The 57,671-nt window shown below is 41.0% G+C and carries 47 protein-coding genes (2 of these 47 running past the window's edge); 20 read left to right on the forward strand and 27 right to left on the reverse strand.

Going from position 1 to position 57,671, the window contains the following annotated elements:
- The 6 genes from BM156_RS01585 to BM156_RS01610 all read right to left on the reverse strand — a co-directional run.
- On the reverse strand, positions 1–2,071 hold the 5' portion of the coding sequence (locus BM156_RS01585; RefSeq protein ID WP_093918067.1) for a glycoside hydrolase family 97 protein. The gene continues 74 nt to the left of window position 1, outside the view; 2,071 of the gene's 2,145 nt are visible here — the first part of the coding sequence; it begins with the start codon at positions 2,069–2,071; its stop codon lies off the left edge, out of view.
- Between the two features lie 20 nt (positions 2,072–2,091).
- Positions 2,092–3,939, reverse strand: coding sequence for a glycoside hydrolase family 13 protein (locus BM156_RS01590; protein ID WP_093918068.1), 1,848 nt, complete (start codon positions 3,937–3,939; stop codon positions 2,092–2,094).
- Positions 3,936–6,251, reverse strand: coding sequence for a family 65 glycosyl hydrolase domain-containing protein (locus BM156_RS01595; protein WP_093918069.1), 2,316 nt, complete (start codon positions 6,249–6,251; stop codon positions 3,936–3,938). Before BM156_RS01595 ends, BM156_RS01590 begins: the two co-directional genes overlap by 4 nt.
- Positions 6,252–6,271: 20 nt before the next feature.
- Positions 6,272–6,934, reverse strand: a complete 663-nt coding sequence (gene pgmB / locus BM156_RS01600; protein WP_093918070.1) for a beta-phosphoglucomutase — start codon at positions 6,932–6,934, stop codon at positions 6,272–6,274.
- Between the two features lie 58 nt (positions 6,935–6,992).
- On the reverse strand, positions 6,993–8,513 hold the full coding sequence (locus BM156_RS01605; RefSeq protein ID WP_093918071.1) for an MFS transporter: 1,521 nt from the start codon (positions 8,511–8,513) through the stop codon (positions 6,993–6,995).
- Between the two features lie 441 nt (positions 8,514–8,954).
- Complete coding sequence (locus tag BM156_RS01610) at positions 8,955–9,968, reverse strand: LacI family DNA-binding transcriptional regulator (protein ID WP_093918072.1); 1,014 nt, start codon at positions 9,966–9,968, stop codon at positions 8,955–8,957.
- 462 nt (positions 9,969–10,430) lie between these two features.
- On the opposite strand from BM156_RS01610, the gene BM156_RS01615 reads away from it, so the two are divergent.
- The 10 genes from BM156_RS01615 to BM156_RS01660 all read left to right on the forward strand — a co-directional run bounded on the left by BM156_RS01615 (position 10,431) and on the right by BM156_RS01660 (position 25,306).
- Positions 10,431–13,400, forward strand: a complete 2,970-nt coding sequence (locus BM156_RS01615; RefSeq protein ID WP_093918073.1) for a SusC/RagA family TonB-linked outer membrane protein — start codon at positions 10,431–10,433, stop codon at positions 13,398–13,400.
- A gap of 19 nt (positions 13,401–13,419) precedes the next feature.
- Positions 13,420–14,985 carry a RagB/SusD family nutrient uptake outer membrane protein gene (locus BM156_RS01620; protein WP_093918074.1) on the forward strand — a complete coding sequence of 522 codons (1,566 nt, stop codon included), beginning with the start codon at positions 13,420–13,422 and terminating at the stop codon, positions 14,983–14,985.
- A 20-nt stretch (positions 14,986–15,005) separates the two neighbouring features.
- Complete coding sequence (locus tag BM156_RS01625; RefSeq protein ID WP_093918075.1) at positions 15,006–16,094, forward strand: SusF/SusE family carbohydrate-binding protein; 1,089 nt, start codon at positions 15,006–15,008, stop codon at positions 16,092–16,094.
- A gap of 2 nt (positions 16,095–16,096) precedes the next feature.
- Entirely contained in the window at positions 16,097–18,100 is a 2,004-nt protein-coding gene (locus BM156_RS01630) for a SusE domain-containing protein (RefSeq protein ID WP_093918076.1), read from the forward strand.
- 92 nt (positions 18,101–18,192) lie between these two features.
- Positions 18,193–20,934 (forward strand): alpha-amylase family glycosyl hydrolase, encoded by a 2,742-nt coding sequence (locus BM156_RS01635; RefSeq protein WP_093918077.1) that lies wholly within the window; start codon positions 18,193–18,195, stop codon positions 20,932–20,934.
- 95 nt (positions 20,935–21,029) lie between these two features.
- The gene (locus BM156_RS01640; protein WP_093918078.1) at positions 21,030–22,289 is read left to right on the forward strand and encodes a hypothetical protein; all 1,260 of its coding nucleotides are present in this window, start codon (positions 21,030–21,032) and stop codon (positions 22,287–22,289) included.
- A 129-nt stretch (positions 22,290–22,418) separates the two neighbouring features.
- Positions 22,419–22,898, forward strand: coding sequence for an SRPBCC family protein (locus BM156_RS01645; RefSeq protein ID WP_093918660.1), 480 nt, complete (start codon positions 22,419–22,421; stop codon positions 22,896–22,898).
- 56 nt (positions 22,899–22,954) lie between these two features.
- On the forward strand, positions 22,955–23,704 hold the full coding sequence (locus BM156_RS01650; protein WP_093918079.1) for a DUF429 domain-containing protein: 750 nt from the start codon (positions 22,955–22,957) through the stop codon (positions 23,702–23,704).
- A gap of 36 nt (positions 23,705–23,740) precedes the next feature.
- On the forward strand, positions 23,741–24,085 hold the full coding sequence (locus tag BM156_RS01655) for a TfoX/Sxy family protein (protein WP_093918080.1): 345 nt from the start codon (positions 23,741–23,743) through the stop codon (positions 24,083–24,085).
- Between the two features lie 15 nt (positions 24,086–24,100).
- Positions 24,101–25,306 (forward strand): PAS domain-containing protein, encoded by a 1,206-nt coding sequence (locus BM156_RS01660; protein WP_093918081.1) that lies wholly within the window; start codon positions 24,101–24,103, stop codon positions 25,304–25,306.
- 56 nt (positions 25,307–25,362) lie between these two features.
- On the opposite strand, the gene BM156_RS01665 is transcribed toward BM156_RS01660, so the two are convergent.
- Positions 25,363–26,724, reverse strand: coding sequence for an NAD-dependent succinate-semialdehyde dehydrogenase (locus tag BM156_RS01665; RefSeq protein ID WP_093918082.1), 1,362 nt, complete (start codon positions 26,722–26,724; stop codon positions 25,363–25,365).
- Positions 26,725–26,966: 242 nt separating this feature from the next.
- Entirely contained in the window at positions 26,967–28,382 is a 1,416-nt protein-coding gene (locus BM156_RS01670) for a Gfo/Idh/MocA family oxidoreductase (RefSeq protein ID WP_093918083.1), read from the reverse strand.
- 160 nt (positions 28,383–28,542) lie between these two features.
- Between BM156_RS01670 and BM156_RS01675 the strand changes: the two genes are divergently transcribed.
- Complete coding sequence (locus BM156_RS01675; protein WP_093918084.1) at positions 28,543–29,727, forward strand: helix-turn-helix domain-containing protein; 1,185 nt, start codon at positions 28,543–28,545, stop codon at positions 29,725–29,727.
- Between the two features lie 75 nt (positions 29,728–29,802).
- On the opposite strand, the gene BM156_RS01680 is transcribed toward BM156_RS01675, so the two are convergent.
- The 4 genes from BM156_RS01680 to BM156_RS01695 form a co-directional block, all read right to left on the reverse strand.
- Positions 29,803–30,519, reverse strand: coding sequence for a pirin family protein (locus BM156_RS01680; RefSeq protein ID WP_093918085.1), 717 nt, complete (start codon positions 30,517–30,519; stop codon positions 29,803–29,805).
- Positions 30,520–30,538: 19 nt separating this feature from the next.
- The gene (locus tag BM156_RS01685; protein ID WP_093918086.1) at positions 30,539–31,129 is read right to left on the reverse strand and encodes a YceI family protein; all 591 of its coding nucleotides are present in this window, start codon (positions 31,127–31,129) and stop codon (positions 30,539–30,541) included.
- An 82-nt stretch (positions 31,130–31,211) separates the two neighbouring features.
- Positions 31,212–32,087, reverse strand: coding sequence for a helix-turn-helix domain-containing protein (locus BM156_RS01690; RefSeq protein ID WP_093918087.1), 876 nt, complete (start codon positions 32,085–32,087; stop codon positions 31,212–31,214).
- Between the two features lie 9 nt (positions 32,088–32,096).
- Positions 32,097–32,513 (reverse strand): OsmC family protein, encoded by a 417-nt coding sequence (locus tag BM156_RS01695; protein WP_093918088.1) that lies wholly within the window; start codon positions 32,511–32,513, stop codon positions 32,097–32,099.
- A gap of 164 nt (positions 32,514–32,677) precedes the next feature.
- On the opposite strand from BM156_RS01695, the gene BM156_RS01700 reads away from it, so the two are divergent.
- Positions 32,678–33,379 (forward strand): Crp/Fnr family transcriptional regulator, encoded by a 702-nt coding sequence (locus tag BM156_RS01700; protein ID WP_093918089.1) that lies wholly within the window; start codon positions 32,678–32,680, stop codon positions 33,377–33,379.
- 247 nt (positions 33,380–33,626) lie between these two features.
- On the opposite strand, the gene BM156_RS01705 is transcribed toward BM156_RS01700, so the two are convergent.
- The 9 genes from BM156_RS01705 to BM156_RS01745 form a co-directional block, all read right to left on the reverse strand.
- On the reverse strand, positions 33,627–34,811 hold the full coding sequence (locus BM156_RS01705; RefSeq protein ID WP_093918090.1) for a murein hydrolase activator EnvC family protein: 1,185 nt from the start codon (positions 34,809–34,811) through the stop codon (positions 33,627–33,629).
- Between the two features lie 12 nt (positions 34,812–34,823).
- The gene (locus BM156_RS01710) at positions 34,824–35,699 is read right to left on the reverse strand and encodes a lipoprotein insertase outer membrane protein LolB1 (RefSeq protein ID WP_093918091.1); all 876 of its coding nucleotides are present in this window, start codon (positions 35,697–35,699) and stop codon (positions 34,824–34,826) included.
- Positions 35,696–37,468 carry a tetratricopeptide repeat protein gene (locus BM156_RS01715; RefSeq protein WP_093918092.1) on the reverse strand — a complete coding sequence of 591 codons (1,773 nt, stop codon included), beginning with the start codon at positions 37,466–37,468 and terminating at the stop codon, positions 35,696–35,698. The genes BM156_RS01710 and BM156_RS01715 overlap by 4 nt, the downstream gene beginning before the upstream one ends.
- Positions 37,469–37,476: 8 nt before the next feature.
- A complete protein-coding gene (gene dut, locus BM156_RS01720; RefSeq protein WP_093918093.1) occupies positions 37,477–37,911 on the reverse strand; it encodes a dUTP diphosphatase in 435 nt (144 codons plus the stop codon).
- Positions 37,912–37,993: 82 nt separating this feature from the next.
- The gene (gene hemW / locus BM156_RS01725) at positions 37,994–39,124 is read right to left on the reverse strand and encodes a radical SAM family heme chaperone HemW (protein ID WP_093918094.1); all 1,131 of its coding nucleotides are present in this window, start codon (positions 39,122–39,124) and stop codon (positions 37,994–37,996) included.
- Between the two features lie 50 nt (positions 39,125–39,174).
- Positions 39,175–39,621 (reverse strand): RrF2 family transcriptional regulator, encoded by a 447-nt coding sequence (locus tag BM156_RS01730; protein WP_093918095.1) that lies wholly within the window; start codon positions 39,619–39,621, stop codon positions 39,175–39,177.
- Between the two features lie 3 nt (positions 39,622–39,624).
- Positions 39,625–40,977, reverse strand: a complete 1,353-nt coding sequence (locus BM156_RS01735; RefSeq protein ID WP_244525704.1) for a lactate utilization protein B — start codon at positions 40,975–40,977, stop codon at positions 39,625–39,627.
- A 20-nt stretch (positions 40,978–40,997) separates the two neighbouring features.
- A complete protein-coding gene (gene rpiB, locus BM156_RS01740) occupies positions 40,998–41,438 on the reverse strand; it encodes a ribose 5-phosphate isomerase B (protein WP_093918661.1) in 441 nt (146 codons plus the stop codon).
- A 50-nt stretch (positions 41,439–41,488) separates the two neighbouring features.
- Complete coding sequence (locus BM156_RS01745; RefSeq protein WP_093918097.1) at positions 41,489–42,955, reverse strand: lipopolysaccharide biosynthesis protein; 1,467 nt, start codon at positions 42,953–42,955, stop codon at positions 41,489–41,491.
- 297 nt (positions 42,956–43,252) lie between these two features.
- Between BM156_RS01745 and BM156_RS01750 the strand changes: the two genes are divergently transcribed.
- A complete protein-coding gene (locus tag BM156_RS01750; RefSeq protein WP_093918098.1) occupies positions 43,253–44,326 on the forward strand; it encodes a glutaminyl-peptide cyclotransferase in 1,074 nt (357 codons plus the stop codon).
- On the opposite strand, the gene ruvB is transcribed toward BM156_RS01750, so the two are convergent.
- Both ruvB and BM156_RS01760 read right to left on the reverse strand, forming a co-directional pair.
- On the reverse strand, positions 44,313–45,341 hold the full coding sequence (gene ruvB / locus BM156_RS01755) for a Holliday junction branch migration DNA helicase RuvB (RefSeq protein ID WP_093918099.1): 1,029 nt from the start codon (positions 45,339–45,341) through the stop codon (positions 44,313–44,315). The genes BM156_RS01750 and ruvB overlap by 14 nt on opposite strands.
- Positions 45,342–45,402: 61 nt before the next feature.
- Positions 45,403–45,792: a response regulator gene (locus tag BM156_RS01760; protein ID WP_093918100.1), complete on the reverse strand. Its 390-nt coding sequence runs from the start codon at positions 45,790–45,792 to the stop codon at positions 45,403–45,405.
- 516 nt (positions 45,793–46,308) lie between these two features.
- Between BM156_RS01760 and BM156_RS01765 the strand changes: the two genes are divergently transcribed.
- Genes BM156_RS01765 through uvrC form a run of 6 tightly spaced genes read left to right on the forward strand, consistent with a single transcriptional unit; the run spans position 46,309 to position 54,716 of the window.
- The gene (locus BM156_RS01765) at positions 46,309–49,587 is read left to right on the forward strand and encodes a coiled-coil domain-containing protein (RefSeq protein ID WP_093918101.1); all 3,279 of its coding nucleotides are present in this window, start codon (positions 46,309–46,311) and stop codon (positions 49,585–49,587) included.
- Entirely contained in the window at positions 49,584–50,003 is a 420-nt protein-coding gene (locus BM156_RS01770; protein ID WP_093918102.1) for an ATP-binding protein, read from the forward strand. The genes BM156_RS01765 and BM156_RS01770 overlap by 4 nt, the downstream gene beginning before the upstream one ends.
- Entirely contained in the window at positions 49,981–50,394 is a 414-nt protein-coding gene (gene ybeY, locus BM156_RS01775) for an rRNA maturation RNase YbeY (RefSeq protein WP_093918103.1), read from the forward strand. Before BM156_RS01770 ends, ybeY begins: the two co-directional genes overlap by 23 nt.
- Positions 50,395–50,446: 52 nt before the next feature.
- Positions 50,447–52,327 (forward strand): tRNA uridine-5-carboxymethylaminomethyl(34) synthesis enzyme MnmG, encoded by a 1,881-nt coding sequence (gene mnmG, locus BM156_RS01780; RefSeq protein ID WP_093918104.1) that lies wholly within the window; start codon positions 50,447–50,449, stop codon positions 52,325–52,327.
- Positions 52,328–52,360: 33 nt separating this feature from the next.
- On the forward strand, positions 52,361–52,879 hold the full coding sequence (locus BM156_RS01785) for an adenine phosphoribosyltransferase (RefSeq protein ID WP_093918105.1): 519 nt from the start codon (positions 52,361–52,363) through the stop codon (positions 52,877–52,879).
- Between the two features lie 16 nt (positions 52,880–52,895).
- The gene (gene uvrC / locus BM156_RS01790) at positions 52,896–54,716 is read left to right on the forward strand and encodes an excinuclease ABC subunit UvrC (protein WP_093918106.1); all 1,821 of its coding nucleotides are present in this window, start codon (positions 52,896–52,898) and stop codon (positions 54,714–54,716) included.
- Positions 54,717–54,780: 64 nt separating this feature from the next.
- Here the strand turns inward: uvrC and rsgA are convergent, their stop codons facing one another.
- Positions 54,781–55,722, reverse strand: coding sequence for a ribosome small subunit-dependent GTPase A (rsgA, locus tag BM156_RS01795; RefSeq protein ID WP_093918107.1), 942 nt, complete (start codon positions 55,720–55,722; stop codon positions 54,781–54,783).
- Between the two features lie 72 nt (positions 55,723–55,794).
- Here rsgA and BM156_RS01800 point away from each other — a divergent pair, with 72 nt between their 5' ends.
- On the forward strand, positions 55,795–56,562 hold the full coding sequence (locus tag BM156_RS01800; protein WP_093918108.1) for an exodeoxyribonuclease III: 768 nt from the start codon (positions 55,795–55,797) through the stop codon (positions 56,560–56,562).
- A gap of 67 nt (positions 56,563–56,629) precedes the next feature.
- On the opposite strand, the gene BM156_RS01805 is transcribed toward BM156_RS01800, so the two are convergent.
- The 3 genes in view from BM156_RS01805 to tdh are tightly spaced (at most 58 nt apart) and all read right to left on the reverse strand, a layout consistent with a single transcriptional unit that may run on beyond the window.
- Positions 56,630–56,869: a hypothetical protein gene (locus tag BM156_RS01805; protein ID WP_093918109.1), complete on the reverse strand. Its 240-nt coding sequence runs from the start codon at positions 56,867–56,869 to the stop codon at positions 56,630–56,632.
- Complete coding sequence (locus BM156_RS01810; protein ID WP_093918110.1) at positions 56,866–57,267, reverse strand: RDD family protein; 402 nt, start codon at positions 57,265–57,267, stop codon at positions 56,866–56,868. The genes BM156_RS01805 and BM156_RS01810 overlap by 4 nt, the downstream gene beginning before the upstream one ends.
- Before the next feature lie 58 nt (positions 57,268–57,325).
- On the reverse strand, positions 57,326–57,671 hold the end of the coding sequence (gene tdh / locus BM156_RS01815; protein WP_093918111.1) for an L-threonine 3-dehydrogenase. The gene runs 683 nt beyond the window's last position; 346 of the gene's 1,029 nt are visible here — the last part of the coding sequence; the start codon falls outside the window, past its right edge; it ends in the stop codon at positions 57,326–57,328.

Raw genomic sequence — 57,671 nt, forward strand, 5'->3', positions numbered from 1 at the left:
GAGCACAAGTTTGTTTCAAAACGGATTTATTGGTAACCACAGCCTTCCGAATAGTGTAAGCCTGTGGATTATTTTTGTAGTGTGCATCCGCAGCATCCGCATAAATTGTCGCGATATATTTCTTGCCTTCATCCAGAAAATCAAATTTCAGGACTGACTGGTACCCATTTTCATCCACAGTGGTTCCTACAAACCAGTTGCTGGTTCCTTTGGCTTTCCGTGCAATGGTGATGTAATCTCCGGGCTCTGCCGCCAACGCACGTGTATCATCCCAATCGATGGCCACATCTTTGATAAACTGAAAAGCATCTTCAAAACGCTGGTAATGTTCCGGAAGGTCAGCTGCCATTTGCAAGGGGCTGTACATGGTTACATACAAAGCCAATTGACGCGCCAGCGTTGTGTTTACATGTGAATTGTTCTCCGGATTCAGTTTGGAAATATCCATTTCAAAAATACCGGGAGTGTAATCCATTGGGCCGCCAATCAATCGAGTAAATGGAAGAATTGTGGTATGAAACGGCTTGCTTCCACCAAACGCTTCGTATTCGGTTCCCCGGGCCGACTCATTGCCAATCAGGTTCGGATAAGTCCGGCATAAACCCGTTGGGCGAACAGCCTCGTGCGCATTAACCATGATTTTGTATTCGGCTGCTTTTTCGATCGCATAATGATAGTGATTCACCATCCATTGCCCGTAATGATACTCTCCTCGCGGAATCATATCTCCAACATAACCGCTTTTTACCGAATTGTAGCCATGATCAACCATAAACTGGTAGGCTTGATCCATGTGGCGCTCGTAGTTGCGCACGGAACCTGATGTTTCGTGGTGCATCATCAATTGAATTCCCTTGGATTTGGCATACGCCTGCAACATATCTACATCAAAATCAGGATAAGGTGTTACAAAATCGAACACATAGTCTTTCGACTTACCAAACCAATCTTCCCAACCGGTATTCCAACCTTCAACCAACAATTGGTCGAAACCATTTTCAGCGGCAAAATCGATGTAAGCTTTTACTTTCTCATTGTTGGCAGCGTGCTTTCCATTCGGTTTAGCTTTGGAGTAATCAAATGTTTCCAGTTTAACCGAAGGCACATCGGTATAGGCCCAGCTGCTTTTTCCGGTAATCATTTCCCACCAAACACCCATGTATTTAACAGGCTTAATCCACGAAGTATCCTCAATTTTACAAGGTTCATTCAAGTTCAGCGTCAGGGTTGACTGAAGAATATCAGCCGCTTGGTCGCTAACAATGACCGTCCGCCAAGGAGAAGTGCATGGAGCCAGTAAGTAGCCCTTTTTCCCTTGCGCATCAGGCGTTAGGAACGATTCAAAAACCATGTTTTGATCATCCAACTCCAAGTGCATGCAGGAATAATCAACCAAGGCAGCCTCATGAATATTGATGTACAAGCCATCGTCACTTTTCATCATCAACGAAGTTTGCACCCCTGTTGGTGAGAATGGAGTTTGCGACGCATTTGGAGTAATTGCCGTTTCCATCAAGCCCCTGATTTCAGAAAGCTTTGATTCGGAGTAATCGTATTCCTGGGTGTCAAAGTCTCCCGGAATCCAAAAGGCTTTATGATCGCCTGTCATCGCAAACTGGGTATGCTCCTCTTTGACAACCATATAGTTTAAGTTAGGCTGCTCCGGAAACTCGTAACGAAATCCGAGCCCATCGTTAAACAGCCTGAAACGGAGAACAATATGGCGCGAGGCTTCCTCTTGATTCAGCGTGACAGCCAATTCATTGTAGTGATTCCGAATCGACCGGTACTCGCCCCAAACAGGCTCCCAGCTTTCATCAAAGGTTGATGTTTCGGTTTGACCAAGGGTAAACCCGTCGGTTAATCCCCACTGGTCATCAAACAATTCAATTCCCAAAGAACTAGGCTGAATCACCGGTTGTCCTTTGTAAGAAAGGGTATAAAAAGGCACCTCATTTTTAAGCTCAAACGACAGAGTCAGTTGCCCATCTGGCGACTGGATTTGCTGAGCTTTGGCAATAAAACTACTTACCAATAGGATGACTGCTAACAGTCGTATTTTTCTGGTCATTTTTCTTGATTTCAATCGGTTTATTTTAATTCGATAATCATGGCTGCTTTTGCGGGAACCGTGATGGTTGAGAGATCATTGATTGGTTTCGAACGAATAATTTCTGTTCCACGTGAAAACTTTCCAATAAGCTCTTCAAAACGGGCAGTTTCCAGCTGACTATCAGTCTTATTCTTATTCAAAACAACCATCACCGTTTCATCGTCGTTGTAGCGGAAGTACACGTACAAGCCATTTTCAGGCACAAAATGCATGAGTTTGCCTGTATGAATTACTTCTTTGTTTTTCCGCCAATTTTGAATGGTTCCAATGTAATTTTGAAGGTCTTTTTGCGCATCGCTTAAGCCTTCGCCAGTAAATGCATTCACCGCATCACCGTCCCATCCTCCAGGAAAATCGCTTCGGATGATCCCATGGTCTTCCGTGCCCGGATTGGACATCAGCACCTCTGTTCCGTAAAAGATTTGAGGAATACCACGAGTCGTTAGAAAGAAAGCCAAGCCCATTTTCAGCTTGTCAACATCCTCTCCCACTTGCGTGTAAAAGCGTGACATATCATGATTGTCCGGGAAGACCACCAAGTTGTCAGCATCCGGGTAAAGAAAATCATTGGATAAGGCTTCGTACAATTCCTGCAAACCTTTGTCCCAGCTTTCTTCGTGCTGCATGGCCCGGCTTGTCGCATTTTGAACCGGGAAGTCCATCAAGCTCGGCAAGCTACAATGGTAGCCATCCGAATTTTGCTTGCCTTTTTGCCAGTAGGACACAATGGCCGGATTCATGCTCCACTCTTCGCCTACGATGTTGAAGTTCGGGTATTCTTCCAGCACTTGCTCCGTCCAGTCGGCCATCATGTGTTTGTCCGGGTAAGGCCAGGTATCCTGACGAATTCCCTCCAGACCAACATATTCAATCCACCAAATACTGTTTTGAATCAGGTAAGTAGCCATGAATGGATTTTTCTGGTTTAAGTCAGGCATTGTTGGTACAAACCAACCATTCAGCATGGCTTTGCGGTCCGCTTCGGACACATGCGGATCCTGATGCACGGTACGTCGATGCGTCGTAATTTTGTATTCCGGGTAATGATGAATCCAATCATCCATAGGCATATCATCCATCCACCAATGCTCCGAACCACAGTGGTTGAAAATCATATCCATAATCAACTTCATGCCCCGTTTCTTCAGCTCTTTCGACAGCTCCAGGTATTCTTCATTACTCCCATAGCGTGGATCGACCTTGTAAAAGTCAGTGGTTGAGTAACCATGATAGGACACCTGAGTCATGTTATTTTCCAGCACTGGGTTTAACCAGACAGCCGTAAAGCCAAGCCCTTGCAGATAATCCAGGCTATTGATAATTCCCCGGATATCACCTCCATGACGGCCATCTTTATCGGCTCGGTTTGGAAGCTCCTTCATTCCCTCAACAGCATCGTTATCCGGATTGCCATTGACAAATCGATCCGGTGTGATCAGGTAAATGACATCCGAGCTATTAAAGCCCATTCGGTTAGCCGAATTAGCCTCCCGATCCCGCAATTCGTAAGTATATGAAGTTGTTTTCTTCCGGCCGGTAGTAAAGGTTAAATCAAAGGTTCCAGGGCGGGTTTCTTCATCAATTTTAAGGTTGATAAAAAGGTAATTGGGATTCTTCACCCGACTCACACTTTCCAAGCTCACTCCGGGATAGTCAAGGCTAACATCAGCCTGGGCAATATCCTCTCCATGCACCATCAATTGCAGGTTTGGATTCTTCATGCCTACCCACCAAAACATCGGTTCTACCCGCTCAACTGAAGTGGCCAGTAATTGAGCCGATCCGGCTAGCACCAGTAAAAAGACAATCGCTATTTGTTTAATCATTTCTCTTCTCTATTTAGTATCAGTTCTTGTTTTTCCTGCAACTCATAATTTTTGCCCCAAATAATGGCCGACACCATTCCCGGGTTATGGTTAATGATTTTTAGTTCCTCTCCCATTTGAATTTCGAGGTGTGAGCCTCTGAAACTAATCTTGAAGGAGTACGATTCCCATGATTTTGGGATGAAAGGATCCAGCATCAGCTGGCCATTTTTAACACGCATACCCCCAAAAGCTTCGACAAATGACATCCATGTTCCAGCCATACTGGTGATGTGCAAACCATCTTCGGTATCGTTGTTGTAGTCATCCAAATCTAAGCGTGCCGTGCGTAAATAAAACTCATATGCTTTGTCTTCGCGGCCAATTCGTGAGGCCAAAATACTGTGAACACAAGGCGATAATGAAGACTCATGAACGGTGATCGGCTCGTAAAAATCGAAATGCCGTTTCACACTTTCCTGATCATACTCATCCTGAAACCAATACAAGCTTTGAAGGGTATCCGCCTGCTTGATGTAGCACGAACGCAAAATGCGATCCCAGGACCAGTTTTGATTAATTGGGTATTCGTCCTCAGGCAGCAAATCAACCGGAATAAGCTCCTTATCCAGGAAGCCATCTTGCTGTAAAAAGATTTCCCTTTTTGCATCATAAGGAAAGTACATCTTCTCAATGATTTCTTTCCAATGATCTGTTTCCTGCAATTCGTTGAACTTCCATTTCTGAATCAGTTCTTCGAACAGGTAAGGATGTTCGCGCTTGATGTAAGCAATAACATCCAAGGTATATTTCAGTGTCCACACCGCCATTTTGTTGGTATGGAAATTATTATTTACGTTGTTTTCGTATTCGTTGGGGCCAGTAACTCCAAGAATCACATAAGCCTGCTTTTCTTCGGACCAGTTTACCCGTTGCGCCCAAAAACGCGAAATTCCAAGCAGCACTTCAAAGCCATAAGGCGCTAAATACTGTCGATCGCCAGTATAGTTGATGTAGTTGTAAATGGCATAGGCAATCGCTCCATTTCTGTGAATTTCTTCAAAAGTGATTTCCCATTCATTGTGGCATTCTTCACCATTGATGGTCACCATGGGATACAAAGCAGCCCCATTTTTGAAGCCCAACTTCTCAGCATTTTCAATGGCTCTACCCAAGTGTTTGTAGCGGTACATGAGCAGGTTCTTTGCCACGCGCTCCGGTGCAGTTCCTAAAAAGAATGGCAAACAGTACGCTTCGGTGTCCCAATAGGTTACACCACCGTACTTTTCACCTGTAAAACCTTTTGGTCCAATATTGAGGCGCTCATCATCGCCGGTATAAGTTTGCATCAGGTGGAAAATATTGAAGCGTATTCCCTGCTGAGCGGCACGATCTCCTTTAATCTCAATATCGCTGGTTTCCCAGCGTAGTTCCCAAGCTTTGCTGTGTTCCTGATACAATTGCTCAAACCCTTTGGCTGAAGCCTCCTCTACAAGCTTTTGAGTTCGAGCTTTCATCTTTCCCTTTGGTGTTTGCAATGACGAGCAGATAGCCGCGTACTTCTCAACCACCAAGGTATCACCTTCCTGAAACTGGCTATGGAAGACTGAGCCAACGAATTTCTCCTTTTGCAATGCCTCTGGCTGATCAAGCTGCTCTTTTCCATTCAGCAGTACTCGTGTTAACTGTCGATTGCCGGAATGAAAACCCGTCTTTTTGGTTTCCATGCACAGGAAAGCATTTGCTCCCTCCACTTCTTTTTCAAGCTCCACCCAGAATTTCTCATCGTAGTTGGAATCTTCATTCATAACATCACCATCGATGAAAGAGGTGACTGTTAATGGCGCTGAAAAATTCAAACTTTTAAGTTGGTAGCGAATCACTCCAATTTCCTGATTCTTCATGCTCAGGAAGCGTTTGGCCTCCACTTCCAATTTTTTCCCGGAAGGCAAGCTTGCCACAAACGACCGGGTCAACAATGCGGAATGCATATCCAGTTCTCGCTTGAATTCGTCCACTTGGGCGGTGGCTAAATCCAACTCTTCACCATCAACCTGAATGTGAATACCGATCCAGTTGGCAGCATTCAACACCTTGGCAAAGTATTCGGGATAACCATTTTTCCACCAGCCCACCCGGGTCTTATCAGGATAATACACCCCAGCCAGGTAGTTCCCTTGCAAGCTGTCGCCGCTATACTTTTCCTCGAAGTTTGCGCGTTGGCCTGTGTGGCCATTTCCTAAGCTGAATAAGCTCTCGGAAACCCGGTTGTTTTTGGGGTCAAATCCTTCTTCAATGACCTTCCAATCGCAATGTATGATGTAATTTTTCACTGGTAATGCTTTTTAGTCCGTTAATTCTTATCGCTTAAAAAAGTGGCTAATTGCTTTAAGTTGAACCCTTCGAAGCCGGAGATAACCTGATCGGCTTCTGACAGGTTTTTCGGATCACCAACGCCAATGCAAGCCATACCCGCATTTTTAGCTGCTTCAACCCCTGCAATGGCATCTTCAAACACCACACAACTCCGGCTTTCTACCTGCAATGCTTCTGCACCTTTCAGAAAAACTTCCGGATCGGGTTTTGCTTGGGTCACCTCGTTACCATCAATAATGGCATCAAATAATTCTTCGATGTGTAGTTGCTTTAGAATTAACCGGGCATTCTTACTGGCTGATCCTAAAGCCACAACTATTCCTTTGTTTCTAATTTCTTCGATAAACTCCTTCACCCCGGGAAGTAACTCATCATCCTTCATCCGTTGAATGTAGCTGAGGTAAATCTCATTTTTTTGAGTTGCCAATTTCATTTTTTCGTCATCAGCCAAAGTCGTGTTTCCCAATTCAAGAATAATGTCTAAAGACCGCATCCGACTCACTCCCTTCAGTAACTCGTTGTGCTCCTCAGTAAAGCTTATTCCCAACCCATTGGCCAATTGTTGCCAAGCTAAATAATGGTACTTGGCTGTATCGACAATTACACCATCCAAATCAAAAAGACATGCTTTTATTTCCATCCATCAATTGTTTAATTACAGTAGCCTACAACTACTACATCCTATTTTCTTTAATCGTTTATTTATCCGGGCTATCAACATCATCGACAAACAACACGGTTACTGCTGCAATCAGCATCGAAGCCCCGCCCAGTAACAAGGCCATGATCGATTCACCGCCAAAAACATGGGTCATGAAAAACCCCAAGATACTGGCCGCTAAAATCTGTGGAATGACAATGAAAAAGTTGAAGATTCCCATATAGGTTCCCATCTTCTCAGCCGGAAGTGAACCTGTTAAAATCGCGTAAGGCATGGATAAAATACTGGCCCAGGCTACACCAACTCCCAGCATGGAAATGATGAGAATATTGGGATCGCGAACGACGTAAAAAGAAGCCAGTCCCAAGCCTCCAAGTATCAAGGCAATGGCGTGTGTTACTTTTCGATTGGTGTACCGCGCAATCACGGGTAATAAGAACGCAACAACAGCCGCAAAGCCATTGTAAACACCAAACAAAACCCCCACCCAATCAGCTCCATCGTTATACAAAGCCGAGGTGGTATCGGTAGCACCAAAGACATAACCGGTAACCGCCGGCGTAGAGTAAATCCACATGGAGAAAAGGGCAAACCAAGAAAAGAACTGAACCACTGCCAGCTGCCCCATGGTTTTAGGCATATTCATCATGTCCGTAATCACCTCCACCAGGCCATTATTGGTCTTTCGCTGTTTTGACAAGAAAGCTGTCAGCAACTGAACCATTCCAAAAACAAGCAAGCCTCCACTTAAAATGTACAGTTCCTTTTCCAGATCAAAGTGGTAGAACAGGAAGCTCATTACGATTCCAGCAACTGAAAACAACACCCCATTACGAACGAAAGCACCCAGCAATTCAATGGCTGATTTTGCTGTAACCTTAGCGTCGGGGTTGCTCAATATTTTCTCTTCTTCAAAAGCTTTCAGTTCTTCCGGACTATACTCCTTGGTTCGAATCACCGTCCAGAGAACCGCTAAGAAGAAGACTGAACCTCCAATGTAAAACGACCATTTTACGGAAGGTGGAATCAACTCATCGCCCGAAGCCACATTCGCAATGCCAAACCAATTGCTAAGCATGTAAGGCAGCAAAGAAGCCACAACAGCACCGGTGCCGATAAAAAAGCTTTGCATGGCAAATCCCTGGGTTCGTTGTTCACTTGGCAGCATATCGCCAACAAAAGCCCGAAAGGGTTCCATCGAAATATTAATGGAAGCATCCATAATCCAGAGTGTTCCAACAGCCACCCACAATAGCGGAGAGTTAGGCATAACAAACAAGGCCAGCGAAGCCAAAATTGCTCCAACCAGAAAATAAGGACGCCGACGCCCCAGTTTCCCCCAGGTTTTGTCACTATAATGCCCAATGATTGGCTGTACAATCAGGCCCGTAACAGGAGCTGCCAACCAAAGCACAGCAAGCCGGTCGACATCACTACCCAGCGTTTGAAAGATCCGGGATACGTTGGCATTTTGCAGCGCAAAGCCAAATTGGATCCCCAAAAAGCCAAAACTCATGTTCCACACTTGCCAAAAACTCAGCACTGGTTTTCGTTTCATAACAGAATGAATTAGTTCTTAAAATCAGGTTTTGTTTAAAATCAATTGAACAGTCGAATAGATGCAATCATCATTTCTGACTCCACAATGAGTCATCGACTAAGTTAATTTGATCCCAACAAAAGGTACATAAAGGTGCTAACCTAAGCGGTTAACATTCTCAGGAAGTAAAAAAGAATTGTATGTAATCGGAAATACGCTACAAATATAAAGATGTAATTTCGAAAAAGTCAAGCCTCCAAGCATGCTACACAGACATTTTTTTGCCCTGTAAACCCAATAAACAAGCGCAACCCCCTGTTGCAAACGTTTGCAAGCAAGATCCTATTTTTTTCAAAAAAATTGCTTTTTAGCACGATTCGAAGAAAAATACGGATTGCAAGAAGCCTAAACAGGTATGAATACGAGTAATCAATTGAGAAAGGAAAAACCTTATTTCCGCTATATTGAAGACCCACGAACAATCAGATTGGCATCCAAAACATGACTTTGCGCCGGTGCATCGTAGTTCGGATTCAGCAAGCGTCGGAGCAACATTTTAGTAGCCACGCTTCCCATTTCATAGCCATGTTGATCTACCGAGGTCAATGTTGGATCTGTTATTCCTGAAAAACGGCCATCGCTAAAACCAACTACGGCAATCTGCTTCGGAATTTTAATGCCCCGTTTCTGAAGTGTTTGCATCGCACCAATGGCTGTCAGGTCGTTAACGGCAAAAATGCCATCAGGCGGATTCTCCATATCTAACAGCTTATTCGTTGCTTTTATCGCCTTTTCGAAACTGTCAGCTTCAATAATGAGCTCAGGGATCACCGGTAAATTTGCATCTTTCAAGGCTTGCTCATAACCAACGCGGCGCTCAATACCGATCGACAAATTTTTAGGCCCAGCAAAGTGAGCAATACGCTTTCGTCCCCCATCAATTAAGTGTTTTGTTGCCTCATAGGAAGCCTTTTGATCATCAATAATCACATGATCAGTTTCTATTTCAGGGATGACCCGATCAAAAAAGACCATCGGTACATTGCGGTCCTGAATGGCAAATATATGATCGTATTGATGTGTTTCTTTTGAAATGGCCACCAAAACACCATCAACCCGGTGAGAAAGCAGCGCTTTTACATTGGCCACTTCCCGATCGTAACGCTCATTCGACTGGCAAATAATTACTGTAAAACCAGCATCATAGGCCACATCTTCAATACCACTAATCACCGAGGAGAAAAAGTAATGGACAATTTCAGGAATGATGACACCAATGGTATTGCTTCTACTATGCTTTAAACTCAAAGCAACAGCATTTGGCTCATAATTAAGTTTTTTAGCCAACTCATTTACAGCTTTTTTGGTCGCCTCGCTGATATCCGGATGATTTTTCAATGCCCGCGATACCGTTGATGCAGATATGCCCAAAATTCGCGCAATATCCTTTATGGTGATCTGATTACTGCTCATTACTAAAAGAACTGTTGATCCATACTAACTGTTGTTAAAAATAGGAATTTATTCAGTTAACATTGAATTATCTGTTCTAGATTTTTATGTCTTCAAAAAACTGAACAAGTCCCTGTTTTATTAAAGCTCAAACTTCAGCTTTTGCAAGAGCACTCCAACAGATTCCAGATGAGCATGGTATTTAGATTCCGCTTTCAGCACGACTTCCCAAGTTCGACAAAACAAAGGTATACCCACCAGTTACTACCTGTTGTGTAACATGTTTGATGCAAACGACACCGCAAACGTTTGCAATCGGAAGCCTGCTATAAAACAAAAAGAAGTCATCTTAAAAAGTCTATCATTGTCTCATCGGAATACAAAAAAGGAAGTAAAAAAGAATTAACCAAACATTAAAAAATTAAGAATTTAAATGAGGAAAATGCTGATCTAATTGAGTTAAAAACTAATTATTAAATCATTATGAAGATTATTCGCAAAAACTTAAAGATCTCGCTGATGATCCTGGGATTGATCATTTCACAGATATCTTTTGCTCAGGTTGTCAGTATATCCGGGAAGGTCACCGACCAGGAAACCGGAGAAGGACTTCCCGGGGTAACCGTCCTTGTGAAAGGAACAACCAATGGAACAATCACCAATTTTGACGGCGACTATACATTAAGTGTTGACCAGGGAGTAACCGTACAGTTTTCATACATTGGTTATGAAACCACTGAATTTGTCGTTTCAAGTGCTCAAACACTTGATGTTGCTCTACGCTTGGACACCGAACAACTGGAAGAAGTGGTCGTTATCGGTTACGGCCAGGTACGCAAAGAAGATGCAACCGGAGCGGTAGCCTCGGTTAGCTCATCTGATTTTAACCAAGGAGCAACCAGTTCACCACAAGACCTGATTCAAGGAAAAGTAGCGGGTGTATTTATCCAGTCAGAAGGTGGAGCACCTGGTTCTTCAGCCAAAATACGGATTCGTGGAGGTTCATCCATGTCAGCCAGTAACGATCCGTTGATTGTAATTGACGGAATGCCTATTGACAACCGTACGATTGACGGAATGAGCAACGTACTAACATCAATAAACCCGAATGACATCGCTTCATTCACCGTATTGAAAGATGCTTCTTCAACCGCTATCTACGGTTCTCGCGCTTCCAACGGGGTCATCTTGATTACCACCAAAGAAGGTAAGCAAAACCAGGATTTCCGCGTTGAGCTGCAATCAAAAATGACGGTTAGCGAAATAAAAGAATACATTGATGTATTGGATGCTGATCAGTTCAGAGCTTTGGTCAACCAACGGGCTGAGCTAAACAGTTCTGTTAATCCGGCACTGATGGGCAATGCAAACACCAATTGGCAAGATGAAATTTTTCAAACAGCCATTGGCCATGAACACAACTTAAGTGTTTCAGGAGCTCTTGATAAAATTCCATTTCGTGCATCACTCGGTTATACCGACCAATTCGGTATTCTGAGAACATCATCGATGGATCGTAAAACAGCAACCTTCAAGGTTAATCCAAGCTTGCTTGACGACCACTTGAAAATAACTGCCGGAATTAAGTACATGAACATTGGTAACCGTTTTGCTGATAAAGGAGCCATCGGAAGTGCACTTCGTTTCGATCCAACCAAACCGGTTTTCAACAACACTGGTATCTACGGTGGTTATACCACTTGGTTAATGTCTGACGGATCTCGCAACGTAAACGGAACCCGTAACCCAGTAGCTCAATTGCAACAAAAACGTGATGAATCCGATGTTAATCGCTACATCGTTGATGCACAAGCAAACTATAAACTGCATTTCTTTCCTGATATCACAGCCACTTTAAAAGTTGGTTTAGACGAATCAGACAGTGATGGTTTTGTCAACACGGACCGTTCGGCATCATGGGTAAGAACAGCTTTATCAGGCGTAGAACGCGATTACACACAAAAACGTAGGAACAAGCTTTTCAACTTCTATGTAAACTATAAAAAAGACCTTCCGGGCATTGCCAGTAAGGTAGATGCAATGGCTGGATATGAATGGCAACATTTCTGGTCCAATGCTTCAGCCTATGAAATAGACCGCTTCAGCGATGTTGTTGAAGACTCTAAAGACGAAACAGAAAACTACCTGGTATCTTTCTTCGGAAGAGCAAACTATTCTTATAAAGATAAGTACCTGTTAACAGCAACGATGAGAGCTGATGGCTCTTCTCGTTTCCACAAAGACAACCGCTGGGGTTACTACCCATCAACAGCTTTGGGATGGCGTATCATCCAAGAACCTTTCATGGAAAACCTGAATGCGGTGAGCAACTTGAAACTCCGTTTGGGATACGGACTTACCGGTCAACAGGAATTAAACACTGGCGACTATCCTTATCTGGGTGTTTACCGCTTGAGTGACTCCCGTACACAATACAAACTGGGAGACCAATATTACACACTTATTCGTCCTGACGGATATGACCAAAGCTTGGAGTGGGAAAAAACAACAACTTACAACGTGGGAGTTGATTTTGGCTTCTTTGATAACCGCTTAAGTGGAACCGTTGATTTCTACAAGCGAGATACCAAAGACCTTTTGAACACCATTCCGGTACCTGCAGGAACCAACTTTACAGACCGCTTGCTGACCAACGTAGGTGACCTGGAAAACATTGGCTTTGAATTATCGGTAAATGCCATACCTGTTAGCACCAAAGATTTGAGTTGGGAATTGAGTTTCAACCTGACTCACAACCAAAATAAGGTTACCCGGCTTACCAACTACGATGATCCTGACTACAAAGGAGTAGACACTGGAAATATCAGTGGTGTTGGTGTTGGTAATACCATTCAAAAGCATGCTGTTGGGCATCCGCTAAACACTTTCTATGTTTACGAACAAGTATACGATGCAAACGGCAAACCCATTGAAGGATTATACGTTGACCGCAACAACGACGGAACCGTCAACGAAAACGATAAATACTACGCGGAGTCACCTACTCCGGATGTATTCATGGGACTTTCTTCAACGCTTTATTACAAAGATTTTGATTTTGGTTTTAACGCCAGAGCAGCCATTGGCGGTCAGATCTACAACAACGTAATTATTGGTGCACGTTACCAAGAACTTACCGTTAATGAATACCTGACTAACATGCCTTCTGAAATCAATAATTCTAAATTTGCCACAGCACAGCAATACTCGGATTACTTCCTGGAAGATGCTTCGTACCTGCGCTTGGACAACGTAACTTTAGGTTATAATTTCCAGAAACTGCTCAAAAAATCAGTTGGCATAGACCTTAACCTACGCTTGTATTCTTCCGTTCAAAATGTATTTGTCATTACCGATTACAGTGGATTGGATCCTGAAGTAAATGAAGGAATTGATAATGACATCTATCCTCGCCCAAGAGTTTATTTGTTTGGACTTAGTGCAAGCTTTTAATCAATAAACCATTACAATCATGAATACAAAAAATAGCATAAAATATCGCGCAATCGCATTAGTCATGCTTCTCTTTGCCTTAGGTTCATGTGTCAACGATTTGGACACCTTGCCTCTTGATGAAGATTTGCTGACAGCGGATAAACTGACGGACGATGCCTCTTACAAAGGAATGCTGGCTAAGTGTTATGCAGCCTTTGTTGTTGGAGGACAAACAGGAGTTGACGGAGAACCCGATATTAGTAGTATCAATGGTGGATTCTCTTCTTACTTACGCCAGCTTTGGAATCACCAGGAATTAACAACCGACGAGGCCATCTGTGCTTGGAACGACGGAAACCTGCGTGACTTACACGACATGGATTGGACCGCATCCAACGAGTTTGTTACGGCCATGTACTACCGGATTACGCTCGAAGTTGCTTATTGTAATAACTTGATTTCATTGACAAAAGATCAAGACGAATTCAAAGCATACAATACGGAAGCACGCTTTTTAAGAGCACTGGCTTACTGGCATTTGCTGGACATGTTCGGAACAGGTCCTTTTGTGACTGAAGAAGATCCTGTTGGTTCCTTCTTCTTCCCCGAACAAGCAACAGCACAACAATTGTTTGACTACATCGAGTCAGAATTAAAAGCCATTGAAAATGAGTTGCCAGCCCCACGTACCAACGAATACGGACGCGCTGACCAAGCTGCAGCATGGATGGTACTATCAAAATTGTACTTGAATGCCGAAACCTATACTGGCACTCCTAAATACACTGAATGTATCACTTACACTCAAAAAATCATTAATGGAGGTTATAGTTTAGAGTCGAATTACGAAAACCTGTTCCTGGCTGATAATAACCTAAGCAACAATGAGATCATTTTCCCATTGGTTTGCGATGGCGAACGCACACAAACCTGGGGAGGAATGACTTTCTTAATTCACTCAACCGTAGGTGGCGACATGCCAGCCAGCGATTCAGGTATTGATGGTGGTTGGGGTGGAAACCGCACAACCAGCTCTTTCGTAAACCTTTTCGACGATATTACTGGGGAAACCGATAGTCGTGCGTTGATTTGGACAGAAGGCCAAAACCTGGAGATTGGAGATATTTTCAGTTTCCGCGATGGCTATGCACTTCGCAAATTCCGGAACATTACTTCGGATGGTGTTGTTGGCTCAAACCTTTCACATCCAGATACCGACTTCCCGCTATTCAGATATGCTGATGCGCTGTTGATGTATGCAGAGGCTGTTGTTCGCGGTGGATCAGGTGGCGATATGGGAACAGCTGTAGGTTACATCAACCAGATCAGGGAAAGAGCTTATGGCAATGCTGACGGTAACATTACTGATGCCGATTTGACCCTTGACTTTTTACTGGATGAACGCGGACGCGAATTGTACTGGGAATGCCACAGACGCACCGACTTAAGACGTTTTGGCAAATTAGCAGGTGGTGATTATGTCTGGCCTTGGAAAGGCGCTGTTGCTGCCGGAAAATCAGTTGATGCAAAATACAACGTTTTCCCAATCCCTGGCGCTGATATTAATGCCAATCCAAACTTAACACAAACCACTGGTTATTAATCTCATTAATATAGATTACCATGAAAAAATTTAAATATCTACTCATCGCATGCCTTGCAATTAGTTTATTCTCGTGTGAGGACGATGATATAGTAAAATTAAATGATTCAGAGTATGTGCCAGCTTCTAATATTGAAGGGTTTGGCACAACTTTGGCGATATCAAAACCACAAAAAGCCGAAACGGTCACCATATCGTATACGCCGGCATCCTACGGTGTGGATATTGTTAAAACACACAAGCTTCAATTTGCGACCTCTGAGGACTTTTCAGATCCAATGACCTTTGATGTTGATGCCTCGGATAATTCATTTTCATTCTCTGTAGGTACCTTAAATGAATTCCTGACAGAAGACCTGGCATTGACTGTAGATGAAGAAGCCACCGTTTCTGCACGAGTTATGACCTATTCACTAAACGGTGTTGATACCTTGTACTCTTCTCCTGTCAACTTTAAAACAACACCTTACTTGGATATTCTTTTTGCTGAAAATACCTTCTACCTGTTTGGCGACGGCGTAGGACGCATTGCACAAAACAATAAACTTAAATTAAACAAGGTATTCGGAGAGCCCGATGATTCCTGGACCATTGTCTGGATGGAAGCGACCGGAACCTTCAAGTTGTGTTCTGATGTAAACTACAAAGGTGTCATTGGAAAAGTTGGTGATCCGGTTGATGGCGAATACTCCTTGGGAACAGTGGATAACAGAGGAGAAGACATTCCGGTTCCTGGAACAGCGGGCTACTACACCGTGGGTGTCAACATGGCTACAAACAAGTTGATTATTGAACCAGCCAATGTTTATATCACCGGTCCAAACGTTGATGCTTGGCCTGTAAGCTCAGTTACCGAAGAGAACCGATTTAAACAAGATACTGAAAACAAAACCATGTATCTAACCAAATCGTTCTTGGGTGGCGAACTAAGACTTCACGTCACACATCCGTACATTTCTGCTTCTGACTGGTGGCATGCCGAATTCATCTTCCTGGACGGTAAAATTGAATACCGGGCAGATGGTGGTGATCAGGAAAGAGTTAATATCGATGGCGGAGAAAAAACCATTGAGCTTGACTTCATTAATCAAACTGGTAAAATTAAATAGAAATGAAAAACTTACGATATTTTCTAATTCTAATTCTGGCGGTTGTTGCATTCTCCTGCGAAGAAGATTTTATGACTCCGCCAGTCAAATCACCTGTTGAAGGAACAGCTCCTGTTTGGGTCAACCAACCTTCGTCAGACCTTGACACCGTTCTTTTCAAACGGGACGAAAAAGAAACCTTATTCTCTTTAAGTTGGTCAGCTCCTGTTTATGCTGATAATATTGGCGTTCGTTACTTTCTACAACTAGACTCCAAAGGCAACAATTTTGCTGATCCAATCGAATTTGACCGGATTTCTGCTACAGAATTGGATGTTACCATTGGCGACCTAAACAATGCTTTGATGAAGCGGTATAATCCTGCTGAAAAAGTAGAAATTGAAATGCGGATCCGTGCTGCCTCAAACGAAGATTTGGCAAACCTGTACACCGAAGCATTTTCATTTAAAGTAACGCCGTATTTGGATGTTCCGGTACCTTCAGAATTATTCATGATGGGAACAGCCACCGAAGTTGGCTTTAGCAGTGCCGATGCCTTGGCAGCTCTGAAAGATGGCGATGTTTTCTACAAATACCTGAAACTGACAACTGATGGTGCCTTCCGTTTTACCGATAAGCAAACCGACGACGGTTTTGCCTACAACTACGGCAAGTTTGCCACCGTATCTTCAAACATTGCTGCTGCAGGTGATGAAGATGGCAACTTCAAATTTACCGGCGAAACAGGTTGGTACGAGGTCAAAGCTGACTTCACAAACAGTGAATTAACCATTGCTCCTTTCCAAGTGGGATCAACCACTTACACCTTCGATCCAACTGAAGTTTACCTGGTAGGAGACTACAATGGCAGCGTTCCAGCATGGAGCCCTGATAATTCTCCAGCGTTGACTAAAAAGTCAGAGGGAGTATACACCATCGAAACCGAGATTAAGGACGGTGCGATGTTGAAATTTGTTGGTCAACCAAGCTGGGGAGACCTCGACTGGGGTAACCTGGGGGCCGATGGAGCAACCGGAAACCTTGGACCAAAAGGAAAGAATGGCAACATCACATTTGATGGTGGAAGTAAAAGCTATATTGTTACTCTTAACCTGAATACCGGAAGTTATACCATCAAAGAAGCCAAGTCTTACCTGTACATTGTAGGTGCTGCTACATCGGTAGGCTGGAATATTGACGAAGCATTGGAGATGAACATCATTGCTCCTGGAATCTGGACAAAAACCTTGGAATTGAAAGCCAGAGAACCGTTCAAATTCTTCCCTGAAAAAGGAAGTTGGGCCAATGGTATGGGAGTCGACGCTTTCGATAATTTCATTGGCTGTTCGGACTCTGGTAGTGACGGAAATCTCCAAAATGATGGAGCAACAGACGGAACCTACCTGGTCATTGTAAATACCAACAGCAAAACCATAACGGTTACTGACGCCCCTAAAATTCTGGGAGGATCCATGATCGCCGGTTGGGAGCCTTCTTTAGCCATAAACATGCAGATGGTTGAAAATGGTGTTTTTGACACTTACCAATACATCACTGCTGATGGTGGAGGTTTCAAATTTGTCAACACGACGGATGGTTGGGCTGGCGATTTAGGTGCCAGTAAAGTAACAACAGGTATGCTGGAACAAGATGACGAGCAAAACCTGGAAGTTGCTGCTGACGGATTCTACCGCGTACGTGTAAATATGAATGATTTCACCTACCAAGTGGATGAAACCGCTTGGGGAATTGTTGGTTCTGCCAATCCTGGCGGATGGGACAACGATAGCAACATGAGCTTCACCGAAGCCAAAGGTGAATATATCTGGAGTACCGACATCACCCTGACTGATGGCCAAATCAAATTCCGTGCTAATGGCAGTTGGGATATCAATCTTGGCGATACCGATGCTAACGGCTCACTTGAGTATGGTGGTACTGACATCGGAGTTACAGCAGGCAACTACCATATTGAACTGATCTTAAATTCTGTAACAGGATTTACATATACCATTACAGCAAACTAATTGCTGCTTTTAGGGGGTACTCACTGGGTTTTGAGTACCCCTTATTTTTCATTCAATTTGAGCTCCATTAATCCATTTTAACACAACAAGCCATGCGAAACCGTTTCATTTTTCTGTCACTCTTTCTGCTAATTTACCAACTTGGACTCGCCCAAATAACCACAGCGCCTGAGTTTCCGGCTGCAACCAAACAAGTCGTTGTTACATTCGACTCATCACAAGATAGCAGGCTTGGTAAGTACACCGGCGATTTGTATGCCCATACCGGTGTTAAAATTGAAGGAAACAACGATTGGCAACATGTTATTGGATCGTGGGGTGATAATGCCACTCAACCCCAATTAACTCACTTAGGCGATGGAATCTACAAGCTTGAAATCACGCCAGACATTAATTCTTTTTACAGTGTTCCGGCCAATGAAAAAGTTTTACAACTGGCTTTCGTCTTCCGTTCAGCCGACGGATCAAAGCAAACCAACGATTTATTTGTCGATGTTTATGAAGAAGGCTTGATTGTTAACCTGACAAGCCCAGCGCAACAAACCATCTTTCCCAAAAACGAGGCTACAAGCATTTCTGCAACAGCCTCTGCCGAAGGTGAACTCAAACTTCTACTGAATGAAACCTTATTGGCTCAAACCACCGGAACATCACTCACAACCACCTATCAATTCACCGAAGAAGGTGATCAATGGCTCATTGCAAAACTCACGGCCAATGGAGAAACCGTCTATGATTCGGTTTCTGTTTACATTAAAAAAGACATTACCCAGGAAGTAAAACCAGCCAATTACCGGAAAGGAATTAACTATCCGGAAGATCAAACTACAGCCGGCCTGGTTTTATGGGCTCCTGAAAAAGAATTTATTTACGTACTAGGAGATTTTAACGATTGGCAAGTGAATGAAGCTTACCAAATGAAAAAAGATGGGAATTACTTTTGGCTGACGATCGAAAATCTGCAAGCCGGCCAGGATTACCTTTTTCAATACCTGGTTGACGGCGATGTGAAAATTGCCGATCCTTATGCCGAACAAGTTTCAGATCCCTGGAATGACCAATATATCGACAATAGCCTTTACCCAAATTTACCGAGCTATCCCGATGGAAAAACAGAAGGAATTGCATCCGTTCTTCGAACCGGGCAAACTGCTTACCCTTGGGAGGTAACCGATTTTCAAGCTCCGGAAACCGATGAACTGGTCATTTACGAACTCTTGGTTCGCGACTTTGACGAAGGACACAGTTTTCAAGCCGTCATTGACCGACTTGACTACCTGGAAGATCTAAATATCAATGTTCTCGAATTGATGCCTGTCAACGAATTTGAGGGCAATTCAAGCTGGGGCTACAACCCATCGTTTTACTTTGCTCCGGATAAATACTACGGCCCTAAAAACGATCTAAAAAAATTGGTTGATGAATGCCATAAGCGAGGCATTGCCGTTGTCATTGACATGGTTCTTAACCACAGTTATGGGCAAAGTCCCTTGGTTCAGCTCTATTGGGACACCGAACAGAACCGGCCTGCAGCCAACAACCCTTGGTACAACGAAACCAGCAACTTCCAAAACCCGTCAGCGCAATGGGGATACGATTTCAACCACGAAAGTGACTACACCCGCGAATTGGTGGACAGCATCAACAGCTTTTGGATGAGTGAATACCAAATTGACGGGTTCCGTTTCGACTTTACCAAAGGCTTCTCAAACACCAGCTATGGACCTTCAAGCTGGGGCAGCCCGTACGATGCCGACCGAATTGCCAACCTAAAACGAATGGCCGATGAAATTTGGAACCGCAACGAAGATGCCCTCATCATTTTTGAGCACCTCTCTGATAACTCAGAAGAAAAGGAACTGGCCGAACATGGCATCCTGCTTTGGGGAAATATCAACCACAATTATGGCGAAGCAGCCATGGGATATACGCAAAATACCAACTCTGATTTAAGCTGGGGGATTTACAGTGAACGGGATTGGAATGTACCCAACCTGGTTAGTTATATGGAAAGCCACGATGAAGAACGCTTAGCTTTTAAGCTCATTCAATATGGCAACTATTCCGGTACTTACAACACCAAAAACCTCCCCATTGCCACCGACCGTTTGGAACTGAACAATGTCTTTTTCATTCCACTTCCAGGCCCTAAAATGATTTGGCAATTTGGTGAACTGGCCTACGACTACTCCATCGACGACGGCGGACGCTTAAGTGAAAAGCCTATTCGGTGGGATTACGCTGAAGTGAAAGACCGAACCGACCTGTTCCGGGTAGTTTCTAAACTCAACTACCTCAAACAAAACTATGAGGAATTTCAGACTCCAGAGATTGTCCATTCCCTGGAAGGAACCACCAAGTGGTACCAACTCAAACAAGGCGCAAATTACGTGATTGCTGTAGGGAATTTTGGAGTTACGGAAGAACAAATCTCTGTTAGCTTTCCTACTAAAGGAACCTGGTACAACTACTTTGATGAAACAACCTACGAGGTGAGTTCGACAACCATGGATATTACCTTGGCTCCCGGAGAGTATCGTCTGCTTTCGACCCGGCAGTTTGACCAACCCGATATTGTTACGGAAAATCCGGAGCTTCAGCAAGACGACAAAATACAGGTTTACCCCAACCCAACTTCGGACGAAGTCACCATTCAGACGCCCGATGGATTCATTGAAGCTAATTTATATTCAATCCAAGGAAGCTTACTTTATCGCCTGTCTCCGCAAGGAAAATACACCAAGTTTTCGTTAACCAACTTGACTTCGGGAACTTATATTTTGAAACTAAAAACACAAACTACCAGTAAAACAGTTAAAATTGTGAAGCATTAGAATCGAAAAAGGCGACATGTTCCAGATCATTTGAAAGAGATTTCGAATTGAGTATTTTTAATATCGTTACTTGATTGCTTAACGCGTGGATAGTCATGAAAAAAATACTGATACTGGTTTCACTGCTGGTCGCATTTTTTAATCAGTCACATAGTACGGAGGCAACGCGACAGCCTTTTATTGAACTGTTAATCAATGGAAAAGTCGTTCAGAATGGCTCCGAAATTGAGGTCAATAAAGGTGACCGATTCAAACTGATTGCTCAAATTAAAGGAGGAAGAGCTGACTTCGTCCGATTTCCTGATACCTACGCTGATTTTGATTCCGAGACTCAAATCATTTCAAGAGGTTACAACAAGCTAGTTTACACCAAAAATGGCGTTGAACACCGTTGGGAGGTGATCAGTGAAGATGTTCAGTTTGAGTCAGACAATAAGATCAAATTAGACATCAACAGCAATTTGGTAAACAAGCATTTGGCCGAGGTTTTTATCCCCGCCAGTAAGGTTGAAAAGTCCTACATCAAAGTTAAAATAAAAACGATTTGGGGGCATCAAACTGGAGCAACCACCACCGCGGAAGAGCAAGTTGCTGAAGCCGTTATTCACTTGGATATTTTAGGAAATACCAATGAGTGGTTTGCCCGGCATAATGTCAAAGCATCGGGCACAAAGGATCCGGTAATTGAAGAAAAACTGGATGCCATTCAAGATGCCTACCTGTCCATTGAATCCCGTTTTACCGCTTTTGATTTTGCATCGGTGCAAGGAGAAATCAAGAACCTACAAAACCATATGGGTGAGCTGGAAACCCGTTTAAAAACCATTGTTGCTGAAGATCCGACCAAACATTCTGACATCACTTTTATTGGTTTACCAAGTGATAAAACAGTAGGCGAAATTGACGATTTCAAAGCACTGGCTGAAGATTGGAATGAATTGGAAGCCTTGTTGATCCAACAACAAGCTAAATTTGATCAACTCAAACAAGCCAATAGTTCCATCAAAAAACAAGAACTAATGGGTCTGATTAAGCCGTTTATTAAATGGCAAAAACACCTTCCAACAGCAGCTGAGCCCCTACTTCAAACTTACGCCCAAGATCTTGATTGGAAAAAAGTTAACCTACTTGCCTACTTTTCATTCAATCCCGAAGAAGATCGAATCAATGATATTGATCAAGCCCAAACTGATTTTCAGAATTTTCTGGATGAACGGCAATCGGCAATCAATGAAGAGAAGCAAACAATCAACTATGCCCTAACCCGGCTTCAGGCTGTCCGTATTTTCGACGGTATGCTAAAAGGCTACTTCTCATCAATCAACTTTGCGAAATGGGACAACACACACAAATAAATTAACTTTCAGTCAATAACAGTTAATCAGACAATAATTGTTTAATGCTTTAAAAAAAACATTAAACATTTCAAAACAAAAGTTGTTCTAATGTTGAAGCAATTAATATCATTTTATTGCCTGAGAGCCATGACAACAATAAAAAAACACGCAGGAATATACACCTTGCAGACAAAACTGCAACTCCCGATTAGCTTAAATGCCGCTTGGGAGTTTTTTTCCAATCCGGGTAATCTCGAAAAAATTACCCCAAAAGGCATGCAATTCAAGATTAGTTCTGGAAGCTACAAACCCATGTATGCCGGACAAATAATTACCTACCGTATTTCTCCTTTCCCAGGTTTCAAAACCAATTGGGTCACCGAAATTACGCAGGTTGAAACCGGTCATTTTTTTGTTGATGAACAGCGCTTTGGACCATACGCCATGTGGCATCACGAACATCTTTTTAAAGCAATTGAAGGAGGAGTGTTGATGACGGATAAAGTGAGCTATAAACTACCTTTTGGGTTGATCGGCCATTTAGCCCATCATTTTTTTGTCCGCCAACAACTTCTAACCATTTTCAACTACAGAAAAACCTGTTTAATTGAGCAATTCAAAAAGTAAAATTACTCATCGTCTGGGCTCGCACCAATTTAGCACAAAGTGCTATTTTTACTTCCATGAACTCCAAAAAACAAGTAATAGGTATTGATGGCTGCCGGGCAGGTTGGTGCCTCATTGGCCTTGAAAACAACGACTACTTTTTCGAATTACACGCCCAACTTCATTCCATCTTTACCCAGCATCCTCAGGCCATCCTTTTCCTGATTGACATGCCCATGGGATTAGCCTCCAAAGGAGAGCTAAGGGTGTTGGAAAAGCTAGCTCGGCAAGAACTTTCTCCGGGATTTGGATCAAGCGTTTTTACCCCACCCTGCTCCGAAGTTTTGAAGGCAAAAAGCTACGAAGAGTCCAAGATGATCAACCTAAAATTTACGGGAAAAAGTCTGTCCATTCAATCCTGGAACCTGGTAGCAAAAATGCGGGAGCTTGATCATTTCATCCGCCAGCATTCTTCCTTACATCACCGAATTTTTGAATCACATCCTGAAATCAACTTTAAAAATCTCAATAAAGGCAAGGCTCTCCAACACCGCAAAAATGCCCCCAACAAACAAGGCATTGAAGAACGCCTGCATATTTTATCATCCTACGATGCTAGCCTGCCTGATTATTTTCTCAAGTTCCGCAAAGTTCATCCAAAAACGAAGGTGAAAGATGATGATTTGCTGGATGCTTTCTGCCTTTGTCTAACCGCTCATTTAGGCGCCAATCATCAGCTAAAAATAATCCAATCACCAGTTCTCAATCAGCCTCGTTTTTTCCCAAATCGATTGGCAACCTACGCTCCTGTTAATTATAATGATTAAACAAACTTCCTATTTTTTCTTATTTTAAACGGAAAAATGGCATACGACAAGTTACTCGCTGATCGGATCAGACAAAGTTTGAAAGATCGAAAAACCGCGTTCAATGAGAAGGAAATGTTTGGAGGCATTTGTTTTATGGTAGATGATAAAATGTGCATCGGAATCATTAAGCAGGAGTTGATGGCACGAATTGATCCGCAGCAAGAAGCAGACTTTTTGCAAGAAACCGGCGCACAAAAAATGGATTTTACCAAACGCCCAATGAAAGGTTATTTGTCTGTCACCGCTGAAGGAATAGATATGGATGAAGACCTGGAAAAATGGATTGATCGTTGTCTGGCCTTTAATCCTAAGGCAAAATCGAGTAAAAAACGCAAGTAAAACTTATACAGTACCATGTCTGAATTTACCAATAAGAAAGATGAGCGGGTGAAGCAATTACTTCAATTTGCTCAGAAAATGATGACAAGCGAGGATAAAGCCCGTCTTGTACAAGCCAATGAAAACTTGATTCGTCAAATCTTTCCTTCGGAGGTAATTGCGCTTTTTGATTGCCTGGTTTTGGAACACCCCAAACAAAACTACAGCCAGCTGAAGAAAGCCACAAACAAAATGCTTCATCTGTTCCATAAGCCCTTGTTGGCATATCCGGCAATTCAGCCCCCTAAAAACAGTTTTTTGTACTGGCTAGCCCAGAGCAACCAAGCGATGGAAAACCGGCTTAAAACGATGAAAATAGCGATTAAAAGCTTAAATAAAACACCAACCGACCAAGAAGTCCGGAAGCAGCTATTGGAGCAATTGAAACAACTCCAACAGTTTGACAAGCACTACCAAATCAAAGAAAATGTGCTTTTTCCGTCACTGGAAAAGCATTGGCCTGATTTCCATTGCGTGCAACTCATGTGGTCTTATCACGACGATATTCGCCAACAAATGAAAGATTTGAAACAGGTGTTGAGCGCCTCTGAGTTAAACCTTCAACAAATGAATAAATTGGTTGGAGATCTGTTTTTTAATCTTCTGGCTATTCGTTTTCGCGAAGAACACATTCTATTCCCGCAGATTCTGGAAACAATTCCAGAGAAAACGATTCAAAGTTTGTTAGAAGATAGTCGTGAAATTGGTTTTCCGTTTGTTGTTCCAGCCTATGATTCAACAGATTCTGATGTTGTCTTTTCCAACGATCTTCATGTCAACTTGGGAACCGGACAAGTGAGTGCAAAGCAAATCCAATTGATTTTTAATCATCTTCCTGTCGATATTACCTTTGTGGATGAGCACGATACTGTTCGCTTCTTCTCAACGCCCAAAAAGCGCATATTTCCAAGAACTAAAGCCATTATCGGGCGAAAAGTACACCACTGTCATCCGCCGGAAAGTGTCCATGTGGTGGAAGAAATTGTTTCGGAATTCAAGGCAGGCAAACAAGATCAGGCCAGCTTTTGGATCAATTTTAAAGATGAAAAAATCCTGATTCAGTACTTTGCTTTACGCGATGAACTTGGCGAATACAAAGGAGTTATTGAAGTTACCCAGGAAATTGGAGCCATTCGCGAACTCAAAGGAGAGAAACGCTTGCTGGATTGGTCAGCTGAATAAGCAAATCTCAAAAATGGCGAGCTATCTTTCAAGTGAAGATGAACAAGCAAATCACGCTATTTCACAACCACCGTTTTGATGTTTACAAACTCGCGCAGACCATAAAGCGATAGCTCTCTTCCAAAACCACTTTCTTTGATTCCACCAAAGGGCAGGCGCGGATCAGATTTCACAAAATCGTTGATGAAAACACAGCCAGCATCCAGTCCTTTTTCTGCCAAACGTTTTCCACGATCCAAATCAGCAGTGAAAATACCAGCGCCCAAACCAAAAACAGTATCATTGGCAATTTGAACAGCTTCCTCTTCCGTTTTCACTTTAAGCAACGAAGCTACCGGGCCAAACAATTCCTCTTCATAAGCAGGCATTCCAGGCATAATTTGATCCATCACTGTTGGTGGGTAAAAGGCCGCTTGGTGTTCTGGAATAAATCCACCACACAACACCTTAGCTCCTTTGGCCAAAGAGGCACTCACCTGCCCATGCAGTTCGTCACGTAAATCATGGCGAGCTAAGGGGCCAATAGTTATAGCAGTCTCCATGGGATCGCCATAAATCGCTTTTTTCATCTCTTCAACAAAAGCTTCTCTAAACTGCTTGTAAACTGATTCAAAAACAATAAAGCGTTTGGCTCCAATACAGCTTTGACCGGCATTCAGCAAGCGACTGGATGCACAAAGCCTGGCTGCTTCTTCCAAATTGGCATCTTCTAAAATCAGGTAGGGATCACTTCCTCCCAGCTCCAAAACAGACTTTTTCAAAACCGATCCGGCCACCGATGCAACTGCCTTACCAGCAGGTGTGCTTCCGGTTAAGGTGACACCTTTTACCTTTGAATTTTCGATGACCTGCTTAACCGCAGCACCTCCAATAATTAAGCTTCGAAAAACATCTTTCGGAAATCCCGCATCTTTCATCAGCTTTTCAATGGCCAACGAACAACCTTGTACATTACGGGCATGCTTTAAAACGACCGTATTACCAGCCATTAAAGCAGGAGCTAAAAACCGAAACACCTGCCAAAAAGGAAAATTCCACGGCATAACAGCCAAAATGGTTCCCAAGGGCTGAAAGCTCACAAACGACTCCGAAGCATCAGCCTGAATAAGCTCCCGATCCAAAAACTGCTGTCCATTTTCAGCGTAGTACCGACAAACCCAAGCACATTTTTTAATCTCGCTTATAGCCTCGTGTTTTACTTTGCCCATTTCAGCAACAATTAATTCAGCCAGGTAATCCTCTTGCTTTAACAGTTGCTCTTCAAGTTTCAATACCAATGCTTTTCGCTCTTCTAACGTGGTATGTTTCCATTCTCCAAACGCATGATCCACTTCTTTGATGATATGCTTTGTTTCGGCTTCGGAATAAGCCTGGTAGCTTGCAACTACTTTATTGGTATAAGGATTTATTGATCTCATTGTTTCCCTTTTTAATCTCAGTTCAAACTTTTCTTTTTCACATCAAATCCTTTTGCTGTAGCTCTCTACAGACTCGGAATTTGTCATCGCTCATCATTCAGTAATACTCTCTTAAAATTACGCATAAAAAAGAGGCTTACAAAAGAGTTTACTGAATATCCTGATCCTGAAAAGGAACTAAAAAAAGGGAAGCCTCTTTCGAAAACCTCCCTTCTCTGTGAAAAAACCAACTCATTGAGAAATTAGCCTCTGGTAGCACTTACAGGAATATCAGTTAATTCTGTAATGCTTACCGGACGCTGTTCTTCTATGCTTTTGCGTGCAGCAATTCCAATTAAAACAGACATGGCTCCATCGCGTGATCCTGCTGAGTGTTTATATGGATCAAGCATGTTCGGGTCTTTGAATATCCGATCTTGCAATCGAACATCCCCTCCTCCATGTCCTCCTCGAATACGGGGAACTTTAACCAACTGATAGTCTTCCCAATTTTTCTGGACCATAATCTCATCGTAAGCTGAATCATTTTCCTTGGCACTTTGATTCATCTCCTGGGCATGCAACTGCGCTTGACTGACCCGTTCCTCAGCTCTCCATGGAATTCCTTCCCAAGAGTCAATGCGGCCATCCATGCCGTTAAAAGCGATGCGCCAACCTTCATAGGGCGAATAAGTGGTTAAAGAATAGCTCACCTGAACATTATTCGCATACTTAATTTGCACCGCCATTTTATCGTAAATATCAATTTCATCGCGCCACAAGCAGTTATCACGAATGTAACCATCATACTTCTCGTTATTTACATACAAATCAACCAAACGCTTATTTTTCATGATATCCCAATAAAAACGGCATTTATCGGTGTAAGCACACGAACGGCAATTAGCCCCACGAAATGAATTATTACTTCCATAATGTTCCAATTCCCCGTAAGCCGTCACTTCCATTGGATCTGAGTCGATAAACCAATTGAGCAAATCAAAATGATGGGTTGCCTTGTGAAGTAAGAGGGTACCTCCTTTATCGCGTTCGCCATGCCAACGCCTGAAATAGGAAGCTCCATGATAGGTGTTCAGATACCAATGAAAATCCACCGAAGTAATTTTTCCCACCTTCTTTTTGACAAGCAATTCTTTCAGTTTTGAAAATTGATGCCCATAGCGGTAGTTAAACCCAACGATAACTTTTCGCCCGGTTTTGCGCTCGGCATCTAAAATCGACTGACATTTAACCTCATCAGTCGTCATTGGCTTTTCGGTGATCACATCACAGCCCATTTCCATCGCTTTGATGATAAACTCATGGTGCGTAGAATCCATAGTGGTAACAATGATAATATCTGGCTTGGTTTGCCTGACCATTTCTTCAAAGTCAGTAAATACCGGACACTTTACACCGATGTAATCCAATGCAAACTGAAGACGGCCTGGATTGATATCACACAAGCCAACAAACTCGGTTTCATTCGCATAGTTTTTTACGATGGTCTTCCCCCAGAAACTGGTTCCACGGATACCAGTTCCAACCAATGCTAATTTTGTTTTTGACTTGGCTTGGGCAGCTACTGAACCTGCCGGATTGGCCAATAGGGCTCCTGCTGTTAATGTCCCTGCTGTCCCTAAAAAATGACGCCGATTTAAACGCTTCGATTCTTCCATAGTTTCAAGTTTTATTCGTTAGCTATTCTTTTGAGCAAAAAAATAGTTGTGTTTTCAGATGAGGAATATATCGGCTTCTTTGTATTTTTGAAAAAGAACGACTGCTTTTGCCGTAAACTCAACGTTAAAAATTCGTTTTACAAAACTGACTACCAACAATTTGAAAAGAGACCTTAAACATATCAATCGTTACTTGGATCAAGTGCTATCTAGCACCACCTTTGCCAAATCTCCTGTCAACCGGGAACTTTTGAAGTACCTTGTAGCCTGCTCATTAAAAGGCGAGAACCCTAAAGAATTTCAAATTGCAGCTGATGTTTTTGGCAAATCCTACGAACGGGATAAAGAAGTAAATGTCCGGGTTTATATTCATAACCTGCGCAAAAAGCTAAAAGCCTATTATGAACACGAAGGGAAGGATGACGAGCTGGTTTTTGTTCTTCCCAAAGGACATTATACGGTTGATTTTCAGTTTTCGACGATTAAGTCCTTTCGAAGACAAGTTCACCGACATGCTCCACTTTTACTAGGACTTAGTTTATTGCTTTTGTTGGCGAGTCTTTTGCTGGTGTTTATCTTTCCCAAAAAACGTGTTGACATTCCTTTTTGGAACCAATTTTTGTCCAATGGCTATTCGACCACACTCTTGTTGGGTGATCATTATTTCTACCGTGGTCCAATCCCTTCAGGCCAAAAAGGAAGTATTCGCGATAGCAAAATAAATTCGGATCTTGAGTTTGATAGCTACCTGAAAGCCCATCCGGAGCTAATTGGGCAAATGGAAAAGACCAACTTAACTTATATCAATAACCAAGCTCCACTCGGCTTGTTTTACCTGATGCAAGTATTTGGAGGAGGACTCTATGAATTGGAGATGGACTACTCCTCCCGCTCAAAAATTGATGATTTTCGGAATCGGAATTTGATTTTTGTAGGCTCCTTTAAAACATTGCATGAGTTTAAAAGCACCACCCAAAAGCTGGGCTTAAAATATGACGTTGAGTCAAGCCTTTTAAGTTATGATTTGGCCGATACAACTTTACAGTTTGACAACCGCTCAACTCCCTATTTAAACTATGAATATGCAGCTGTAGCACATTTTATGCTCCCCGATGAACGACGAGTCTTATTCTTTCTTTGTGACAATGATATTGGTAATATGGCGACACTTAAATACTTTACCGATAAACAGCTAATGAATCCAATTATGCAAGAACTAAAAGCACTCGAAAGTTTCAATTTCAAAGCGATATTTGAGGTAAAAGGAGAAGAACGAACCGACTTTGATATTAAGCTGGAGCGTTTGGATGCACTTCCTAAAAACCTAGGTGAAATATGGCCATAAAAAAAGCCTGAACAGGTATTCAGGCTTCTCGTCAATCTTTTATTGGTATCGACTTACAATCCAATTAGTCTACTTCTACCACTGCATGGGAACTTCAAGCAACATCAGTTTACTTTTAGCCGTTGCTTCCAGTTCAAGCTGCTCTCCTACTTCCGTTAATCCGGCAGCATCTCGTTTTGAGAGAACGTACTCATCCAATTCCACTTCCCCTTCAACGACCATAATAAACAAGCCATTTTGCGAATTTTTTGGGGCATATCTGACGGTTTGACCTTCGTCAAATTCTCCCAGGTACAACCAGGCATCCTGATGAATCCACATGGATTGCTTTTCACCATCAGGAGAGATGATCATCTTCCAGTTGTTTTCCAGCGCTTCATCGCCAAAATATGCTTGATCGTAACGCGGTGTTACATTCTGCTTATTGGGGAACAACCAAATCTGGAAAAGATTCACCACTTCGTCCTTCGATGGATTGAATTCGGAATGCGTAATTCCACTCCCAGCAGACATCACCTGTACTTCGCCTCGACGGATAATAGAGCCGTTGCCCATGCTGTCTTTGTGTTCCAATTGCCCATCGTGCACAATGGTAATAATCTCCATGTTATCATGCGGATGCGTTCCAAATCCCATTTTGGGTTCCACCCAATCATCATTCAAAACGCGCAAGGCTCCAAAATTCAATCTTGACGGACAATAATAGTTTGCGAAACTAAATGTGTGCCGACTTTTTAACCAACCATGATCAGCAGCTCCTCGGCTTTCCGACCTGTAAAGAACAACATTCATTGTTCCCTCCTTTCTTTTGTTATTTTTTTGCTACAATCTTGTAAGTCAATGTGAAATCGTCGTGAATCATTTTGTCACCTAAATTATCAAAAAATGAGGACGAACCATACTTCACATTATAATCTGAGCGATCAATAGTCATCTTTCCAGCTACTGTTAAGCCGTCATTTCCTCCCTCAGAAGTTCCTTCAAATGTAATTGCTTTGGTAATTCCCTTAATGGTTAAATCGCCTGTAAATGTGTAGTTTGTACCCGACATTTTTACATCAGTTAAAACCAAACTTGCAGTAGGATAAGTTTCAACACCAAAGAAATCATCTGATTTTAAGTGGCCTACCAGCTTCTGATTGTATTCTTCATTGGTAATGTCCTCGTTTGTGATTGACTGCATGTCGATACTGATTGTACCACCTTTAATTTTCCCATCGACCACTGCGAGCGAACCATCTTTCACCTCGATTGCACCATTGTGCTCACCAGTTACTTTTTTACCATGCCATCCAACATGACTTGCTTTTGTATCAATTTCATAATTGCCAGCGAATACCGCTGTTCCGAATAGTAAAGCAACACCTAAAGTTGCCCATTTTTTCATTTTCATTGTTTTCATAACCATCTGTTTTAATTGTTATTAAATTTCAGTTACAAAAATACAATGGAGCACAAAGTCCATAAATGGACAAAAATCGGATTTAATGGTACTTTTTTCGAGTGGCATCACGAAATGCCTTCAGGGTGAGGCCTGTATACTTTTTAAAGAAACGGCTAAAATAGGACGGATCTTCAAAGCCAAGTGAATAGGCAATCTCCTTGCCACTCAAATCAGTAGCATACAATTTTTGTTTGGCTTCATCAATCACCCGGTTCCGAATCATTTCGCCAGCCGTAATTCCGGCTGTCTTCTTGGAGACTTCATTCAAACAAGCAGGGCTCATATTCAACTGATCTGCATAAACAGACACGCTTTTTTCTTTGATGTAGTTTTCCTCAATCAGCTCTTTGAAACGAATAATTGAGAAATTATCAGACTCATTTTCTTGTGCTTGCAAAGGTTGGTATTGCGTTTCAAACAGACGAATGGCTTTCAGCAAAAACAAATGCAGCAAGTTCAATACGACATCTGTTGTGTAAGTGTCCGGGCGCTCAACTTCTCGAATCATCAACTCAATCACTTGGTTTAGTTCGTCTTTATCTGCCCCCTCCACCTTCACCATACTTTTAAACTCGGGATTGTTAAAGAGTTCATACTCTTTCAGAGGGGTGTAGTTTTTCTGGTTGTAGCGAACAAATTCTTCGTTAAAAAGAATAGAAAAGCCACCAGCCGTCGGATCTAAAATCATCCGGTGTTTTAGGCCTGGTGGCACAAAAAGAATCGTATCCTTTTCGATGACGTATTCAACAAAGTCAGTGGCATGCACCGCTTGGCCATGTTGAAGCCAAAAAATAGAATAAAATTGATGCAAGTGAGGGATTTCATTCTCACGACGATCCTGATCTTTAAAATCACAGATCTTCATGATCGTAAAAATCCGCTCTTCCTGCTCTCCAAAAAGGTTTATACGATCCATACGTTCATTTTATTCGACCACGCGAATTTCGCTGCTCATTTTTACCACATCGCGATAAACCGCACTAACTCCACAGTATTTTTCTTCTGAAAGGTGAACGGCTTTTTCCAATTTTGCCATGGGTAAATCTTTCCCTTTAAACTCGTAAATAACTTTCATGGTATAATATTTTTTGGGATGCTCATCAGTTACATCTCCTTCAACAATCACCCGAAAGCTATCCGGTATAACTTTCATTTTCTTCAGAATAGAAACCACATCAATTCCTGTACAACCTGCTAATGAAGCCAACATTAGCTTTTTAGGACGTACTCCTAAATCATCGCCACCGCTTTCAACAGCAGCATCCATGATCAATTGATGCCCATCCATATTCGTTTCGAAAGCCATATTTTCTTTCCAATTCACGTCAACAATGTGTTTCATAACAATTTATCTTTTAACAATTAACTACCTTAATTTTACTTATTTTACCGTGAAATAAAAAGTATGAAGATATCTAAATAAATAGTTTTACAAAAATAAATGTTCATTGTATATTTAAGTTCAATTTACAGTTTTATTAATTCAATCTTAATAAATAAAGGTTCATGAGAAGTTCAATCAATAGACCCACAGAAGAAGAATGCGAACTTTCAGGCTTTCAATTATTTAAAAAACTAACAGAACAGGAATTTGCTCAACTGAATTACGATAAGACCTGCTCTTTATACAAAAAAGGAAGCATTATTTATCGGGAAGGCAGCCGCCTTACTGGTTTCTATTGTGTTACCAGAGGAATTGTCAAGATTTTCAAAACCGGTATTGATGGAAAGGAACAAATCATTCGTTTTGCGAAGCGTGGTGAAATTATTGCCTATCGATCTTTGCTAAGTGAAGAGTCGGCTTGTACGACAGCCAAAGTTATTGAAGAAGCTGTTTTATGCCATATTCCCTATCAAACACTTCAGTTTTTGATTCAGGCCAATTGGCAATTTTCGCATCATATGCTTCAAATTGTTTGCAAAGAATTGCGTGAAGCCAATGATTTCATTACGGATATTGCCCAAAAAACGGTGCGGGAACGGTTGGCCGAGGTCCTGTTATTACTGAAGGATAGCTTTAATTTGGACAATACCAATACCTTACAAATCTCACTAACTCGCGAAGAGTTGGCTAATATTGTAGGTACAGCAACAGAAAGCGTCATCCGTTTACTATCCGAATTTAAACAGGATAAGTTGATTGAATTACAAGGACGTAAAATAAAGCTTTTGGATTTGAAAGCCCTCTCACGAGTGGCTAACTTATAAAATTCAAAAGGCTATAAAGCATTCTTTTTAAAGGTCAAAACACGACCAATTTTGGTCTGTTAATAAACGCTCTGTTTAGTTGGAGCTACAAAATATATAAGGGTGGTTTTCTGTAAAAAGGGAACCACTTTTTCATTTAATATGATGTAGAAGAGAATGGGCTTTTATTAGGTTTTAAGAGACTTCCTGCCACTTCTAAATGAACCTCAATTAATAAATACAAGTTGTAAAATTAGCCTCAGATAGCTTACTTGGTTATCCAGATTTCGGGATTCATCTTTTCACTTTCTTTCCAAACCTGGAATTTTAAAATTGTCTTATTTCCATCTGCTGAATCGGAAAAGATAGCTCCAATTTTCTGCTTTGTTTTCACTTTCTGTCCCGCTTTAACATGCACTTCTTTTAGGTTTGAATAAACAGAAAGAAAGCTTCCATGACGGATAATCACAGCCATGTTTCCGCCAGAAATAGCAAAGACCCGACTCACGACACCATCAAAAATAGCCCGTGCTTCGCTTCCTTTTTGTGTGGTAATTTCAATCCCGTTGCTTTTTACCTTGATGTTTTTCAGTACAGCATGTGCGTGAACACCAAATCGTTCGGTAATCACTCCACGTTCAACCGGCCAAGGCAGCCGGCCCCGGTTTTTCTCAAAGTCAGCAGCCAGCAGCTTTTGTTCAGGTGTCATTTCAAACTGCCCTTTTTCCCGGGCTTTACGCGCTTCTTCTGCCAATAAACGCTCGATTTCCCGATCCAGCTCTTCTTGTTGTTTCTGTTGTTCGCGAAGTTTTTTCCGTAATTGGCGTTGCTGTTTCTGAAGCTGTTGAACCTGCTTCCGTTGAAGAAGCTTCTCCCCCTCCAATTGCAGGTTTTCAGAGTTTTTTTCGGCAAGTAAATTAGCTTTTTGCTTCTTTTGATGTTCCAGGCTAACGATCTTCTCCTTCAGTAGGGTGTCAATAGCCTGAATAATTTCGACCTGAGACTTCCGGTATTTAGCGTACTGCCTCAGATAAAGCATTCGTTTATACGCTTGATTCAAATTCTCAGAAGACAGCAGAAACAGCAGCGCATCGTAACTATTTTTGTTTCTTTGGGCAAAACGGATCATCGCTGCATATTCTTTTCGAAGTCCATCTAAATCCGCTTTTAGCATCTTCGAAACTTCTGTATTTTCAGCAATGTAAACGTTCAAAACCTGGATCTGGCTTTCTATCCCTCCAATAAACTGATTTCTGTTTTGGATTTGAGAATTCAACAATTGCAATTTTCCTAAGCTGGCTTTCTCATTTTTTTGAGCTTCCTGTAAAAGGGAAGAAGTGTATTTGATAACTTGCGCCGTATTTACCTTTTTAGCGCGTAAATCAGTAATTGATTGCCCCAGCAAGGACAATGTACCCAAAACGAAGAACAAGCTCAAAAAAAGGCTTCTCATTGCATTATATGGCTATTGCATCCGGTCGTACTTTGCCGGTATGTTGAAATTAAACGATTGGTCTTTTTCGGTTGAAAATTTACTCAGTTTAATCCTCATCGACAAATCTTTCTCAAGACTAGTAAAGAAAATATCAATATTTCCGGGATATAACTGGCGACCAACTTGGGTGAAATCAGAAAAATTAACCGTTACTTTTCGATTATTTGTTTGATCATCCAAAATGATTTTTCGGATTTTAAATGTCTTGGGATCAGCATAAATATGTTGAACAATAAAAGCATCTTCATCCAGCTTTTTTAGGTAACGATCGATCTTCTCTTCCTTACCTTTCTGCATGATTTTATACAACTTCCTGTTTTTGAAAGACTGCAGCACATACATCCCTGAGTCAACGTAAGAAACAAACTCTTTGAACTCATTGTCCCGTTCATCATCGCGATACGAAAAAGCTTCATTACTGATCACCGCTTGCACCATTTCAAAATCGAGATTGGTATTCACAAACTTACTTAAGTACTGGTAATCTTCCTTCAGGTAACTCTTATTCAAATAATTAACCATTTTGACGCTATCGGGAGTCAGGTATAAACGCGCCAAAGGAACGTTAATCTTACTCAACGTCAACAAAATCTGTTGATCCTTTTCTGACTTTAAATTAGCGCGGAAGGATGTTTTTTCATCGGGGCTTTCATAATGACAAGCAATCCGTTTAATGGCCAGCATGTCATAGTCAAAAGCATTTTCTTCAATTTTCTTAATCAAGCGGTTGGCACTGATCGGCCTGACCTTTTCTGTAGTTACTATTTTTGTTGTTTTGCAAGACGCAAAAGCCAGCAACAAAACAAAAATCAGGCTTAGTTTTTCTAGTTGTGAACGTGTTTTCAAGGAGTCAAATTTTCGATGTACCGCGATTCTTTAATTTTCTGTTCCAGAACTTCAGTTCCTTCTCCCAGCAATTGTGCTTTTTTCCAGTTTTCAACGGCTTTTTCCTTCTCGCCAAGCATATATAAAATGTCCCCGTAATGTTCAAACATGACACCACTTTCGGCCTCTTCACTGTTGATCGCCGATTCGATATAAAACTTTGCTAACTGGTAGTTTTTACGTTTAAACAATACCCAAGCATAAGTATCCAAATAGGTTGCGTTATCCGGATTGGATTGAACAACTTTTCCGCTCATTCGCTCGGCCTTTTCAAGCTGCTCGCCTCGAATAGAAAGGTAATAAGCGTAGTTATTCATCGCCATGTAATTCTCCGGATCGAGTTTAATTACTTTATCAAAGGCTTTAAATGCCTCTTCCACCTGATCGAGATTATAGTTGGCTTCAGCACGATACAATTCAAACTGAATTTTCAATGCCTGGTTGTCCAATACATAAATTTCGCCGTCCTCAATGGTTTGCAAGGCTTCCTCGTACTTTTTCAACTGAAGCGATGCCACGGCATTCAATGCATACAAAACAGCCTGATTGGGAAATAACTCAATGGCTTCCTTACTGTCTTTGTAAAGATTATCAAAATCCATTAAGTCATTATTTATGAATAACAATTGCTGCCAAACAACAAAGTTATCCTGATCTGTTTCAAGGTATTGACGCAAATAACCTCGGGCTTCCTCAATTTTTCCCTGACTAATCAGACTTTCGGCATAAAGCCTATAGATCCGGTTGTCATCGGGATGAGTTTTACTTAAGATTCCCAACAATTCACTAACCTGATCCTCGCTCCATTCCGAAGCTTCCGGATTAGCCGTTTGCATCATGTAATATTGCATTTTCGTTTCGGCATCCAACTGATCACTTGCAAAGGCCTTTTTCACATGTTCAAATGCTTTTGACGAGTCGTTGTGTTCAACGTAATAACTAGCCAATGAAAAGTGCACAAAGCCATTATCAGGATCGATATCGAGAATCTTATTGTAATTCTTCAGGGCATTCACCGAATCGCCCTGTTGTTGATACAACTCAGCTAATAACCCGTAATATTGAGGTTCTTGGGGGTTGGAATCAATCAACTTATGAATTTCATCAAACGCTTTTTCAGGTTTATCCCAAGCAACAAATAACTGCTGTTTGGCAACGGCAATTTGCTCGTTCAAACCCGTTTTCTTTTCCAACTGATCGTAAGCGGCAATGGCTTCCGGGTACTTTTCAGCCATTCCAAGTAAAACAGCTTTATAATACAGGTATTCCAAATTTTCTGGCTCCTGCTCACTTAAATGAGTGTATAAATCAGCTGCCTCGTTAAATTGCTCACGCTGTCGGTAAATCTCCGCTAACATCAGTTTATACCACGGATTTTCGGCGTTCAGGCTAATGGCTTTTTCCAACAATAGCGAAGCACTGGTTAAATCCTTATTGGCATAATGAATGCTTGCCATTTCATACATTGCTGCTGACGAATTGGGATCAATCTCAAGACATCGTGAAAAAATAGATACAGCGTTTTGAATCTTTCCCAGCTTCTTTTGCTTCAAACCTTCAATAAACAAGTATTCCAATTCATTGGCTTCCTCCTCGCTCAAAGCTTTCTCAGCACTTGTCAGCTCTTCTTCAACAGGCTTATCTGTTTTCACCAATTGTTTCTGCGAGGCAGAACAAGAAGCCAACAAAACAGCCAACAGCACAAAATATGTTCGTTGTTTCAACGTCATTATTGGGTCTAATTTTTTCCCGTATGCCCAAAACCTCCAGCACCACGTGCAGTTTCTTCCAATATTTCAACCGGTTTCCAGGCAACGGTTTCATGTTTTGCAACTACCATTTGGCAAATCCGCTCGCCATGGTTAATGACAAATTCCTCGTTGGATAGGTTAACCATGATGACTTTAATTTCGCCACGATAATCAGCATCAATTGTTCCCGGAGTATTTAAAACAGTCACTCCTTTTTTAATCGCCAAGCCACTTCTCGGTCTAATTTGAGCTTCAAAGCCTACAGGTAATTCAATAAACAAGCCAGTAGGAACTAAAACGCGTTCTAATGGTTTTAAAACCACAGGTGCTTCCAAATTGGCTCTGATATCCATTCCTGCAGCATGAGCTGTACCATATGCTGGCAATTCGTTTGATGACTGATTAACAATTTTTACGTCCATATGTTGCTTTTTTACGATCTGCAAAGATAGCTAAATATCACAAGTTTAGAACTTGTTGCATTTCAATTAACAAAATTTAAAACTATTCCATGTAGAACAGTTCTTCCATGATTTTATCGGAAATAAAAAGACCTTCATCGGATAAACGATAGATGCCATCCTCCAAATAAAGGTGTTTACTTTCCAAATATTTTTCAGCTTCATCTTGGAAATGAGAAACGTATTTTGAAGCAAAATTAGTCTGCAAATAGTTCAAGGAAATTCCCCATTTGGTTCGAAGTGAAGTGATCATGTAGTCGTTGTACTGATCTTGAGCAGACAAAACTTCCGTTTCCCAAAACGGCCCTTTTTCATCAATCGCCTGGAGGTATTTCCGCAGACTGGACACATTCCAACGCCTACTTTTATGATCGAAGGAATGAGCAGAAGGACCAAAGCCCAGGTATTTCTTTCGTTCCCAATAAGCTTTGTTATGACGAGAATAACGCTGATTACGTGCAAAATTTGAGATCTCATATTGCTCAAAACCCGCTTTTTTCAATTCGCTAAGTAAAAGCTTGAACTGATCAAAACTTAATTCATCCGGTAGTTCTTTGATTTTTCCCGTTTTCAGATACTCATAGAAAACAGTTCCTTCGTGGTAGGTTAAGTGATAAGCAGATATGTGCTGTACATCCAGTGCTACGGCCTTTAAAACATTATCCTTCCAATCGGCTAACGTTTGATTGGGTAAACCATAAATCAAATCAATACTGATATTTTGAATACCGGCATCACGGGCTGCCTGAATAGAAGCTAAAGCTTGTTGACTGTTGTGTCGCCGGTTCATACTCTTCAAATCGGCATCATGAAAAGATTGCGTTCCGATGCTCAACCGGTTGACCGGGGTGTTTTTTACCCCCTCCAAAAACTCCGGCGTCAAATCATCCGGGTTGGCTTCCAAAGTAATCTCTACATCATCTGCCACTGAAAAACAATTGGACAAATGATGCAGAATACTGCTAATTTCTTCGATTTTTAAAACAGAAGGCGTGCCACCACCAAAATAGATGCTGGCAATTTCTTCCTGCTGCAATTCATTTTTACGCCACTCAATCTCTTGTTTCAAGGCCGAAACAAAATCGGTTTTAGCACCAAAATCAGTGGTTTTGTAAAAATCGCAGTAATGACACTTGGTTTTACAAAATGGAATATGAATATAAATTCCGGCCATAAAGCTGTCCCTTTCTCCTTCATTCTCCGATCGCCTGCCGGAATAGTTCTCTACATTTTTATCAGGTCTTCATGCCCTTCCATGTCATCGATAATTTTGGCCAAGGTTGTTTCACCATAAAATTTCGACAGGTTGGCGCGCACTTCAGAAAACCGTTTGTGAACCGGACATGGCTGACCATTTTCGTGATGGGTTGAACAAGGCTCCATGCTGATCAAACAATTCTTGAAAAAGTCTTCACCATCAATGATGGTCACAATTTCGTACAAAGAAATGTCTTCCTTATTTTTTCCTAAACCAAAACCTCCATTAGGCCCTTTGGTTGAAACCAATACTTTTTGTTTAACCAGGTTTTGTAGAATTTTACCAAGAAAAGGAGTTGGAATATCCAAATCGCTTGAAATCTTTTTAATCCCAATTTTAGTCCCTTTTCCATCACTGAATTTTCCAAGATAAATTAGTGCCCGAATGGCATACTTACATGTATTGGATAGCATAATCTATTGTTTATTTTTCCATTGTTTGCTAAATGATTCCTTCGCAAAAACAGGCAGTGATTTTTTTTCACCCATCGCATTTTTCTTCATTGTTCCCATGCTGTTTTTGGCTTTTCCACCCATCATATCCAATCGGTTTCTCTTCATAAAAGCAAACTCAAACGCTTTCATTCCAAGATTCCAGGATAGGGGAGTATCGCCATTTTTGACAGCATCTCGCCGGTTAAATAAAAGCATGTTATGCAGCGGAATGCGCACTGGGCACACTTCGGTACATTTACCACAAACCGAACAAGCAGAACTTAAATGATTGTATTTCGAAAACCCTTTGTAGAAAGGTGTAATAACCGAACCAATTGGACCACTATAAGTGGCATCGTACGTGTAACCTCCAACGTTTTTATAAATTGGACACGCATTCAAGCAAGCGCCACAACGAATGCATTTCAAGGCTTCAAACTGATCGTCTTTTTGATACAATTCGCTGCGTTTATTATCCAATAGAACAACATACATTTTTTCGGGACCATCTTGCTCTCCCTCTTTCTTTGGACCAGAAACAATGGAGTTGTATACCGTAATTTGTTGGCCGGTTCCATGAGCTGCCAGCAAAGGCCACATCAAACCTAGATCTTTCATTCGAGGCACGATTTTTTCAATTCCTGCAATTACAATATGCACTTTCGGAAAAGAAAAAGTCATCATCGCATTTCCCTCGTTTTCGGTTAACGCAATGGCTCCTTTGTCGGCTATTAAGAAGTTGGCACCGGTTACCCCAACATCAGCTTGCGTAAACTTTTTGCGTAGCAGTCCGCGAACATAGCTGGTTAAAAATTCGGGCGTGCTTTTCTCAGGGGTGTCAAATTTTTCGTGAAACAGCTCAGCAATATCTTCCTTGGATTTATGCATGGCCGGCGTTACAATGTGGTAGGGCTTTTCGCCTGCAATTTGCACAATGTATTCGCCCAAGTCTGTTTCCAACGACTCAACACCTACCGCTTCAGCATGCTCATTAAAATCAACTTCCTCGGTGGTCATCGATTTACTTTTGACCAACAACTCAGCTTGATTCTCTTTCAGTATCTTTTGTACTGCTAAAATAGCCTCAGCCGCATCTTCAGCCCAAACAACCTCAGCTCCATTGACTTGAATATTCTCTTCAAACTGAAGTAAATAATCAGGCAAGTTATGAATGGCATCGCGCTTGATGTAAGCTGCCCGTTCACGAGCTAAATCGAGCTTGCTGTATCTTTTTCGGCCCCGGTCAACTGCTGCATCATATTTAGAAATATTAAACTTGATGGTTGCCCGATGCCGCTTATCAAAAGCAATTTTCTCTGAGTCTTTTATAAACATTTTTTTCTCTTCTGACATAGCTAGCTTAATGGCATTTTATTAATTCGTCTCAAATGTCGTCCGCCTTCAAATTCAGTTGAAAGAAAAGTTTTTACAATCATTATTGCCTCATCCTCGGTAACAAACCGAGCCGGTACTGCACATACATTGGCATCGTTATGAAGTCTTGCCAAAGCAGCAATTTCAGGCGTCCAGCAAATTGCAGAACGAATCTTCTGATGCTTATTGGCCGTCATATTAATGCCATTGCCACTACCGCAAAGCGTAATGCCATAATCAAATTTCCCCTCTTCAACAGCTTCTGCCATTGGGTGGGCATAGTCTGGATAATCAGAGCTTTCAGGAGAAAACGCACCAAAATCTTCAATGGTTACCCCTTGTTCTTTCAAATAATTAATAATCACCTGCTTTTTCTCAAAGCCAGCATGATCTGAAGCTAACGCAATCTTTAAACTATTCATTTTCACAAAAATAATCAAAAATAATACTTAAAAGTATTTATTTGGATTTCTTACTTAATAAACTTGTAAATTTCTTTTCGTTCCAGCCAATAAACAACTACTACAAAACTAATAATCATTAAAGTATGAACGACATACATTGTTAATGAAGGAGCAATATTTAACCATCTGGAAAGACCGTAAATTCCTAAAGCGAGCACAAAATAGAAGCCTATGCGTTTAACCGGATACTTAACCGGGTAATGTTTCTGCCCGAAATAGTAGGACAAAATAGTCATTACAACAAAACAAATTAATACGGCATAAGCCGATGCCATGTAGCCAATTTTCGGAATAAATGCCACATTCAATATCAAGCTGATTACGGCTCCAATTGAAGCAAAATAAGCGCCATAGCGTGTTTTATCCGTTAATTTATACCATAAGGACAGGGTGTAGTAAATTCCTAAAAACAGGTTAGCCATCAAAATAATGGGAACCACGTTCAGGCCCGAATGGTATTTCTCATCAATGATATACTTGACCAAATCCATATACAAGCAAATACCCAAAAAGATGAGCAGCCCGAATATCACAAAGTATTTCATGATAATAGCATAGCCTCGTTTGTTATCATCCGATTTGACTTGCGAAAAGAAGAAGGGCTCAAAAGCATAGCGAAAGGCCTGGATAAACATGTTCATGAGCACGGCAAGCTTGTAGTTTGCCCCATAAATTCCCAATTGCGACATCGGATCCTGGTCTGCAGGAATCAGCTCCGGCATCAAAATTTTATCGATATTCTGATTGACCATACCGGCCACACCAACAATTAGAATCGGAAACGAATACCAAACCATCTCTTTCAGTAAGCGTCCATCAAAACGGATCTTCACCAAAATTTCAGGAGCCAGTAGCAGCAGATTAATGCTTGAAGCAATTAAGTTCGATATAATCACATAGCCCACACCAATATCTTCAGAATAGATCAAATTGATCCAGCTATCCGGATTCTGTTTTAAAATGGCCGGACAAATACTTAAAAAGAAAATATTGAAAAAGATATTGGTGGCAATATTGATCAACTTAAACGAGGCAAAACGAATGGCTCGCGACTCGATACGAAGCTTGGCAAAAGGAATTGCAGTAAAGGCATCAAAAGCAATGATGAGTGCCACCCACTGAATGTATTCCGGGTGCTCTTGGTAATTCGTCCAGTGGGCCAGGGTATCGGTAAATGTGAAAACCGCCAAAACAAACGCCAATGAAGTCACAAATAGCGATACCAAAGCACTGCTGTAAACCCGATCTTTATCTTGTCGCTTCGAAGCAAACCTGAAAAAACCGGTTTCCATTCCATAGGTTAAAATCACCAATAAAAAAGCCATGTAGGCATACAGGTTGGTCACAATTCCAAACTCATCAGTTAGGAAAACATGGGAATAGTAGGGTACAAGCCACCAATTGATAAAGCGGCCAACAATACTACTCATACCATAAATTGCAGTTTCTCCGGCAAGTTTTTTGAATGAATTCAAGGCGTAAAAATTTTTTCAAAGATAGGGATTCATAGCGGTATTTTTAGACCAAAAACAGTTTGTTTAATCCTTGTTCTCTTAAACTTTGCTTATTTTTGAATTTTTCAAAATAAAATGTAACTCGTCACAAAACAAGCACACTAAAACTTGCTTGTAAGTTTGAATAAGAGTTCTAAAAAATTACAATTAATCGTACTCATGAAACAACCATGATAGAAGAATTGAGTATACCAATTTGACTAGAAGTGATCATCTTGAAAATACTAATTCTGTATCCTGGTTTTAAATATTAAACGAATGAAATTGAAATTCTTTTTTTTACTGGTTGTGGGCTCACTGCTTGTTGGATTTTTTTCATGCTCCAATAAACCAAAACGTTCTAGAAAGCCTGTTGCAAAAATCAGCTTTCAAACGCGCAATAGTGAATTTAAATTTGGTGATTCGATTTCAATTGCCATAACGATCCAAACCAAAAATGGGGAATTAAAAGAATCCAAACTATACATTGACAATGAGTTGGTGAAATCTTCCAATCAAACCGAATATTCGTATTCCATTGCTCAGTTAGACGAATTGGGAAAACACAATGTTAAAGTACTGGCCACCAAAGCCGATGGGGTAGAGGGAGTGAGTTTTAAATCATTCACCGTTGTTTCTGACCTGGTTCCTGAAGAATACACTTACGAAGTGGTTAAAACGTTCCCTCATAATGTGGAGCATTTTACGCAAGGCCTGGAGATACACAACAACCAATTTTACGAAAGTACCGGCGAGTATGGAAAATCGGGAATCTACCGTTTTGACTTATTAAGCGGCACCGTTTCCAGGTCATTTAAAATGGAAGAGCAATACTTTGGTGAAGGAATAACCATTCTGAATGATAAAATTTATCAGCTGACTTATAAGGCACAAAAAGCTTTTGTTTACGACCTGAATACGTTTGCTCGCATCGATTCCTTTACCTATGAAACACCGGAAGGTTGGGGATTAACCCATGACAATCAGTACTTAATCAAAACTGATGGTTCTGAATTTGTACACTTTATAGATCCCAAAACCTTCAAAGTCGTCCGGAAAATTCAAGTGTATGACCACAAAGGACCGATCAAATTATTGAATGAACTGGAATACCATAACGGCGAACTATACGCCAATATTTGGACGACCAATAATGCCGTAAAAATAGATCCAAAAACCGGAAAAGTACTTGCGACCATCGATTTTGACGGTCTGTTATCCGTGCTTTATAATCCGGACAAACCGATTGATGTATTGAACGGCATTGCCATCCATCCCGATAATGACAAAATGTACATTACCGGTAAACTTTGGCCAAAGCTTTTCGAAGTTAAGCTGATTAAAAAAGACTAGGATTGTCTGAGCTTCCGTAATTGATTTTACCAAGGTGCTTGTACGCCCGATCAGTTACTTCCCGTCCTCGAGGTGTTCGTTTGATGAATCCTTCCTTAATCAGGAAAGGTTCATACACCTCTTCGATGGTTCCCGCATCTTCGCCAACAGCTGTCGAAATGGTCGAAATTCCCACTGGACCACCTTTAAATTTATCGATGATCGTGTTCAGGATTTTATTGTCCATCTCATCCAAACCATGCTTATCAATATTTAGCGCTTCCAGGGAGTAGCGTGTTATTTCCAAATCAATCTTCCCATTACCCTTCACTTGGGCAAAATCGCGTACTCGACGAAGCAAGGCATTAACGATTCGTGGTGTCCCACGACTTCGAGAAGCTATTTCAAGGGCTGCCTGATCATCAATTACCACATTCAAAATCTTAGCCGACCGTTTTACGATTCCCGTAAGAATACTTAAGTCGTAGTACTCGAAATGGGAATTGATTCCAAAACGTGCCCGAAGAGGACTGGTCAGTAAACCCGATCGCGTGGTAGCTCCAACCAGCGTAAATGGATTTAACTCCAATTGAATTGAACGTGCACTGGGGCCTTTATCGATCAAAATATCGATTTTATAGTCTTCCATAGCCGAATACAAATATTCTTCGACAATGGGGCTTAAACGGTGTATCTCGTCAATAAAAAGCACATCACTCTCCTCCAAATTGGTCAGAAGGCCGGCCAAATCCCCTGGCTTATCCAAAACAGGACCTGAGGTCAACTTTAAGCTAACACCAAGTTCATTCGCAATAATATTTGAAAGGGTGGTTTTTCCCAATCCAGGAGGTCCATGCAAAAGAACGTGATCCAATGCTTCACCACGCATTTTTGCAGCTTGGACAAATACTTTCAAATTCTCTACAATTTGCTTTTGACCTTTGAAATCATCAAAAGTTAAAGGCCGAAGACGCTTATCTAAATCAACGTCTTTATCGGAAAATGAATCATCGTGCAGATCTATTGGATCGGACATAAAGCTATACGTTTCTGAACGAACAAATATAGCTTTATTTCATGAAGAGTAGAGCGCTGGATTATTTTACAATTTCCAATTCATGAAAAATTTTCTTCAATTTTTCAATGTCGAAAGGCTTTGCCATAAATTCATCCATACCGTACGAAAGGCACTTTTCTCTATCGTTATCCATGGTATTCGCAGTTAAAGCAATAATTGGTGTTCGCGAACCCGGTGTTTCTGTATTTTCGATCTCTCGTATTTTTACAGTGGCCTCTAAACCATCCATTTCTGGCATCATTAGGTCCATTAAAACCACATCAAAAGTGCTCTCTTTAAAACGGTCGATTGCTTCCAATCCATTGTTCGCTATTGTTACTTCATGGTTGTATTTCTTCAAACTAAAGGTTACAATCCTTTGGTTCAGCACATTATCTTCTACAAGCAATATTGAAAGTTTGTCTTCCATTCACTAAAAGGTTTAACCGCTGTAAAGTTAATTCTAAAAAGACACAAAAGGAAACCCTATCCAAGCAACAAAAACAATCCTAATCGATATTAATAAATATTAAAGTTTAAAAAAATTAAAGATGATAATGATAATAGGCTGTTGATAGCTTGTATAATTTCTGATTTGGTTTCTTGTTAAAACGAAAAATTTGATGTTATTCTTGATTTATTCACGCGTTATGAACAGCTTTGTTTTTTGAAAATCAGACTTGTTTTCGATGTAATCAACATCTGTTAATAACCAACAGTCTTAATTCTTTTCTACTATTAACAATCGTTGATAACTGTTGATTTCTTGGGAATGAATTCTAAAAAATAATTCTTGCCAATTCCATTAAAAAGTGCTATTCAAAATCATATTCCGAATTATAAAATATAATTTTGGGTTTTTATTTGATTTAAATGAACAGCCATTGAAAAGTAATTAACAATTCATGTTTTTTTTAAATCGTTAAATAGTAGAGGTTTAAAATTTATGACAGCGAGCTATAAACATCTTGTTAATAACCTGAAAACGTATGTGCGAATACGTAGTTTTTACCAGGTTTTACGCGGCATTCTGCTTGTCTCAGCCCTGATAGTCAGTTATGTTATAGTCATTTCTTTGGTCGAGTTTTATACCTATCTATCTGTTGATATTCGCACTTTCCTATTTTTCCTGACTTGCTTCTTAATTGTCATCTTAGTCGGAATTTACGTCATTTTTCCAGCGTTTCGTCTGCTGGGTATATTAAAACCGATATCCTATGAAAAGGCAGCAAAACTCATAGCCGAACACTTCCCGGAAATGGAGGATCGCTTATTAAATGTTATTGAGTTAGCGCAAATTGGGGAAGAAGCAGATGAGCCGTTGGTCTGGGCAAGTATCGATGAAAAAATTAAACGGCTGAAGGTGTTTAATTTTAGTCAAGCGATTCCTTTTAAGCGTCTGCTTCGACCACTTAGTTTCCTGTTTGGAGTGGTTATTTTGGCTGGTATACTTACACTGTTTTTTCCAGGTATTTTTAAGGAGAGCAGCCGGCGCCTTATCGATTATGATAAGCAGTTTTCAAGGCCAGCACCGTTTACGTTTCACTTGATTAACGAGAGTCTGAGTGTCAAAAAAGGAGACCCTTTATTGTTAGAAGTTGAGTGTAGTGGAAGGCAAATTCCCGAAGTGTTATATGTGAATATTGGTGGATCGAATTATTTAATGAGTCAGGAAAATGGCGTGTTTACCTATCCATTTGAGCACATCAACAATTCTTTTTCGTTACGTTTTACCGATCTTCAGTTCTTTTCAGAGAATTATAAAATTAAGGTTCTTCCGGCTCCTATAATTACTGATTATAGTGTGGAAATTATACCTCCTGCTTATACTGGATTGGAGCGCTCGAAGGAGGAGATGCTTGGCGATATTGAGGTGGCTTATGGATCAGAAATACGTTGGATTTTTAAGACTGCCGATACTGATTCGCTCTATTTTACAGCGGATGGAAATCGGCTGGATGCTGTACATGATGGTGGTCAGTTCGTGTTGGAGTATCGTGCTGAGAAAGATTTAAAATATACTGTCTCTGTGTCTAATGAAAGCTTTAATTATCCCGATCTTTTGAGTTTTAATTTGTCAGTTATTCCAGATTTATATCCCGAAATACAGGTGGTTCAGTTGCGCGACTCAATAGATTATACGCGCTACTATTTTAAAGGGCGAATTGCTGATGATTATGGTTTTCATTCCTTGAATTATGAATTGATTATTAATCAGAAGGATAGCCTTGTGGCATTACCCGTTGTGAAAAATTTGAATCAACAGGATTTCTATTTCACTTTTGACTTTAAAGCGTTAGTGGGAAAGGCGGATGTTGTAGATTACCATTTTGCCGTTAGGGATAATGATTATTTTCATTCTTATAAAGAAGCAATTTCAGAGTCGTTTCAATTTCGTTTTCCAACTAAAGAAGAATTGGCGTTGGCCGATGATCAAAACTTCGAAGGTTTGGAGCAGTTAATGGAGGAAAGTTTTCAGTTGAGTCAGGATATTCAGCAGTCGATTGACGAGCTTCGATTTAAAAGTTTGAGTGAAAATTCTTCGGATTGGGAAAAAAAGCAGTTGGTCAATGAAGTGCTGAATAAGCGTAACCGATTAGAAGAAATTTTAGAGCAGGTTCAGCAAAAAAATGCGGAAATGAATAATCTGAAAAATTCGTTTTCAGAAGAGCAAGCTGAAATAGTCGAGAAGCAAAAACAAATTGAAGACTTACTCGAAGACGTTTTTAATGATGAGTTGAAAGCATTGTTTGAAGAGTTCAAAAAATTGGCTCAGGATTTTGATCAGTCAAAATTGAATGAATTGTCAGATCGATCGAAAATGTCGATGGATGATTTATCGAAGCAACTTGAACGAAATCTTCAAATGTTGAAACGGATGAAGGTGGAGCAGGAGATGACTGATGTAATTCAGCAGTTGCAGAAGTTGGGAGAGAAAGAAAAAAGTAATTTGGAGCAATTGAAAGATGGACGAAATTTTTCGGAGGCGCAAGAACGGGAGAAAAATAACCAAGTGGAATTTCAAAAAGCTGTTGAAGATTTAAATAGGACATTGGAGTTAAATCATAGTTTGGAGAAGCCATTGGAACTCGATCCAATGGAAAAGGAACAAAGTGATATAAATTCAAATTATGATGATATTCAAAATTCGATAGAGCAAGGTCGAAAGCGAAAATCTCTGCAACAAATGGAGGAGAATACGAGGGCACTTGAAAATATGGCATTCTCGCTTAGTCAAATGTTGGAAATGAACCAACAAAAGCAACGCATGGAGAATATCGATAACTTGAAACAAATACTTGATAATCTGGTCTATATATCATTGACTCAAGAAGGTCTACATGACGAAATTAGACAGATTGATGATGGTGATCCGCGCTTGTCATCTGTGCGAGTTGAGCAGGATAAACTTATCAAACAAAGTGAAGTTGTAAAAGACTCACTTTACGCCCTGGCCAACCGTACTCCAGAAATTGGAAATGTAGTAACTAAAGAATTGCTTACTTTGGAGCTCGCAATGAATAAGGCAGTAGGGGAGTTGGAAGAAAGTCGCATGAATACAGCCTTGCGCGAACAGCAAATGGCAATAACTGCTGCCAATAATATGGCCTTGTTTTTAAACGAAGCCTTGGATAATCTTCAGAAGCAAATGGCTGAAGGTATGCCTGGCGATCAACAGTGTGATAAGCCAGGTGGGAACCAAAGTCAAATGAATATGTTGAAGGATGCGCAGCAGAACTTGAAGCAGCAGCTGCAGCAAATGATTGAGCAAATGAAGCAAGGACAGTCTGGAAATATGTCAGAACAGATTGGACAAACATTGGCACAGCAGGAGATGATGCAGCAAATGATTCGAGAGTTGATGATGGACTCCGAGGTTGGAAGTGCTGCCAAGGAACAACTGAAGCAAATAAATGAACTGTTAGAACATAATAATATTGATCTGGCTAATAAGAATATTAATAGTACTTTAATTAGTCGGCAAAACTTAATTTTAAATAAACTTTTAAAGGCTGAAAAGGCTGAGATGGAGCGTGATGTAGAGGATGAGCGGGAATCTAAAACCGTGGATGATAGTTTTTATAGTAACCCAATTGAATTTTTTGAGTATAAAAAACAGGAAAAAGAATTTAATGATGCTATTGAACGAAATAACTATCAGTTACGTAATTTTTACGATCGGAAGTATAAGAACTACATCAACAACCTAAGAGAGGAAAATTGAAAAGAACGCTCAGCATACCATCTCATCTTACGTATTTGTATGACGTTGAAAATTTCATACATGCTTTTTTAAACGAGGCAAGATTGCCTGATTTACAACTTGGAGCAATTATGTTAACAGTTTGCGAATCTGTGAGTAATGCAATCTCCCATGGTAATGGGCATGACATTAATAAGCATGTACAAATACGGGTAGAATGTTCAAAAAGGGAGTTAAGTTTTGAAATAGAAGACGAAGGGAAGGGGTTTGATTTAGGCCAAGTGCCGGACCCAACCGAGATTAAGAATTTGAAGAATGAGCATGGTAGAGGAATCTTTATTATTCGAAACTTAGCAGATGATGTTCAGTTTGCGAATAATGGGGCCCTCGTAAAAATTAAATTTAAACTGAGTCGTGAGCATCAATTTTTACTTTGAAGACATTGAAGAATTTCAATTAGACCAACCGAAAACCATTGAGTGGATCAAGAATTCCATTCGGAAGGAAGGAAAAAACACATCAGAAATCAGCTTTATTTTTTGTAGTGATGACTATCTACTGGATATTAATCGGCAGTATTTAGATCACGATTATTACACCGATATCATCACGTTTGACTACGTCGAGGGTGACGATGTTTCGGGTGATGTATTCATTAGTATCGATCGGGTTCGTGAAAATGCGGAGACCTTCCAGGTCGGTTTCCAAAACGAGTTAAACCGAATTATCATTCACGGTGTTTTACATTTACTAGGTTATAAAGATAAAGAGGCTGATGAGAAGAAAATAATGACCGGGAAGGAAGATTATTATCTTGGTGATTACTAGTCTTTTCTGTTTTGTGCTTTTCTATTAATTTTGCCGTCTAAATTTTTTAGAGATGATATTACCATTTTACGATGTGATTGTAGTTGGTGGGGGACATGCTGGTTGTGAGGCTGCTACTGCAGCAGCCAATTTGGGATCGAAAACCCTCCTCATTACGATGGATATGGGCAAGTATGCGCAGATGTCGTGCAACCCCGCTATTGGCGGGATTGCAAAGGGACAAATTGTTCGTGAGATTGACGCGTTGGGCGGGCATACCGGTGTCATTGCAGATCGCTCATCGATACAATTTCGGATGTTGAACCGTTCTAAAGGACCCGCTATGTGGAGTCCAAGAGTGCAGAATGATCGCTTCCGCTTTTCAGAGTATTGGCGAGACATTTTAGAGAATACAGATAATTTGGACCTTTGGCAGGATGCTGTTATTCATCTTTTGATTGAAGACGGCGTCGTAAAAGGGGTCAAGACCAAGATAGGGGCGGAGTTTCAATCGAAGACCGTGATTTTGACGAATGGCACGTTTTTGAATGGCTTAATGCATATTGGGCAGTCGAAGATGGAAGGCGGGCGGATCGGCGAATCTGCCAGCTATTTTATCAGTGATCAGTTAGCTGAGGCCGGCTTTAAAACGGGGCGGCTAAAGACCGGAACTCCTGTTCGGATTGACGGAAGATCCATTGATTTTTCGAAATTGACCGAGCAGAAAGGGGACGAAGGTCATTATAAGTTTTCCTTTTTACCCGAGGTTAAGACGGAGATGAAACAGCGAAGTTGTTGGATTACTTATACGAGTCCTGAGGTTCATCGCGAACTTGAAGAGGGTTTTGAGGAGTCGCCAATGTATGATGGGACCATTCAAAGTACAGGGCCTCGCTATTGTCCCAGTATCGAATCTAAGTTGGTTACTTTTGCCGAAAAGCAGCAACATCAGCTCTTTTTGGAGCCGGAAGGGGAGAAGACACATGAGTATTATTTAAATGGATTTTCGTCGTCTTTACCCTGGCAGGTTCAATATAAAGCCTTGCTATTAGTACCAGGTTTGGAGAGTGCAAAGATTTTCCGACCCGGGTATGCCATCGAGTATGATTACTTTGATCCAACCCAGTTGTATCATACGTTGGAAACCAAGTTGATTAAGAACCTCTATTTTGGGGGTCAGATTAATGGTACTACGGGCTATGAAGAGGCAGCAGCTCAAGGAATGGTCAGCGGAATAAATGCCCATTTAAAGGCCCATAATCAAGCCGAATTTACCTTGGGTAGGGATGAGGCTTACATCGGTGTTTTAATCGATGATTTGGTCACTAAAGGGGTTGATGAGCCTTATCGGATGTTTACCTCGCGTGCTGAATATCGTATTCTATTGCGGCAAGATGATGCCGACGTTCGATTAACGCCCAAGTCATTCAAGCTTGGATTAGCGTCCAAAGAGCGGATGGATTTGCTGGAGGAAAAGCTTAAATTGAGAGACTCAATTATCGATTTTGTTTCCAATTTCAGTTTGAAACCACAATTCATCAACGATCTTTTAGTGGCTAAAAATACGAGTCCGCTGAAGCAGGGAGTGAAATTAAAAGATGTTATTTCCCGTCCTCAAATTTCGATTTTTGATGTGATAGAACCCGTGGTTCCGTTTAAGAAAATGCTGGAGGTAATTCCCGAAAATCGGTTCGAAGAGATTGTAGAATCAGCTGAGATTTTGATCAAGTATTCTGGGTATATTGAGCGTGAAAAGTTGATAGCCGAGAAATTCAAACGCTTGGAGAATATCAATATTGAAGATAAATTTGACTACGAAAAAATCCACACAATTTCGACAGAAGCCCGTCAGAAATTGAGTAAAATAAAACCAAAAACCATTGGGCAGGCGAGCCGGATATCCGGTGTAAATCCGTCCGATATTAACGTTCTTTTGGTCATGCTTGGCCGTTAATGTTCCACGTGGAACAAAAGATTAAAATCAACTATGAATTTAAAAGAAACCATCCGTGAGATTCCGGATTACCCGGAAAAAGGAATTAGTTTTAAAGATATTACTACCATGCTGAAGGATTCGGAGGCGTTTAAGGAGGTAGTTAATCAAGTACACGAGAATTTCAGGGATAAGGGAATTACCAAAATTGTTTCATTGGAATCGAGAGGATTTATTGTCGGTGGGGCAGTGGCGTATTTATTAGATGCCGGTTTTGTTCCGGTACGTAAAAAAGGCAAGCTGCCTGCCGAAACAGTAACGGAATCTTACGAGTTGGAATATGGATCGGACCAAATTGAAATGCATCTTGATGCCTTGACAGAAGATGATGTTGTGTTGATTCATGATGATCTTTTAGCAACCGGAGGCACCGCTTTGGCAGCTCTGAATTTGGTTGAAAAAATGAAGGTGAAGAAGGTTTATTTCTCGTTCATTTGTGACCTGAAATTTATATCCAACGGGAAAAAAGATCAGCTTTCAAAATACGAAACACATACCTTGGTGGAGTATTAAACACCCCTTTTGAAAATTGAAATACGAAGCAGTAAATAGAAATATTGACGAGCTGAAAAAGCAGGTTTCGGTCTTGCCGGATAAGCCAGGAATTTACCAGTATTTTGATAATACTGGTAAAATCATTTACGTGGGGAAGGCTAAAAATTTGAAGAGACGAGTTTCTTCTTATTTCTCAAAAAAACACGAAAATCGAAAAACAGCTTTGCTTGTTCGGGCAATTGCCGATATCAAACATCTGGTTGTAGAAACAGAGCAGGATGCCTTGTTGTTGGAAAATAACCTGATAAAAAAATACCAGCCACGGTATAATATTCGGTTGAAAGATGATAAAACGTATCCTTGGATTGTTATCAAAAATGAACGTTTCCCGCGCGTATTTCAAACCCGAAATGTGATCCGCGATGGTTCGCAATATTTCGGTCCTTACACCTCGGTTATGACCGTGCGAACCTTGTTGGATTTATTTCGGAAGCTGTACAAATTAAGAACCTGCAAATACAATCTTTCTTCCGAAAATATTTCAAATGGAAAGCTGAAGGTTTGTTTGGAGTATCATATCGGAAATTGTCTGGGGCCTTGTGAGGGGTATCAAACGGAGCGAGATTACTTAAAATACATCGAAGAAATTCGGGATATTTTGAAGGGGAATATTTCCGGAGTAATCAAATATCTTCGAGAAATGATGCATCGTTATGCCGAGGATTTTCAGTTTGAAGAAGCCAACCAGGTAAAGGAAAAACTCCAGATCTTGGAGAAATTCCAGAACCGGTCGACCGTCGTTAGTTCTACAATTACGGATGTTGATGTGTTTACCATCGATGTTGTCGAAAAGGCGGCTTTCGTCAATTACCTAAAAGTAATTAATGGGGCCATTGTGCAAACTTATACCACGGAGATCAAAAAAGCCTTGGATGAAGATCGGGAAGAATTGCTTCGCTATGCGATTGTCGATATTCGCCAGAAAATATTTTCGAATGCGCGTGAATTGATTGTTCCTTTTGATCCTGGATTCGAATTGGAAAATGTCCGCTTTAAAGTGCCGGAACGGGGAGATAAGAAAAAGCTACTGGATCTTTCGGTGCGTAATGCCAAATATTTCCGATTGGAGAAAGAAAAACAACAAGCACTATCGAAACCCAAAGATAGTTCCAGGCGAATTTTGGAAACCTTGAAAAAAGACCTTCAATTAAAGGAGCTGCCAAGTCATATTGAGTGTTTCGATAATTCGAACTTACAGGGAACGCATCCGGTGGCTGCCTGTGTTGTTTTTAAAAACGGAAAGCCGGCCAAGAAAGATTATCGCCATTTTCATGTCAAGACAGTTGAAGGTCCCGATGATTTCGCATCGATGCAAGAAATTGTTTTTCGTCGTTACAAACGTTTGTTGGATGAAAAGCAATCCTTACCACAGTTAATTATTATTGACGGTGGTAAGGGCCAGCTTGGAATGGCCTTGAATGCGCTAGAGGAATTGGGGTTGCGTGGAAAAATTGCAATTATTGGTATTGCTAAAAAATTGGAGGAGATTTTTTTTCCGGGGGATTCTGTTCCACTTTATCTCGATAAAAGTTCCGAAAGTTTAAAGCTGATTCAATTTGCCCGGGATGAAGCTCACCGATTTGGAATTACGTTTCATCGCAAATTGCGATCAAAAAATTTTATCAAATCTGAACTGGAAGAAATTCCCGGAATCGGGGAGAAGACCATTCAGGTGCTTTTACGACGATTTAAAAGCCTTGAGAATTTAAAAAAACAAGCCTACCATACGGTTGCCGAAGAAATAGGCGATTCTAAAGCCGTTAAAATCTTTGACTTTTACAAGTTAAAGCGTTGATGTGTAGTTATTTTTATGGCTTTTTTTATCCCAAAATGATCATCGGTTAAAATCGCCAACTAGATCAATTTCGGTACTTTTCGTCATTATCCAGAAGCCCGAGGTAGGAATAGTACCTACTTTCTGCAATTTTTCCCTCATGCACATACTTCTTGACCTCGCAAGCCGGCTCATGCGTGTGAGTGCAATTGTAGTACTGACAATTTTCGAGCAGCTGAAACATTTCCGGAAAATAATGGGAGATTTCCTCTTTTTCCATATCCAGAACACCGAAGCCTTTTATTCCAGGAGTATCGATAATAAAACCACCAAAACCGAGTTCAAACATTTCGGAGAAAGTGGTGGTGTGTTTTCCTGTTTGGTGGTAGTCGGAAATTTCACGGGTTTTTAAATTTAAGTTTGGCTCAATGGTATTAATCAATGTTGATTTTCCAACGCCTGAGTGACCGGCAAAAACATTGGTTTTTCCTTCCATCCAACTTTGAAGGGTATCCATGCCAACTTTTGTTTTTGTAGATGTTTTCAGACATCGGTAGCCAATACTTTCATAAAGCTCAATTAATTCATCCATCTGTTTGCTTTGCTCTGGCGAATACCGATCAATTTTGTTAAAGATCAAATGGCAAGGAATACGATAGGCCTCGGCCGAAACCAAAAAGCGATCAATAAAAGTCGTGGTTGTTACAGGATAGTTGATGGTAATCACCAGAAAAGCTTGATCAATATTTGACGCGATAATATGTGATTGCTTCGATAGGTTAGGGGACTTACGAATAATGTAATTTTTTCGATCTACAATTTTCGTAATTAAACCCGTTTGGATAGTTTGGAGCTCTTCCGATTCGTTAATTCTGAATTCAACATGATCGCCTACGGCAATCGGGTTGGTACTTCTAATTCCTTTTAAACGAAAATTACCTTTTATTTTGCAGTCAATTTTCTTGCCCGCTTCGGTTTGTACAGTGTACCAACTTCCGGTTGATTTTATAACGATTCCTTTATTCAATTGCTAGTCTTTTTTTATGATGAAGAATACTTATCTTTCGGTCTGTTTTGAAAATCAAAAGTAAAAAAAATAGTGAAACGTATTTTAAGCTATAATGTTAATGGTATTCGTGCAGCCATTAAAAAAGGTTTCATGGACTGGTTGGTTGACGAAAATCCTGATGTTGTGTGTATTCAGGAAACAAAAGCTCAACCAGGAGAAATGAGTGAAGATGAGTTTGCCAATTTAGGCTATCATATTTACGCCCATTCAGCAGAAAAGAAAGGGTATAGTGGTGTGGCTATTTTGACGAAAGAAAAGCCGGACCAAGTGGTTTATGGAATGAATAATCCGAAGTATGATGCTGAGGGAAGGGTGATACGAGCTGATTTCGGCGATTTAACGGTGATTAGTGTGTATTTCCCCTCTGGAACCACAGGAGGGCCAAGACAGGTCTTTAAAATGGATTTTCTGGCTGATTTCCATGCTTGGCTGAACGAACTGCGCAAGGAACGGCCTAATTTGGTGATTTCTGGCGATTATAATATTTGTCGTTTGTGGATTGATATTCATAATCCGGAAAAACAGCAAAAGACATCGGGCTTTTTACCTGAAGAGCGGGAGTGGTTTCAGCAATTTGTGGATGATGGTTACTGTGATAGCTTCAGAGAAGTGGTGACCGAGCCGCATCATTATTCGTGGTGGAGTTACCGTGCTGGGTCGAGAGCACGCAATAAAGGCTGGCGAATTGATTATCACTTATTGAGTGAGCCTCTAAAAAAGAAGGTGAAAGATGCAGGGATTCTTTCTGAAGTTGTCCATTCAGATCATTGCCCGGTATGGGTTGAACTGAATGACTAAACGGACATGTTTCACGTGGAAAAGGCAGTGAAAAGCGGTTTAATTGACGCTTCTCACTGCCTTTTTATTAGTTGTTGCAAGGTTTATAAATGGCACCTGTAGCGAAGTCTACAATAGCTCCGGGCCAGAACAACAAGACATCGGCAATTAGGGCTACTGCACGGATCTCTCGGGTTGGTTCACCTGGAGAAGGCTTGGTGCGTTGACATTCAGAAACAGGACCTCCAAATACAGTTGCGCAAGAAGGTAAGATGGTGATTGCAGCTATTAAGGCAATAGCGAGCTTTACAGACAATTTTTTTTTCATTGCTCTTTATTTTTGGTTAAACATATGGTTTTTGTTTTTGAGAATTGATCATGCCAGCACTGTTTTTCTTCGTTGAAGAAGATGGTTAATGGCTCTAAGGGGATCAATCGTAGGGCTGATCTTGCAAGAATTGAACCAAAAGAAAAATCTTCGGCAATAACCTTTGTACGAGTGATTAGTTTTCCCGGAGTGGTGTGCGTGAAAAACTCGAAAAGAAGGTAGTAAACAAAGTACATAAAAAGGGAGAAGAGCCGGTCGTAAATACCGGTTTCTCCCTGAAATAAGTTGGTGTATTTTTTCAGAAAGACTAAAAAGAATGTGCCTAAGACTGAAAAAACGATAAAATCAATTAAAAAATTTAAGAAGCGGATTCTTCTCGGAGCTACGTCAATATTCATAGAAGCTTAGATTTTCACAACAATAACTGAGAATAAAGCTACTATAAAAATATTAAATTTACTCCCAGTCCAGAATAATTTTTCCGCAATCTCCGCGTTCCATAATATCAAAAGCTTCCTGGAAATCATCAGCCTTCATCCGATGGGTAATGACGGGAGCAATATTCAATCCTGATGTCAGCATCATTTCCATGTGGTACCAGGTTTCGTACATTTCACGACCATAAATCCCCTTCAGCGTTAAGCCTTTAAAAATGAGTTTGCTCCAGTTGATCTGTGTGCTTTTGGGAAGCAAGCCCAGCAAGGAGATTTTTCCTCCGTTGTACATGTTCTCAACCATATCATTAAAAGCGATAGGCGAGCCACTGCATTCTAAACCGATGTCGAAGCCTGCAACCATCCCT

It is taken from the genome of Sunxiuqinia elliptica (assembly GCF_900113005.1).
In the GTDB taxonomy this organism is placed as follows: Bacteria; Bacteroidota; Bacteroidia; order Bacteroidales; family Prolixibacteraceae; genus Sunxiuqinia; species Sunxiuqinia elliptica.

What these genes read in the sequence shown, in the direction of transcription:
- BM156_RS01590 (WP_093918068.1), bottom strand. Translation starts at nt 3,939, where the DNA reads ATGATTAAACAAATAGCGATTGTCTTTTTACTGGTGCTAGCCGGATCG.
- pgmB (WP_093918070.1), bottom strand. Translation starts at nt 6,934, where the DNA reads ATGGAAATAAAAGCATGTCTTTTTGATTTGGATGGTGTAATTGTCGAT.
- BM156_RS01605 (WP_093918071.1), bottom strand. Translation starts at nt 8,513, where the DNA reads ATGAAACGAAAACCAGTGCTGAGTTTTTGGCAAGTGTGGAACATGAGT.
- BM156_RS01610 (WP_093918072.1), bottom strand. Translation starts at nt 9,968, where the DNA reads ATGAGCAGTAATCAGATCACCATAAAGGATATTGCGCGAATTTTGGGC.
- BM156_RS01615 (WP_093918073.1), top strand. Translation starts at nt 10,431, where the DNA reads ATGAAGATTATTCGCAAAAACTTAAAGATCTCGCTGATGATCCTGGGA.
- BM156_RS01620 (WP_093918074.1), top strand. Translation starts at nt 13,420, where the DNA reads ATGAATACAAAAAATAGCATAAAATATCGCGCAATCGCATTAGTCATG.
- BM156_RS01625 (WP_093918075.1), top strand. Translation starts at nt 15,006, where the DNA reads ATGAAAAAATTTAAATATCTACTCATCGCATGCCTTGCAATTAGTTTA.
- BM156_RS01630 (WP_093918076.1), top strand. Translation starts at nt 16,097, where the DNA reads ATGAAAAACTTACGATATTTTCTAATTCTAATTCTGGCGGTTGTTGCA.
- BM156_RS01635 (WP_093918077.1), top strand. Translation starts at nt 18,193, where the DNA reads ATGCGAAACCGTTTCATTTTTCTGTCACTCTTTCTGCTAATTTACCAA.
- BM156_RS01640 (WP_093918078.1), top strand. Translation starts at nt 21,030, where the DNA reads ATGAAAAAAATACTGATACTGGTTTCACTGCTGGTCGCATTTTTTAAT.
- BM156_RS01645 (WP_093918660.1), top strand. Translation starts at nt 22,419, where the DNA reads ATGACAACAATAAAAAAACACGCAGGAATATACACCTTGCAGACAAAA.
- BM156_RS01650 (WP_093918079.1), top strand. Translation starts at nt 22,955, where the DNA reads ATGAACTCCAAAAAACAAGTAATAGGTATTGATGGCTGCCGGGCAGGT.
- BM156_RS01655 (WP_093918080.1), top strand. Translation starts at nt 23,741, where the DNA reads ATGGCATACGACAAGTTACTCGCTGATCGGATCAGACAAAGTTTGAAA.
- BM156_RS01660 (WP_093918081.1), top strand. Translation starts at nt 24,101, where the DNA reads ATGTCTGAATTTACCAATAAGAAAGATGAGCGGGTGAAGCAATTACTT.
- BM156_RS01665 (WP_093918082.1), bottom strand. Translation starts at nt 26,724, where the DNA reads ATGAGATCAATAAATCCTTATACCAATAAAGTAGTTGCAAGCTACCAG.
- BM156_RS01670 (WP_093918083.1), bottom strand. Translation starts at nt 28,382, where the DNA reads ATGGAAGAATCGAAGCGTTTAAATCGGCGTCATTTTTTAGGGACAGCA.
- BM156_RS01680 (WP_093918085.1), bottom strand. Translation starts at nt 30,519, where the DNA reads ATGAATGTTGTTCTTTACAGGTCGGAAAGCCGAGGAGCTGCTGATCAT.
- BM156_RS01685 (WP_093918086.1), bottom strand. Translation starts at nt 31,129, where the DNA reads ATGAAAACAATGAAAATGAAAAAATGGGCAACTTTAGGTGTTGCTTTA.
- BM156_RS01690 (WP_093918087.1), bottom strand. Translation starts at nt 32,087, where the DNA reads ATGGATCGTATAAACCTTTTTGGAGAGCAGGAAGAGCGGATTTTTACG.
- BM156_RS01695 (WP_093918088.1), bottom strand. Translation starts at nt 32,513, where the DNA reads ATGAAACACATTGTTGACGTGAATTGGAAAGAAAATATGGCTTTCGAA.
- BM156_RS01700 (WP_093918089.1), top strand. Translation starts at nt 32,678, where the DNA reads ATGAGAAGTTCAATCAATAGACCCACAGAAGAAGAATGCGAACTTTCA.
- BM156_RS01705 (WP_093918090.1), bottom strand. Translation starts at nt 34,811, where the DNA reads ATGAGAAGCCTTTTTTTGAGCTTGTTCTTCGTTTTGGGTACATTGTCC.
- BM156_RS01715 (WP_093918092.1), bottom strand. Translation starts at nt 37,468, where the DNA reads ATGACGTTGAAACAACGAACATATTTTGTGCTGTTGGCTGTTTTGTTG.
- dut (WP_093918093.1), bottom strand. Translation starts at nt 37,911, where the DNA reads ATGGACGTAAAAATTGTTAATCAGTCATCAAACGAATTGCCAGCATAT.
- hemW (WP_093918094.1), bottom strand. Translation starts at nt 39,124, where the DNA reads ATGGCCGGAATTTATATTCATATTCCATTTTGTAAAACCAAGTGTCAT.
- BM156_RS01730 (WP_093918095.1), bottom strand. Translation starts at nt 39,621, where the DNA reads ATGCTATCCAATACATGTAAGTATGCCATTCGGGCACTAATTTATCTT.
- BM156_RS01735 (WP_244525704.1), bottom strand. Translation starts at nt 40,977, where the DNA reads ATGTTTATAAAAGACTCAGAGAAAATTGCTTTTGATAAGCGGCATCGG.
- rpiB (WP_093918661.1), bottom strand. Translation starts at nt 41,438, where the DNA reads ATGAATAGTTTAAAGATTGCGTTAGCTTCAGATCATGCTGGCTTTGAG.
- BM156_RS01750 (WP_093918098.1), top strand. Translation starts at nt 43,253, where the DNA reads ATGAAATTGAAATTCTTTTTTTTACTGGTTGTGGGCTCACTGCTTGTT.
- ruvB (WP_093918099.1), bottom strand. Translation starts at nt 45,341, where the DNA reads ATGTCCGATCCAATAGATCTGCACGATGATTCATTTTCCGATAAAGAC.
- BM156_RS01760 (WP_093918100.1), bottom strand. Translation starts at nt 45,792, where the DNA reads ATGGAAGACAAACTTTCAATATTGCTTGTAGAAGATAATGTGCTGAAC.
- BM156_RS01765 (WP_093918101.1), top strand. Translation starts at nt 46,309, where the DNA reads ATGACAGCGAGCTATAAACATCTTGTTAATAACCTGAAAACGTATGTG.
- mnmG (WP_093918104.1), top strand. Translation starts at nt 50,447, where the DNA reads ATGATATTACCATTTTACGATGTGATTGTAGTTGGTGGGGGACATGCT.
- BM156_RS01785 (WP_093918105.1), top strand. Translation starts at nt 52,361, where the DNA reads ATGAATTTAAAAGAAACCATCCGTGAGATTCCGGATTACCCGGAAAAA.
- BM156_RS01805 (WP_093918109.1), bottom strand. Translation starts at nt 56,869, where the DNA reads ATGAAAAAAAAATTGTCTGTAAAGCTCGCTATTGCCTTAATAGCTGCA.
- BM156_RS01810 (WP_093918110.1), bottom strand. Translation starts at nt 57,267, where the DNA reads ATGAATATTGACGTAGCTCCGAGAAGAATCCGCTTCTTAAATTTTTTA.